Source organism: Kitasatospora sp. NPDC093550 (assembly GCF_044764985.1).
GTDB lineage: Bacteria > Actinomycetota > Actinomycetes > Streptomycetales > Streptomycetaceae > Kitasatospora.
In genome coordinates this window covers 1-54,480 of record NZ_JBIWJF010000036.1, presented here as the reverse complement: position 1 = coordinate 54,480, position 54,480 = coordinate 1, and the positions used below count along the sequence as shown (strand labels likewise).

Annotated in this window: 59 protein-coding genes and 1 pseudogene (1 of these 60 only partly in view); 26 read left to right on the top strand and 34 right to left on the bottom strand. The window is 70.4% G+C overall.

The window, feature by feature from the left end; translation table 11 throughout:
- The 13 genes from ACIRD3_RS35765 to ACIRD3_RS35705 all read right to left on the bottom strand — a co-directional run.
- Nucleotides 1-464 carry the 5' portion of an NUDIX domain-containing protein gene (locus tag ACIRD3_RS35765; RefSeq protein WP_402225028.1) on the bottom strand. Its footprint begins 22 nt before the window's first position, so the window shows 464 of its 486 coding nt (coding positions 1-464); its start codon is at nucleotides 462-464; its stop codon lies off the left edge, out of view.
- Nucleotides 465-497: 33 nt separating this feature from the next.
- Complete coding sequence (locus tag ACIRD3_RS35760; RefSeq protein ID WP_402225025.1) at nucleotides 498-1,388, bottom strand: phosphotransferase family protein; 891 nt, start codon at nucleotides 1,386-1,388, stop codon at nucleotides 498-500.
- Nucleotides 1,385-1,885: an NUDIX domain-containing protein gene (locus ACIRD3_RS35755; RefSeq protein WP_402225023.1), complete on the bottom strand. Its 501-nt coding sequence runs from the start codon at nucleotides 1,883-1,885 to the stop codon at nucleotides 1,385-1,387. The genes ACIRD3_RS35760 and ACIRD3_RS35755 overlap by 4 nt, the downstream gene beginning before the upstream one ends.
- Before the next feature lie 46 nt (nucleotides 1,886-1,931).
- Nucleotides 1,932-2,255: a MazG-like family protein gene (locus ACIRD3_RS35750; protein ID WP_402225020.1), complete on the bottom strand. Its 324-nt coding sequence runs from the start codon at nucleotides 2,253-2,255 to the stop codon at nucleotides 1,932-1,934.
- A 136-nt stretch (nucleotides 2,256-2,391) separates the two neighbouring features.
- The gene (locus ACIRD3_RS35745) at nucleotides 2,392-4,371 is read right to left on the bottom strand and encodes a tetratricopeptide repeat protein (RefSeq protein WP_402225017.1); all 1,980 of its coding nucleotides are present in this window, start codon (nucleotides 4,369-4,371) and stop codon (nucleotides 2,392-2,394) included.
- 149 nt (nucleotides 4,372-4,520) lie between these two features.
- Nucleotides 4,521-6,410, bottom strand: coding sequence for a glycoside hydrolase family 15 protein (locus ACIRD3_RS35740; protein ID WP_402225014.1), 1,890 nt, complete (start codon nucleotides 6,408-6,410; stop codon nucleotides 4,521-4,523).
- A 32-nt stretch (nucleotides 6,411-6,442) separates the two neighbouring features.
- Nucleotides 6,443-6,979 carry a hypothetical protein gene (locus tag ACIRD3_RS35735; RefSeq protein WP_402225011.1) on the bottom strand — a complete coding sequence of 179 codons (537 nt, stop codon included), beginning with the start codon at nucleotides 6,977-6,979 and terminating at the stop codon, nucleotides 6,443-6,445.
- A 68-nt stretch (nucleotides 6,980-7,047) separates the two neighbouring features.
- Nucleotides 7,048-7,287 carry a hypothetical protein gene (locus ACIRD3_RS35730; RefSeq protein WP_402225008.1) on the bottom strand — a complete coding sequence of 80 codons (240 nt, stop codon included), beginning with the start codon at nucleotides 7,285-7,287 and terminating at the stop codon, nucleotides 7,048-7,050.
- A complete protein-coding gene (locus tag ACIRD3_RS35725) occupies nucleotides 7,284-7,802 on the bottom strand; it encodes a LuxR C-terminal-related transcriptional regulator (RefSeq protein WP_402225005.1) in 519 nt (172 codons plus the stop codon). The genes ACIRD3_RS35730 and ACIRD3_RS35725 overlap by 4 nt, the downstream gene beginning before the upstream one ends.
- 32 nt (nucleotides 7,803-7,834) lie before the next feature.
- A complete protein-coding gene (locus ACIRD3_RS35720; protein WP_402225003.1) occupies nucleotides 7,835-9,364 on the bottom strand; it encodes a Mur ligase domain-containing protein in 1,530 nt (509 codons plus the stop codon).
- An 87-nt stretch (nucleotides 9,365-9,451) separates the two neighbouring features.
- A complete protein-coding gene (locus ACIRD3_RS35715) occupies nucleotides 9,452-10,864 on the bottom strand; it encodes a glutamine synthetase family protein (protein WP_402225001.1) in 1,413 nt (470 codons plus the stop codon).
- Nucleotides 10,861-12,354: an amino acid permease gene (locus ACIRD3_RS35710; RefSeq protein WP_402224999.1), complete on the bottom strand. Its 1,494-nt coding sequence runs from the start codon at nucleotides 12,352-12,354 to the stop codon at nucleotides 10,861-10,863. The genes ACIRD3_RS35715 and ACIRD3_RS35710 overlap by 4 nt, the downstream gene beginning before the upstream one ends.
- Before the next feature lie 70 nt (nucleotides 12,355-12,424).
- Nucleotides 12,425-13,366, bottom strand: coding sequence for a hypothetical protein (locus ACIRD3_RS35705; RefSeq protein ID WP_402224996.1), 942 nt, complete (start codon nucleotides 13,364-13,366; stop codon nucleotides 12,425-12,427).
- 395 nt (nucleotides 13,367-13,761) lie between these two features.
- Between ACIRD3_RS35705 and ACIRD3_RS35700 the strand changes: the two genes are divergently transcribed.
- The gene (locus ACIRD3_RS35700) at nucleotides 13,762-15,090 is read left to right on the top strand and encodes a DNA-binding protein (protein WP_402224993.1); all 1,329 of its coding nucleotides are present in this window, start codon (nucleotides 13,762-13,764) and stop codon (nucleotides 15,088-15,090) included.
- A gap of 57 nt (nucleotides 15,091-15,147) precedes the next feature.
- On the opposite strand, the gene ACIRD3_RS35695 is transcribed toward ACIRD3_RS35700, so the two are convergent.
- On the bottom strand, nucleotides 15,148-16,185 hold the full coding sequence (locus ACIRD3_RS35695) for an NAD-dependent epimerase/dehydratase family protein (protein ID WP_402224991.1): 1,038 nt from the start codon (nucleotides 16,183-16,185) through the stop codon (nucleotides 15,148-15,150).
- Between the two features lie 253 nt (nucleotides 16,186-16,438).
- On the opposite strand from ACIRD3_RS35695, the gene ACIRD3_RS35690 reads away from it, so the two are divergent.
- The 6 genes from ACIRD3_RS35690 to ACIRD3_RS35665 all read left to right on the top strand — a co-directional run bounded on the left by ACIRD3_RS35690 (nucleotide 16,439) and on the right by ACIRD3_RS35665 (nucleotide 20,796).
- A complete protein-coding gene (locus tag ACIRD3_RS35690) occupies nucleotides 16,439-16,579 on the top strand; it encodes a hypothetical protein (RefSeq protein ID WP_402224988.1) in 141 nt (46 codons plus the stop codon).
- Nucleotides 16,580-16,592: 13 nt separating this feature from the next.
- The gene (locus tag ACIRD3_RS35685; protein WP_402224986.1) at nucleotides 16,593-17,783 is read left to right on the top strand and encodes a JmjC domain-containing protein; all 1,191 of its coding nucleotides are present in this window, start codon (nucleotides 16,593-16,595) and stop codon (nucleotides 17,781-17,783) included.
- Nucleotides 17,780-18,625, top strand: coding sequence for an aldo/keto reductase (locus ACIRD3_RS35680; protein WP_402224983.1), 846 nt, complete (start codon nucleotides 17,780-17,782; stop codon nucleotides 18,623-18,625). Before ACIRD3_RS35685 ends, ACIRD3_RS35680 begins: the two co-directional genes overlap by 4 nt.
- Nucleotides 18,606-19,454 (top strand): hypothetical protein, encoded by an 849-nt coding sequence (locus tag ACIRD3_RS35675; RefSeq protein ID WP_402224980.1) that lies wholly within the window; start codon nucleotides 18,606-18,608, stop codon nucleotides 19,452-19,454. The genes ACIRD3_RS35680 and ACIRD3_RS35675 overlap by 20 nt, the downstream gene beginning before the upstream one ends.
- Nucleotides 19,455-19,457: 3 nt before the next feature.
- Complete coding sequence (locus tag ACIRD3_RS35670) at nucleotides 19,458-20,288, top strand: hypothetical protein (protein ID WP_402224978.1); 831 nt, start codon at nucleotides 19,458-19,460, stop codon at nucleotides 20,286-20,288.
- A gap of 85 nt (nucleotides 20,289-20,373) precedes the next feature.
- Complete coding sequence (locus tag ACIRD3_RS35665; RefSeq protein ID WP_402224976.1) at nucleotides 20,374-20,796, top strand: hypothetical protein; 423 nt, start codon at nucleotides 20,374-20,376, stop codon at nucleotides 20,794-20,796.
- On the opposite strand, the gene ACIRD3_RS35660 is transcribed toward ACIRD3_RS35665, so the two are convergent.
- On the bottom strand, nucleotides 20,769-21,482 hold the full coding sequence (locus ACIRD3_RS35660; protein ID WP_402224974.1) for an SDR family NAD(P)-dependent oxidoreductase: 714 nt from the start codon (nucleotides 21,480-21,482) through the stop codon (nucleotides 20,769-20,771). The two genes, ACIRD3_RS35665 and ACIRD3_RS35660, sit on opposite strands and share 28 nt — an antisense overlap.
- Nucleotides 21,479-22,777: a hypothetical protein gene (locus ACIRD3_RS35655; RefSeq protein ID WP_402224971.1), complete on the bottom strand. Its 1,299-nt coding sequence runs from the start codon at nucleotides 22,775-22,777 to the stop codon at nucleotides 21,479-21,481. The genes ACIRD3_RS35660 and ACIRD3_RS35655 overlap by 4 nt, the downstream gene beginning before the upstream one ends.
- 475 nt (nucleotides 22,778-23,252) lie before the next feature.
- Here ACIRD3_RS35655 and ACIRD3_RS35650 point away from each other — a divergent pair, with 475 nt between their 5' ends.
- Genes ACIRD3_RS35650 through ACIRD3_RS35610 form a run of 9 tightly spaced genes read left to right on the top strand, consistent with a single transcriptional unit; the run spans nucleotide 23,253 to nucleotide 31,780 of the window.
- Nucleotides 23,253-24,188, top strand: coding sequence for an NAD-dependent epimerase/dehydratase family protein (locus tag ACIRD3_RS35650; protein ID WP_402224969.1), 936 nt, complete (start codon nucleotides 23,253-23,255; stop codon nucleotides 24,186-24,188).
- Complete coding sequence (locus ACIRD3_RS35645) at nucleotides 24,185-24,844, top strand: phytanoyl-CoA dioxygenase family protein (RefSeq protein WP_402224966.1); 660 nt, start codon at nucleotides 24,185-24,187, stop codon at nucleotides 24,842-24,844. Before ACIRD3_RS35650 ends, ACIRD3_RS35645 begins: the two co-directional genes overlap by 4 nt.
- Complete coding sequence (locus ACIRD3_RS35640) at nucleotides 24,841-25,857, top strand: glycosyltransferase family 2 protein (RefSeq protein WP_402224965.1); 1,017 nt, start codon at nucleotides 24,841-24,843, stop codon at nucleotides 25,855-25,857. Before ACIRD3_RS35645 ends, ACIRD3_RS35640 begins: the two co-directional genes overlap by 4 nt.
- Nucleotides 25,854-26,891: a hypothetical protein gene (locus ACIRD3_RS35635; RefSeq protein ID WP_402224963.1), complete on the top strand. Its 1,038-nt coding sequence runs from the start codon at nucleotides 25,854-25,856 to the stop codon at nucleotides 26,889-26,891. The genes ACIRD3_RS35640 and ACIRD3_RS35635 overlap by 4 nt, the downstream gene beginning before the upstream one ends.
- A 14-nt stretch (nucleotides 26,892-26,905) precedes the next feature.
- On the top strand, nucleotides 26,906-28,111 hold the full coding sequence (locus ACIRD3_RS35630) for a polysaccharide pyruvyl transferase family protein (RefSeq protein WP_402224961.1): 1,206 nt from the start codon (nucleotides 26,906-26,908) through the stop codon (nucleotides 28,109-28,111).
- Nucleotides 28,112-28,138: 27 nt separating this feature from the next.
- Nucleotides 28,139-29,161, top strand: a complete 1,023-nt coding sequence (locus ACIRD3_RS35625) for an NAD-dependent epimerase/dehydratase family protein (RefSeq protein WP_402224959.1) — start codon at nucleotides 28,139-28,141, stop codon at nucleotides 29,159-29,161.
- Nucleotides 29,158-29,934 carry an HAD family hydrolase gene (locus ACIRD3_RS35620; RefSeq protein WP_402224957.1) on the top strand — a complete coding sequence of 259 codons (777 nt, stop codon included), beginning with the start codon at nucleotides 29,158-29,160 and terminating at the stop codon, nucleotides 29,932-29,934. The genes ACIRD3_RS35625 and ACIRD3_RS35620 overlap by 4 nt, the downstream gene beginning before the upstream one ends.
- Nucleotides 29,931-30,782, top strand: a complete 852-nt coding sequence (locus ACIRD3_RS35615; protein WP_402224956.1) for a glycosyltransferase family 2 protein — start codon at nucleotides 29,931-29,933, stop codon at nucleotides 30,780-30,782. Before ACIRD3_RS35620 ends, ACIRD3_RS35615 begins: the two co-directional genes overlap by 4 nt.
- Nucleotides 30,779-31,780, top strand: coding sequence for a glycosyltransferase family 4 protein (locus ACIRD3_RS35610; protein WP_402224954.1), 1,002 nt, complete (start codon nucleotides 30,779-30,781; stop codon nucleotides 31,778-31,780). Before ACIRD3_RS35615 ends, ACIRD3_RS35610 begins: the two co-directional genes overlap by 4 nt.
- Before the next feature lie 7 nt (nucleotides 31,781-31,787).
- On the opposite strand, the gene ACIRD3_RS35605 is transcribed toward ACIRD3_RS35610, so the two are convergent.
- From ACIRD3_RS35605 to ACIRD3_RS35555, 11 genes are all read right to left on the bottom strand, one after another.
- Entirely contained in the window at nucleotides 31,788-32,624 is an 837-nt protein-coding gene (locus tag ACIRD3_RS35605; protein WP_402224951.1) for a TrmH family RNA methyltransferase, read from the bottom strand.
- A 218-nt stretch (nucleotides 32,625-32,842) separates the two neighbouring features.
- On the bottom strand, nucleotides 32,843-33,100 hold the full coding sequence (locus ACIRD3_RS35600) for a hypothetical protein (RefSeq protein WP_148089443.1): 258 nt from the start codon (nucleotides 33,098-33,100) through the stop codon (nucleotides 32,843-32,845).
- A 2-nt stretch (nucleotides 33,101-33,102) separates the two neighbouring features.
- Nucleotides 33,103-34,128, bottom strand: a complete 1,026-nt coding sequence (locus ACIRD3_RS35595) for a DnaB-like helicase N-terminal domain-containing protein (protein WP_402224948.1) — start codon at nucleotides 34,126-34,128, stop codon at nucleotides 33,103-33,105.
- Nucleotides 34,128-34,949, bottom strand: coding sequence for a hypothetical protein (locus tag ACIRD3_RS35590; RefSeq protein WP_402224945.1), 822 nt, complete (start codon nucleotides 34,947-34,949; stop codon nucleotides 34,128-34,130). The genes ACIRD3_RS35595 and ACIRD3_RS35590 overlap by 1 nt, the downstream gene beginning before the upstream one ends.
- Nucleotides 34,946-35,698 carry a hypothetical protein gene (locus ACIRD3_RS35585; protein ID WP_402224943.1) on the bottom strand — a complete coding sequence of 251 codons (753 nt, stop codon included), beginning with the start codon at nucleotides 35,696-35,698 and terminating at the stop codon, nucleotides 34,946-34,948. Before ACIRD3_RS35585 ends, ACIRD3_RS35590 begins: the two co-directional genes overlap by 4 nt.
- On the bottom strand, nucleotides 35,695-37,467 hold the full coding sequence (locus ACIRD3_RS35580) for a type IV secretory system conjugative DNA transfer family protein (RefSeq protein ID WP_402224940.1): 1,773 nt from the start codon (nucleotides 37,465-37,467) through the stop codon (nucleotides 35,695-35,697). The genes ACIRD3_RS35585 and ACIRD3_RS35580 overlap by 4 nt, the downstream gene beginning before the upstream one ends.
- A gap of 41 nt (nucleotides 37,468-37,508) precedes the next feature.
- The gene (locus ACIRD3_RS35575; RefSeq protein WP_123556176.1) at nucleotides 37,509-38,999 is read right to left on the bottom strand and encodes a VirB4 family type IV secretion system protein; all 1,491 of its coding nucleotides are present in this window, start codon (nucleotides 38,997-38,999) and stop codon (nucleotides 37,509-37,511) included.
- Nucleotides 38,999-40,540: an SCO6880 family protein gene (locus tag ACIRD3_RS35570; protein ID WP_402224938.1), complete on the bottom strand. Its 1,542-nt coding sequence runs from the start codon at nucleotides 40,538-40,540 to the stop codon at nucleotides 38,999-39,001. Before ACIRD3_RS35570 ends, ACIRD3_RS35575 begins: the two co-directional genes overlap by 1 nt.
- Nucleotides 40,537-42,381: a hypothetical protein gene (locus tag ACIRD3_RS35565; RefSeq protein ID WP_402224936.1), complete on the bottom strand. Its 1,845-nt coding sequence runs from the start codon at nucleotides 42,379-42,381 to the stop codon at nucleotides 40,537-40,539. Before ACIRD3_RS35565 ends, ACIRD3_RS35570 begins: the two co-directional genes overlap by 4 nt.
- A gap of 37 nt (nucleotides 42,382-42,418) precedes the next feature.
- Nucleotides 42,419-43,171, bottom strand: coding sequence for a hypothetical protein (locus ACIRD3_RS35560; RefSeq protein ID WP_123556169.1), 753 nt, complete (start codon nucleotides 43,169-43,171; stop codon nucleotides 42,419-42,421).
- Nucleotides 43,172-43,184: 13 nt separating this feature from the next.
- Nucleotides 43,185-43,484, bottom strand: coding sequence for a hypothetical protein (locus tag ACIRD3_RS35555; RefSeq protein WP_123556167.1), 300 nt, complete (start codon nucleotides 43,482-43,484; stop codon nucleotides 43,185-43,187).
- A gap of 299 nt (nucleotides 43,485-43,783) precedes the next feature.
- On the opposite strand from ACIRD3_RS35555, the gene ACIRD3_RS35550 reads away from it, so the two are divergent.
- The 6 genes from ACIRD3_RS35550 (at nucleotide 43,784) to ACIRD3_RS35525 (ending at nucleotide 46,841) form a co-directional block, all read left to right on the top strand.
- The gene (locus tag ACIRD3_RS35550; protein ID WP_402224932.1) at nucleotides 43,784-44,227 is read left to right on the top strand and encodes a helix-turn-helix domain-containing protein; all 444 of its coding nucleotides are present in this window, start codon (nucleotides 43,784-43,786) and stop codon (nucleotides 44,225-44,227) included.
- A gap of 148 nt (nucleotides 44,228-44,375) precedes the next feature.
- Nucleotides 44,376-44,621: a hypothetical protein gene (locus ACIRD3_RS35545; RefSeq protein ID WP_402224930.1), complete on the top strand. Its 246-nt coding sequence runs from the start codon at nucleotides 44,376-44,378 to the stop codon at nucleotides 44,619-44,621.
- 197 nt (nucleotides 44,622-44,818) lie between these two features.
- Nucleotides 44,819-45,865 (top strand): C40 family peptidase, encoded by a 1,047-nt coding sequence (locus ACIRD3_RS35540; protein WP_402224927.1) that lies wholly within the window; start codon nucleotides 44,819-44,821, stop codon nucleotides 45,863-45,865.
- 33 nt (nucleotides 45,866-45,898) lie between these two features.
- Nucleotides 45,899-46,096: a hypothetical protein gene (locus ACIRD3_RS35535; RefSeq protein ID WP_402224925.1), complete on the top strand. Its 198-nt coding sequence runs from the start codon at nucleotides 45,899-45,901 to the stop codon at nucleotides 46,094-46,096.
- 179 nt (nucleotides 46,097-46,275) lie between these two features.
- On the top strand, nucleotides 46,276-46,443 hold the full coding sequence (locus tag ACIRD3_RS35530; protein ID WP_402224922.1) for a hypothetical protein: 168 nt from the start codon (nucleotides 46,276-46,278) through the stop codon (nucleotides 46,441-46,443).
- 77 nt (nucleotides 46,444-46,520) lie between these two features.
- Nucleotides 46,521-46,841 carry a hypothetical protein gene (locus ACIRD3_RS35525; RefSeq protein ID WP_402224919.1) on the top strand — a complete coding sequence of 107 codons (321 nt, stop codon included), beginning with the start codon at nucleotides 46,521-46,523 and terminating at the stop codon, nucleotides 46,839-46,841.
- A gap of 118 nt (nucleotides 46,842-46,959) precedes the next feature.
- On the opposite strand, the gene ACIRD3_RS35520 is transcribed toward ACIRD3_RS35525, so the two are convergent.
- From ACIRD3_RS35520 to ACIRD3_RS35510, 3 genes are all read right to left on the bottom strand, one after another.
- Nucleotides 46,960-47,181, bottom strand: coding sequence for a hypothetical protein (locus ACIRD3_RS35520; protein ID WP_402224916.1), 222 nt, complete (start codon nucleotides 47,179-47,181; stop codon nucleotides 46,960-46,962).
- A gap of 159 nt (nucleotides 47,182-47,340) precedes the next feature.
- A complete protein-coding gene (locus tag ACIRD3_RS35515; RefSeq protein WP_402224913.1) occupies nucleotides 47,341-47,574 on the bottom strand; it encodes a hypothetical protein in 234 nt (77 codons plus the stop codon).
- Nucleotides 47,571-47,774 carry a helix-turn-helix domain-containing protein gene (locus tag ACIRD3_RS35510; protein ID WP_402224911.1) on the bottom strand — a complete coding sequence of 68 codons (204 nt, stop codon included), beginning with the start codon at nucleotides 47,772-47,774 and terminating at the stop codon, nucleotides 47,571-47,573. The genes ACIRD3_RS35515 and ACIRD3_RS35510 overlap by 4 nt, the downstream gene beginning before the upstream one ends.
- A gap of 254 nt (nucleotides 47,775-48,028) precedes the next feature.
- On the opposite strand from ACIRD3_RS35510, the gene ACIRD3_RS35505 reads away from it, so the two are divergent.
- The 3 genes from ACIRD3_RS35505 to ACIRD3_RS35495 all read left to right on the top strand — a co-directional run bounded on the left by ACIRD3_RS35505 (nucleotide 48,029) and on the right by ACIRD3_RS35495 (nucleotide 50,760).
- Nucleotides 48,029-48,643: a helix-turn-helix domain-containing protein gene (locus tag ACIRD3_RS35505; RefSeq protein WP_402224908.1), complete on the top strand. Its 615-nt coding sequence runs from the start codon at nucleotides 48,029-48,031 to the stop codon at nucleotides 48,641-48,643.
- Between the two features lie 138 nt (nucleotides 48,644-48,781).
- Entirely contained in the window at nucleotides 48,782-49,324 is a 543-nt protein-coding gene (locus ACIRD3_RS35500) for a hypothetical protein (protein WP_402224905.1), read from the top strand.
- A gap of 158 nt (nucleotides 49,325-49,482) precedes the next feature.
- On the top strand, nucleotides 49,483-50,760 hold the full coding sequence (locus ACIRD3_RS35495) for a tyrosine-type recombinase/integrase (RefSeq protein ID WP_402224903.1): 1,278 nt from the start codon (nucleotides 49,483-49,485) through the stop codon (nucleotides 50,758-50,760).
- Nucleotides 50,761-51,595: 835 nt separating this feature from the next.
- On the opposite strand, the pseudogene ACIRD3_RS35490 reads toward ACIRD3_RS35495, so the two are convergent.
- The 4 genes and pseudogenes from ACIRD3_RS35490 to ACIRD3_RS35475 form a co-directional block, all read right to left on the bottom strand.
- A pseudogene (locus ACIRD3_RS35490) lies at nucleotides 51,596-51,748 on the bottom strand (DUF255 domain-containing protein); the annotation flags it as partial.
- 155 nt (nucleotides 51,749-51,903) lie between these two features.
- A complete protein-coding gene (gene trxB, locus ACIRD3_RS35485; RefSeq protein WP_402224900.1) occupies nucleotides 51,904-52,890 on the bottom strand; it encodes a thioredoxin-disulfide reductase in 987 nt (328 codons plus the stop codon).
- A 6-nt stretch (nucleotides 52,891-52,896) separates the two neighbouring features.
- Nucleotides 52,897-53,328: an arsenate reductase ArsC gene (locus ACIRD3_RS35480; protein WP_402224897.1), complete on the bottom strand. Its 432-nt coding sequence runs from the start codon at nucleotides 53,326-53,328 to the stop codon at nucleotides 52,897-52,899.
- 66 nt (nucleotides 53,329-53,394) lie between these two features.
- Nucleotides 53,395-54,039, bottom strand: a complete 645-nt coding sequence (locus tag ACIRD3_RS35475) for a low molecular weight phosphatase family protein (RefSeq protein WP_402224895.1) — start codon at nucleotides 54,037-54,039, stop codon at nucleotides 53,395-53,397.
- Nucleotides 54,040-54,160: 121 nt separating this feature from the next.
- On the opposite strand from ACIRD3_RS35475, the gene ACIRD3_RS35470 reads away from it, so the two are divergent.
- Nucleotides 54,161-54,472, top strand: a complete 312-nt coding sequence (locus ACIRD3_RS35470) for a helix-turn-helix transcriptional regulator (protein WP_033817804.1) — start codon at nucleotides 54,161-54,163, stop codon at nucleotides 54,470-54,472.
- The last annotated feature ends 8 nt before the right edge of the window (nucleotides 54,473-54,480 follow it).

Below are 54,480 nucleotides of genomic sequence, written 5' to 3'. Positions count from 1 at the left end.
AGGTCCTCCGAGGTGTTCCAGCCGTAGGTGGAGAACCCCCGCCCGTCGCCGGAGAGGTAGGCGGTGAGGGCGGCGTGCGAGGTGGGGAACATGGGGGTGGGCAGCGCGTCGGCGTCCATCCACGAGACGGCGAGGTGCTTGTCCGGCTCGGTGTTCGTCAGCTCGCCGCGCCACGAGGTCGCGGCGAACACGGAGAGCAGGAACGGGCCCTTGCCGTCCCACCCGGCCTTGACCTGGATGGTGTGGACCAGCCGCAGCTCCTCGGGGGCGACGACCAGGCCCGCCTCCTCGTGCAGTTCGCGAGCGGCTGCTTCGTCGAGGCGTTCGCCTTCCTCGGCCTTGCCGCCGGGGACGGTCCAGGCGGGGATCTTGGACCAGGAGTCGTTGGCGTAGTGGACGCAGGCGACCTTGCCCGCCTTCTCGTCGTGGACGATGACGCAGACGGCCTGACGCAGGGACTGCATGGATGCTCCAACCGGTAGAGAAGGAAGGGGTGTTCACGCGACGGGGTGCGGGTCGCGTAGCAGGGCGAGGACGGTGCGGGCGTAGCCGAGAACCTCCTCGTCCCGGTGGTGGTCCAGGGCCCAGCGCAGGGCGGCGGGGCAGTCGATGGCGGCCCACGCCCGGCACGCCACCCGCTCCTCGGCGGTGAGTGCGCGCCCGTACCCGGTGAGGAACGCGGCGCGCAGATCGGGCCGGTGCGGGGTGAGTTGGAGCATGACCCGCATCAGGTCGCGGCGCACCGGTTCCTCGACCTGGCTGCGCTCGAAGTCGATGACGCCGACGGCGAGTTGGCCGTTGGTGTCGCGGTCGACGAGCCAGTTCCGGGGGCCGAAGTCACCGTGGCAGGTGGTGAGCGGGGTGTGCGGAGGTTCGGTACGGGTGGCCTCGGCCAGGACATCGATGTCCTCGACGGACAGCCGGGCCTCCCGGGCGCGCGACAGCGCCCGCTCTCGCTCCTGCCCCCAGGGCAGTTGCTCACCGGCGACGATGCCGGAGACCGGTTGGGCGTGGACGCGGGCCGCGAGCTGCCCGGCCTGCCGGTACACCTCGCGTTCCTCGGCGTCGGTGAGGGCGGTCCTGACGACGGGCGTGCCGGGCAGCGCCGCGGTGACGACGAGCAGCGATAGGCAGTCCTCGGCCAGCAGCATCGGGGCTCGGCCGGGGCCGAGGGCCGGTGCGAGGTGCCGGTAGGCGGTGGTTTCCCGCCGGTGCATGAGCGCGTTCTTGTGGCGCTTGGCGAACAGGCGGCGCCCGTCCGGGTCGGCGACTTCCCACACGACGGGGTCGCCGGCACGGCTGCGGGAGCGCGTACCCAGCAGGTGGCAGGGGCCCACCGTGGCGCGCAGCAGGTGGTCCACGTCGTCCGGGACGGTGGGGGCGCTCATGCCGGCCACCCGACGGTCGACAGCGTGCCGCCCCGTACGATCTCGCCGAGCGCGTGGGCGGTGTAGGGCACGGTATTGCTCGGGAGCCCGTCCAGTGGCCACCACCGCAGCTCCCCGCACTTGTGCGGTTCGGCGTTACGGACCCGGCCGTCGTAGCGGGCGGGCCGGAAGAACAGCTGGAGGCGGCTGCGGCCGTCGTCGGCGTCGAGGTGGTGCAGGGTGTGGACCAGGGTGAGGTCGTGCTCAGCGATGAGGATGCCGAGTTCCTCCTCGGCCTCGCGCGTCATCGACCGGGTGACCGTCTCACCCGGCTCCATGTGTCCGGCCGGAACGTGCCACAGGCCGTTCGCGTAGCTGGTGTTGCGGCGCCAGCCGAGCAGCACCAAGCCCTCGTCGAGCAGGACAAGGTGCACGCCGACGACCAGGGTCGGCGGCTCCGTTCCGGGCGTGCGGGTTGCCGGGCGCGCCGGATGGCCGGTGTCGTCGATCCGAGTCACGAGCTGCTCCCGCGGAGGGCGAGTTCGGTGAGTTGGTCGAAGCCGATCACTGAACGGGCTCCTCGATGTCGCAGGCTGCCACCGAGCGCAGGTGGTCCTCGAAGAAGCGGCGGGCATCGCCGCCCATCCGGGCGAGCATCACCAGGGCGGACAGCGCAACGTCGCAGGTCTCCCGGCGCACGTCGTCCCAGTCGTGCGAGAAACCCTTCCGAGGATTGACGCCGAGCGCCCCGATGACTGCTTCCGCGACCTCGCCGGACTCCTCCTGCAACTTGAGGGCCTGCACCGTCCACCGCTGCTCGTCACTGCGGTCATCGTGCAAATCAAGCCTTGCGGCAAGGGAGTTGACCGTTTCCCAGATCTGTTCCATAGGTGAGGATCCTGTCCGTGTTCGAGTGGGCCGATCAAGTACGCCGCCGATATGGCGGTTCCCGGCGAGCCCGGGGCATTTCGATTCCCCCGCCGGGTCCGGGCTCGCGTACAACAGGCTGATCTGGCGAGGGTGGTCACGCGACGGGCAGCGCCGCGATGCGGTCGTTGAGTCGCTTGACGTCCCTGGTACTGGTGAGGGCCGTGTACTGGTTGAGGCTGGCGGTGTACCAGCCGAGGGCGACGTCCGGCTGTCCGGCGCGCTCGGCGGCCTGGCCGAGGAACTCGGTGGTGCGGGCGGTCCAGTGGCGGTGGCCGACGTCGGCGAATTCGCGCCGGGCCTGGACGAGCGCGGCGACGGCGAGATCGTGCTGGCCGGCGAGGGAGTAGCCCTCGCCGAGGTAGGACAGTGCCCTTGCGGCGTTGAGCGGGTCGGTCGGTTGGAGGCCGGTGAGATCGGCACGGGCCATGCGCAGGACGGGAAGGGCGAAGTCGGCGTGACCCTGGCGGGCGGCGGCGGAGCCCAGGAGCATTTCGGCGAGCCTCGCGCCCCTGCGGTCGTCGAGGTCGGCGTAGAGGCCGAGGGCGTCCCCGAGGAAGATCTGGGCCTCGTCGTTGAGCCCGGCGTCGTGGAGGGCCGCCCCGATTTCGGAGGTGTACTGGGCGACGCCGGCGCGGTCGCCTGCCGCGTGAGCCAGGGCTGCGGCTCGGGAGTAGTGGGTGGCGGCCTCCGAATGGCGTTCGGCGGCGACCAGGCCCAGGGCGAGGACGGAGGACATCTCGCGGATTGCCATCGGGTCGCCCGAGCGGAGCGCGGCGCGCAGGCCGGCCTCGTACACGATGATCCACATCGTTACGTCGCGGTGGTAGTAGAAGAGAGGCCACAGGTCGGAGGCGAGCGCGCAGGCAACCGCCGGGTCGTCGCAGAAGACGGCGGTGATCATGGCTGCTCCGACGGCAGGGGCGATGGCCTCCAGCCAGGCGAGGGCCTCGTGTCGGTGGGTGAAGCGGAGCGGCTCCACCGGGTGCCCGAGTAGCGATGGTCGGGGCAGGGCGCGGTGGTGCGGGGTGAGGAGCTGGGCGCAGGCGCGGGTGGCTTGGAGCAGGTGGGTGAGGTAGCCAGCAGTCGCTTCGGTAGCGGCGAGCCTGGCTGGTGATCCGACGCCGATGGCGGCGGAGCGCACGACAGGGCGCAGCGTGTAGAGGTCGCCGCGGGCGGCGGCGCGCTGGGCGGTGTCGAGTAGGCCCCGGGCGGCCAACTCGGTGAGGATCACCCTGGCCTGGTCGCGGGTGGTGCCGGTCGCGGCGGCGCTGGAGGCGAGGTCGAGGTCGGGAGCCGGGACGAGAGCGAGCCGCTGCAGGAAGCCGGCCTCCCGCGGGGACAGGTGGGCGAGGGCGGTGTCGACGGCGTCGCGCACGGGGGTGTCCGATCGGGTCGTGCCTGACGGGGAGGGTGAGGGCAGGCCGGCGCTCAGCGGCAGGTCCGGCTGGAGGACGAGTTCGGCGGCGGCGAGCACGATCGCCAGCGGCATCCCGCCGTGGAAGGCGACAAGGGCCGCTGCCCCGTCCGGGTCGCGCCCGGTGCGTTCCTCGCCGACGATCCGCGACAGCAGCTGCAGACCGTGCTCGGCCGCGAGCGGTTCGAGGTGGTGGTGGACGGCACCGTGGGTAAGCAGTGCCGGCAGCGGCTTGCGGCTGGTGACCACGAGCAGGCAGCCCGGTGTGGCCGGGACGAGCGGCAGCATCTGCCCGGCATCGGTAGCGTCCTCCAGCACCACCAACAGGCGCCGCCGGGCGGTCTCGCTGTGCCACAGGCCGAGCAGGTCCTGCTCAGCCCAGGGCAGCGGGGCGTGCTCACCGAGGCCGAGCGAGCGCAGCAGCGACCGCGCGACCTCGGCGGCCGTGGCGGGGCCGCCCGGGGCGTCGGCGCGTAGCCGGGCCACCAGCTGGCCGTCGGGGTATCGGTCGGCGACCTGGTGGCTCAGCTTCGTGGCCAGAGTTCGCTTGCCGACACCGTCCGGGCCGGTGATCACCACGACTGGCGCGCTCCCGTCCGCCGCCGTCCGGCCGAGGACGGCGCCCAGGAACAGCAGGGACTGCTCCCGGCCGGTGAACACCGCTGGGAAGGGGGCGAGTTGGCACGGAACTGGCACCGGCGCCGGGGGCGGGCCCGGGTGGAGATGCATGCCTGCGGTGATGTGTCCGGCCCGGACGGCGACCCCCGCCCCGGAGCCGCCAGCGGTCCTGTGCACCTCGCCCCCGCCCACTACGCGACCACGGCGGCCGGCACCGCCTGCTCGACGGCGGCACGAGGTCGGGACAGGTTGGACCGGCCCGCCCGGGACCAGAGTCGGACGGCGGCATCGGCCAAGGCCCAGTGCGAGAACGCCTGCGGGTAGTTCCCGAGCTGGCGCCTCGCGCGGGGGTCGTACTCCTCGGCGAGCAGGCCGAGGTCGCTGCGCAGGGCCAGGAGCCGGTCGAACAGCCCGGTGGCCTGGCCGTAGCGGCCGATAACGGCGAGGCCCTCGGCGAGCCAGAACGAGCAGGCGAGGAAGGCACCCTCATGGCCGGCAAGGCCATCCACGTTGGCGACGGGCTCCTCACGGGTGGCGTAGCGCAGCACCAGGCCGTACTCGGTGAGGTCGCTCTGGATGGCCTCGACGGTGGCGATGACGCGCTGGTCGTCGGCGGGCAGGAAACCGACCTGGGAGATCAGCAGCAGGGAGGCGTCGAGGTCCTCGCCGCCGTAGTACTGGGTGAACACCCCACGCTCGGCATCGACGCCGCGGGTGCAGACATCGTGGTGGATCTCCCCGCGCAGCGCGGCGAGGCGCACCAGGACGGCCGGGTCGGCATTGGGGCGGCGTTCCAGCAGCCGCAGGGTGCGGTCCACGGCGACCCAGCACATGACCTTGGAGTGGGTGAAGTGCCGCGCCTCGCCGCGGATTTCCCAGATGCCCTCGTCCGGCTCCCTCCAGCGCAGCTCTACCTGAGTGATCAGGGCGAGGAGCAGGGCGTCGATCTTCGGGTCCGCCGGCAAGCCCGTGTCCTCGGCGAGCAGCAGGGTGTCTGCGAGTTCGCCGAAGACGTCGAGCTGGAGCTGGCCGGCGGCGCCGTTGCCGATCCGCACCGGCCGGGATTCCTCGTACCCGGGCAGGTGGTCCAGGACTTCCTCGTCGAGGTCGGTGTCGCCGTTGAGGCGGTAGATCGGCTGGAGGCGCGCGGGGGTGACCGCGTCGATGAGCCAGCTCCGCCAGCGCCGGGCCTCCTCCAGTTGTCCGAGCCGGACCAGGGCGGCGATGGTCAGCGCGCTGTCGCGAAGCCACACGAACCGGTAGTCCCACTGCCGCTCGCCGCCGAGCTGCTCGGGCAGGGAGGTGGTGGGCGCGGCCACGACGCCGCCGCCCGGGTGGCACATGACCTTCAGGGTGAGGGCGGAGCGCACCACGGCATCGCGGTAGGGGCCGCGGTAGGTGCACCCGCGCGCCCACTGGTCCCAGTACTCCAAGGTCGCGTCCAGCTCGGCGAATGCGTCCGGTGGGACGGGCGCTGGCCTGTTGGAGGGCTTCCAGGTGAGCGAGAGCGTGATGCTCTGGCGGGCGTGGAGGGAGAGGTCAGCCCGGCACACCCCGTCGCGGTTGACGGTGTGGGAGGGGCCGTCGAGCCAGTACGAGTGCGGATACGTGGTAGCCGACAGGCGCGGGGTGCCCTGGTTGAAGCGCTGGATGGTCGGCAGCGTGGCACCGTAGTCGGTACGGGGGCGGAAGACGGAGGCGACGCGCACCACGCCGCTGACGCACTCGACGATCCGGATGATCTGCGGTTCGGCGTTGTCGGTGACGTCGGGGGCGGGCATGAAGTCGGTGATCGCGAGAGTGCCGGTGTCGGTGTCCCACTCCTGGCGCAGGACCATGGTGTCGCCCAGGTACTGGCGACGGTCGGCGGCCGGTGGCGGGGAACCGTCATAGACGGCCGGGCCGACGCGCCAGAAACCGTGCTCCTCGCCGCCGAGCATCGAGGCGAAGACGGCCGGGGAGTCGAAGTCGGGCATACAGGCCCAGTTGATGGCGCCGTCCGAGCGCACCAGCGCGGCGGAGCGCGTGTTGCCGAGGAGCGTGAGGTCCTCGATCCGGAACGGAGCAGGGGCGCGGAGCATGGAGGTCCTGACGTGGGTGGGAGGGGTGGTGGTCAGCCCCGGACGGTGGTCGGGGTGGCGAGCGCGGTGAGGGCGGCGGCGACGGTGTCGGCGAGCGTGTCCGTGACGGGCAGCCACGGCATGAGGTGCGCGAGCAGGACGCGGTTGGCCTGCTGGACGGGGTCGGCCGGGTCGCATCCGACAACCACCGTCCCGCCGTACGGGGAGAACAGGCCGGCCTCGTAGCAGTCGTGCACGCGCACGTGGCCGATCGGGTTCCAGAACAGGACGGCGCTCGTGCGGCGGATGTTGCGGTCCTGCCAGCCGAACGGCGCCCACGCGGCGTAGGGGTCGGTGGCCCGGTTGCGGGAGGGCCGCGGGTTGAGGACGGTGCCCTCGAAGCCGGCGCTCGCCAGCAACTCGACCGCCTCCCACTGCCAGTCCGGGCAGCCGACGGTCGCCCCGGCGAGGAACACCGACGGCAGGGCGTCCGGCTCGTACGGCTCCGGGGCCTCGATGTAACGCAGGGACGCGGTGGTGAAGGCACTGCCGAGGGCGGTGCCCCGCTGGTGGACGGGTGGTGAGGACATCGGCTCTCTGTGGTCGACGGGGTGCGGCCCTGGCCCGAACGGCCGCCATGGGTGGAGCGGGGTGAAGCTCAGCCGCTGCGGCTGGCGCCGGATCGGCGGGAGTCCTGCGGGGGTGCGCGGTGGTTGACCAAGCGGTCGGCGACGCCGAGGGTGGTCAGGGCAGCTGCGGCGAAGATGCCGAGGTAGATGGGCTGGCCGATCTCGGCGAGGTGCTCCAGCAGGTAGAGCGCGCAGCCGCCGACGAGGACGCCGAGCAGGAAGCACAGCACGGCGAGGACGATCCGCCCGGGTTTCGGCCGGGCGCTCACGGTGCCGCGCTCTTCGTCTCGGCGGTGCGGGCGAGCGGTTCGGCCGGCCACGTGGGGTCTATGTCGCTCAGCAGCACCAGGCCGGCGAGGACCCCGACGACGACGGCCTGGGGTTGGGAGTCGACGTTCAGCGCGGTGAGGAGGGTCTTGGTGTAGGTGCGCATCGTCGTCGGGGAGATGCCGAAGTCGGCGGTCAGCTCCGGGGTGCTGCGACCGCCCGCCCAGCCGCGGAGGATCTGCGACAGCCGCGGGGCGAGGGAGGGCTTGATGGTCAGCGCCCCGCTGGGGTGCACGGGCTGGGTGACGATCCGGTGGGCGGTGGCCCAGCCCGCGAGGTGGAGCAGGGTGCGGGTGCCGGTCGTGACGAGGACCGCCTCGGTCGCGCTGCGGACGTCGTCCAGGCGCAGCCGCGTCTCGGGGTCGGCTGCGATCTGCTCAAAGCTGGCTCCGGCGGCGGCCAGGACGATCAGCCGACGCTCGGCGGCGGCGAGGGCGGGCAAGGGGGCGGTGGGCACAGCGGCTTCTCCAACAGCGCGGTTCGGACGGCTCACAGGTGCTGCGGGATCGGCGCTGCCGGTGCCGCCAGGTGGAACAGCAGACGGGCTCCGAACCGCTCGGCCTGCCCGGTGCCGACGACCAGCACCAGGTCGCCCTCGGCGGCCAGCTCGCCGATGCGCTGCTCGGGGCCGGGCTCGCGCGGTCCCGAGCGGGCGCGCTGGACCTTGCCGTCGCCGAGCATGCGGCGGGCGGCCTGCTCGACGACGTCCAGCGGGTCGGGCACGGTGTGGTGGGACAGCGTGGTGCTGACCGGCAGCAGCAGCGCGTGGTCCACCCCCTTGAGCGCGGCGCCGAGGTCGGCCGCGTGCTCGTTGGTGCGGGCGATGCCGTCCGGCTCCAGGACGACGAGCAGGGAGCCCTCGGTGAGCATCCGGGCGGCCTCCACGTCCTGGGCGACCTCGCGCGGGTGCCGGGCCCGGGAGTTGACCACCGCGATGCCGCGCTGGGTACCGACCGTGGACAGCGAGCGCTCCACCCCGCGGAAGGAGGCGGCGCGATCGGCGACGGCCTGCGGCTCCTCGCCGAGGACCAGGGCGGTGGCGATGGCCGCGCACACCGCCAGCGCGTGGTGGCGGCCGGCCACCGGGAGGACGAAGGCGTGGTCCCTCTCCTGGTAGCGCAGGACGACGCGGAAGTCCTCGCCGGTCCAGCGCGGGGTCATGATCCACACGGTGGAGGCGGGGTCGGTGCCGACGGTGACCACCCGCTGGCCGGGAACGGGACGGTCGCCGAGGCGTTCGCGCAGGTTCGCCACGCTGATGTCCCAGGTCGGCAGGACAACCACGCGCGCGTTGCGGGCGAGCCGTTCGGCGGCGTCGAGCCCGGCGATGTTGTCCTCGAAGTGCGGCGCGTTGGCACTGGTTGCGAGGATCAGCGCGGCGGTGAACTTGGGCTCGGTGTGAAGGAAGTGCGGGGCGGGTCGGTGCTGCCAGGCAGCGGGCGGAGCGGCCTCGTGGGTGCCGGCGTCCGGGCACAGATCCACGACGATCCGGCTGCCGCCGCCCGCGTTCCCGGCCACGCCGTCGCGGGCCGGCGCGGTCAGCACCCAGCCCGTCTGCCCGTCGTCGAGGACGTGCGCGAGGGCGGCTGCCGCGGTCGCGGTGCTGTGACTGCCCCCCACGGCCACCGCCCCGGAGGCGGCCTGGACGGAGATGGCCTTGAGCGCGAGGGCACGTGGGAGGATCGGCAGCCGCAGCACCTGGGCGCGATCCAGCTCGGGGTGCGGCCCGGCGACGACGCCCGACCACACCACCGCCGTACGGTCGGTGCGCACGTGCCCGGCCTCGAACCCGACGAGGACCCGCACCCCCGTCGCTTCGAGCGCGGCGACGACGGGGCTGTGCTGGTCGGCCTCGCGGATGCTGCCGGTGACGTCGGCTCCCGCCTCGGCCAGCCACCGGGCCAGGCCCTCCATGCCGGGGGTAGCGACGTCGACCAGGTGCACGGCCGCCAACAGACCGGGCACGACCGGAAGCGCCTGGGTGCCGACAACGGTCTCGGGGCGGGTGGTGGTGTCCATGATGTTCTCCAACAGGGAAGCAGGGTGTGGGGGTTGGGCCCGGGTCGGGCACGGGGAGGGGGATTCGACCCGCGACCGGCCCGGGGCTCATGCCTGGACGAGACCGCGCTCGACCTCGGCGTCGGTGACCACACGGGCGTGGTGGTCCAGGTCCATGCGGGCGATCCGGGCCAGGTGCGCAACCACCCGTTCCTCCAACAGCGCACCGGCCAGCGTGCTGGCCTCGAACGCGGCGAGGGCCTCCTCCAGCGACTGCGGCACCAGCGGCACGTCCCGCTGCTCGTAGGCGTCGCCGCCGGTGGGCGGCGGAGGCTTGAGGCCGGCCTCGATGCCGTGCCGGATGCCGGCGAACACCGCGGCCAGGGCGAGCATCGGGTTGGCGTCCGCGCCCGGCAGCCGCACCTCCAGCCGCAGGCTGCGGCCGTGGCCGACCACCCGTACCGCGCACGTCCGGTTGTCCCGGCCCCAGGCGAGCCGGGCCGGCGCGAAGGAGTGCGGCTGCAGGCGCTTGTAGCTGTTCACGTACGGCGCCCACATCGGCGCGACCTCCGGCAGCACCGTCAGCAGCCCGGCTACCGCCTGCTCGCCCAGCTCCGACAGCTCGGTCCCGTCCTGCGGGTCGGCGGTCAGCACCGGCCGGTTGTCGAAGTCGGCCAGCGACACGTGCAGATGCAGGCCGCTGCCAACCCCGGTGGACGGGGCCGCCATGAACGACGCCATCAACCCGGTGTCCTCGGCGACCGTCTTCGCGGCGTGCTTGAACAGCATGTGCTGCTCGCACGCCGCCGCCGCCTCCCCGTACGGGAAGGTCACCTCGATCTGACCGGGGGCGCCTTCGCTCTTGACGGCCTCGACCGGCATGCCGGCGGCGGCCAGGACCTGGCGGAGCCGGCGGCCGAACTCCCGCACCGTGGGCGGCTGGTCGAGGGCGTAGTCACGGTTGTCCCGGGCTGCGGGGCGAAGTCCCCGCCAGCCGGCCGCAGCCGCGTCCCGGGCGGTGCCCTCGTAGAGCACGAACTCCGTCTCGATCCCCACCTCCGGAACCACACCGAGCCCGGCGAGCCGGTGCAGCTGCTCGGCCAGCACCGTGCCCGGAGCCAGCGGGTGCGGGTAGCCGTCGCTGATCGGCTCGGCGAGTACCAGCGCGGTGCCCGGCAGCCATGGCAGCACCCGGGCCCGCCGGGTGTCGGGGAGCAGAGCGACGTCGCCGAAACCGCTCGTCCAGGAGAACGGCCCGCTGACCGCCGGGGTCATGCCCAGGTCGGTGCCGAGCACGTACCCGCACATCTCCGGGGACAGCGCCCCCGACCGCAGCCGCTCCACCAGCTGGGCCGCGTCGTACTCCTTGCCTTTGAGGCGGCCCTGCGCATCGACCGTCGCCAGCAGCACCGTGTCGATGCCGAGGGCCGAGATCAGATGCTCCAGCGGCCCGGTCGGCGAGAGCGCCGCCGTCGGGGGCTTGGCCGCGCGGGAGCGGGCGGCCAGCATCGTCGCCCTCATACGATCTGCGCCTCGACCCGGGCCAGGTGCGGGTCCTCCACCACCGGCACGGAGAACTTGTTGCCGGCCAGCTTCCACCACGCCCACGCCAGTAGGAGGACCACCGCGAGGGTGATAGGCGCGTAGTTGAACGTCTCGATGGTCACGGGGGCGCGCTGCGGCAGGCACACCAGCACCGTCAGGATCACCACCCACACCACGGCGGCGATCCCGATCGGCCTGCTCCACCGGCCCAGGTTCCACGGCCCGGGGACGAACCGGCTGCCCTGCCGCAGCCGCAGGTAGACGGGGATGATGTAGGAGGGGTTCATCCCGATGACGTTCACGGCCGTCACCGCGCCGTAGGCGACCGGAGACCAGAGCGAGGGGACGGCCAGGACGAAGGCGACCGACACCGCCAGCCACACGGCGGGAACCGGCACGCCGTTGGCCGAGACCCGGCGCCACGTCGCCGAGCCGGGCAGCGCACCGTCCCGCGAGAAGGCGTAGATCATCCGGCTCGCGGCGGTGGTCTCCGCGCTGCCGCAGAACAGCTGGGCGCCGATCACGACGAGCAGCAGCAGCTTCGCGCCGGTCGTCCCGACCGCGTCCAGGAAGATCTGGGCGGGCGGCACGGCGGCGGCAGACACGCCGGCATAGTCCTGGACGGCGAACAGCAGGCCGGCCAGCAGCACGAACCCCGCGAGCAGGGAGACGTAGATCGAGCGGACGATGCCGCGCGGCGCGGCGACCCGGGCGTCCTTCGTCTCCTCCGACAGGTGCGCGGAGGCGTCGTAGCCGCAGAAGGTGTAGCCGCCCAGCAGCAGACCGATCGCCGAGACGTAGAGGGGGTTCGTCCAGCCGGTTCCGTTTTCGAAGTGCGTGAACACCCAGGAAAGGGACTGGTGGTGGGAGGGGACGACGGTGAGCACGGTGACGATCAGGGCGACGCCCAGCAGGTGCCACCACACCGAGACGCTGTTGAGCAGGCTCACGACGCGGACCCCGACGACGTTCAGCAGGGCGTGCAGCACCAGGACGCCCGCGAAGATCGTCAGGATCAGGCCCGGCGTCGGGGCGACTCCCCACTGCAGCCCGGCGAACGCGGCGATGAAGCTGGCGGCGCCGTAGTCGATGCCGGCGATCCCGCCCAACAACCCGAGGAGGTTCAACCAGCCGGTCGTCCAGCCCCACCGCGGACCGCCGAGCCGCTGGGCCATGTAGTAGAGGCCGCCGGAGGTGGGGTAGGCGCTGGTGACCTCGGCGAGCGCCGCGCCGACCAGCAGCACGGCCAGGCCGACGGCGACCCAGCCCCACATCATCACCGCCGGGCCGCCGGTCACCAGCCCGAACCCGAACAGGGTCATGCACCCGGACAGGACGCTGATCACAGAGAAGGAGACGGCGAAGTTGCCGAACCCGCCCATCCGGCGGACGAGTTCGGGCTCGTAGCCCAGTGACCGAAGATGCTGGTCCTCGGGTCCGGACGCGGTGCGCTGAGGCCAGGACATGGCGAAACCCCCAGGGGAAGTCGGGTAGTGGGCCCGGTACGGCGCCGGGCGGAAGACTGGTCGACGGTGGTCAGCCGGCGGCGTAGGACTGGGCCATTGCTTGCCGCAGCAGCTCGCTGGGCCGGTCCGTCAGGTTCTGCCAGGGCTGAGCGGAGATGAACGGGGCCATCGTGGCGAAGACCTCGGCGGCCTCACGGCGTTGGCGACTGGCCCAGAGCGCGTGGGCGAGGTGGCTCTCATCCGTAACCGGCCACCGAGTGCCCCGTTCGCGGGCAGCCTGCCAGTGGCCGAAGGCGCGTAGCACCGTGTCGCGGACCGTCTCGTCGTCCGTCCATTGCAGTTGGACGGCCTCCTTGCGCTCGGCGCGGCGGTAGCGGTCGACGTACAGGTACAGCGGTAGCGCGTGGAGAGCGGAACCGCCTGGTGCGCCGGGCAGGTAGGTGGCCAGGAACTCCGTCGCAGGGCCAACCTCACCGCGGGCCAGCCAGAAGCGGAGCATCCGATGAAACACCTCCCGCCCCCAGGGGTCGGTCCGGCGAGCCTGGTCGAACAGCCCCCAAGGACCGACCGGGAGCATCAGGTCCGGAGCCGGAACCTTGTGTTCGAGACGAGCCTGTTTGAGATCCAGCTGCGCGAGGGTGAGCAGCCCAAGCCACGGCACTGGATCGCCCCCGAGCACTGAAGCCGCCAGCCAGCACCACTGCCGGGCACCGCCTTCGAGCGCGACGGCGTCGCGCGAGTCGGGCTGCCGCTGGCCGACCAGCAGAGCCTGATCGACAGCCACGCGGGCCCGCAGCGTCGTCAGGCCGAACGCGGCAGGCTCCTCGGCGCCCCAGTGGTGCAGGACGTCGTTGTGGCCGGCCACCGCGCCGAGGACCTGGGTGCGCGACGCCCACAAGCCAGGGTTACCCCAAGAACGAGCCAGAAGCGTGCGCGTCGACCACCACTGCCCCTGCCGCAACTCTTCTACTGCGGACCGCAGTTCACCGTCGTGACCAGCGGGGTGTTGCACGAGCTGATCGTCAGCCGTAGGCGCTGATGGCATGACCTGTTCCCCCTTCGTGGTCTGTCGGATGCCGTCCCGCCTGACCGGAGAACCGAAGCCGTGGGCAGGGCGGCCAGTAGGTAGCCGGAGACACCTTCGGTTGAGCAGGCAGACGGGGCTGACCGGATCACCTCGCAACTGCGGTTCAGTGATCGGCGACTCACTGTCTCGCCTTGGCCAGAGCAGCGCCACGACAGCCAGGTGTCATCTGTCGCATGGCGAAGTCAGCAACACGTCATCGAGGAGTCATCTCGTCAGATCACGCTATGGAGAGGCTCCTTGTCGGGTATTGCTTGAGCCAGGCTCTCCCCGCGCAGTTCGCGGTCGGGCCAGGTTGAGACCACGGGGGCGGAGGCCGCGATATGGCGAACAGGACGCTACTGGGTGCCCTGATCGAGAAGGAAGGATGGGAATTCCCGGACTTCCTAAGGGAGTTCAGGAGCGCCGGGAACGAGCTGGCGCGCAACCTCAAGGACCCGCGGTTCCGCAACCTGGACATGTCTGAGTCGACGTTCCGGCGCTGGGTCGCGGGGACGGTCAGCCGGCCGACAGGGGTGTTCGTGCAGACGATCCAGCACCTGTTCGACAACAGGCCGATCGCCGAACTCCTTGCCCCGCCCCGAGAGGGAGACCCGACCGCACTATCCCGGCAAGACCTTGAAAGAGAACTCGCGATGACCGCACGCGAAGCATCCGACCACGCCGCTTCCGTTGCGTCCGCCTTCCTCTCCGACCTGTCCATAGAACAGGTCCAGGAAGACGTGCGCCGACTCGCCCGCACCTACAACAATCGGCCGCCGTTCGACGTGCTCCGCGAAGCCCGGCAGCTTCGGGCAGATGCCGAGGAGCTCCTGGACCGCACCCATATCCCCGAGCAGAGGCAGCAACTGCTGATCGTGATCGGCCAGACGACGGCCCTGCTCGCCATGACGGCATTCGACCTCGGCTCCCTGGGCGAAGCGACCCGGCTCGCCCGGTCTGCCGGCATGTACGCCGAAGCCACCCGCTTCAACCCGCTGGCCGCGTTCGCGGCCGGCACGCTCGGCATGCTTGCCTACTGGGAGGGCCGCCCCAGCGAGGCGATCCGCTTCATTCGCCAAGCCAACTCATTCGCCGGTGTCGGCGCGGCCGGCCGGACCCGCATCGCCGCCATCGAGGCCAGGGCCTATGGGCACCTCGGCGACCGGCAGCGGGCAACGGCCGCGGTCGAGCGCGCACTCGACCTCGACCCCGCAGAGGTGGACGACCTCCACGATGAGGTCGCCGGGGAGTTCCTTCACGGCCCCGAGCGGATCTCGCGCTCGCACGGCACGACGTTCCTGCTCCTACGCGACGGAGCCGGTGCCCAGGAGCACGCCAGGCGTGTGCTGGAGCTGCAGGCCGCCCTGCCCGAGGCCCAGCGGCTTCCCCGGATCGAGGCGGAGGCCCGCGCGGATCTCGCGGCAGCGCTGATTCTCGGCAGCGAGCTGGACGAAGCCGCCGAGGTCCTGGAGCCCATCAGGGCGCTCGCCCCTGAGCGCCGCGCTGCGGGTCTGGTCGAGCGAGTCGTTCATGTCGGCCGTCTGCTCGCTACGGAGCCGGTCAGGACCTCGCCCGGTGCCATCGCGCTCAAGGAGGCGCTTGAGGAATACACCCGGGTCGCTGCCCCGAGGCAGATCGGCGGCAGCATCTCGCGACTGGCGATCGAGTAGGTCACCTAAGCCGGTGTGGGTGGGTGGCCCCTGGTCCACCCACCCACATCAACCCGGTCAGTGTCGAGCGCTGGCGGCGGCGAGGATCTCCCGTTCCCGCGCGGGGTCGATTCCGTGGGCAGACGCGCGGGGGTGTGGGACCGGTGCGTTGCCGGCCTGGAGCCACTCCCAGGTGTCCCGTACCGTCTCCTCCAGAGAGCGGCAGGTGAAGCCGGCCGCGTAGGCGGGTTCGGAGTCGACCAGCCAGACGCCCTCGTTGGTCCGCCACAACGGCAGCTCCGTCCACTGCCGCACCTTGTGCTCCAGCAGCACCCCGTCCGGTACCCAGCGCAGTTCACCCCGGTTTCCCGTCACGTCCAGGCACGCCTGGAGGAAGCTGCCCATCGTGTCCCGGCCGATCGGTGCGGTCACGTTGTGGACCCCTCCACCGGGCCGCTCGGCGGCATCGACGGCGAAGCGTGCGACATCGCGCACGTCGACCGGCTGGATGGTCTTGCCCGCACTGCCGGGGGCGAGAATCTCGCCGCCCTGCTCGGCCCGCCGAAGCCACCACGGGAGCCGGCCGACGTACTCGCCCGGGCCAAGGATCACCCCAGGGCGAAGCAGCCAGGATCGGTCGGAGCCGAAGGTCTCGACCACGGCCCGCTCGCCGCCGGCCTTCTGACGGCCGTAGTGGAGATCGGGGCCCAGCCAACCCTCCGGGTTCCGGCCGTAGTCGCTCCCGGCGTCGGCGGGCCCGTCCATGAGGGGGTCGCCGACCTTCAGCGGGTGGTCCGGCCACCCCGCGTACACCGACACCGTCGAGACGTAGACGTATCGGTCGGTGGCGCTCTCCAGCGCCCTCGCTCCCGCGAGCACTACCTTCGGCGGCTGCTCGCCGGCCGAGGTGTCGATCACCGCGTCCCACGGGCCCTGCGCAGCCAGCCGGGCCAAGTCCTCGACCGATGTCCGGTCTCCCAGCACCTGTTGAACGCCGGGGAGGGCGACTCCCGACCGCCCCCGGTTGAACGTCGTCACGCTCCAGCCGCGCCTGAGCGCCTCCTCGACCACGGCCTTGCCCAGAAACCAGCCTCCGCCGACCACCAAGATTTCCATGCTCGGCATCCTGCCCAGAACCGATGCCCGCTGGCCACCCCGCCGGAGTGCTCAGGCCAAGGAACCACAGCTCACGGCCGTGATCGTGGCGAAGATGACACCTCGATGACACTCGTGTGCGAATCCGCTCGCCAGATGACAGCCGGACGCCATGGCCCTGTCAGCCGCTCCTCGGAAGACTTGGCCGCTCACCCGCTGCGACTTCCTCCGGGGCCCCGGAGGACCGAACAGCGCCAAGGGGAGAGGAGATCCGATGGAGAGCACCGCACCTTCGGTACAGCCGGAGGAGGAGGGCGGCCTGCTGGTCGGCGTCCGCAACATCCGGGCCGCGCGTTCGCGGGCCGACGTGCCGTCCGACAACACGGGCGGCCGTTCCGACCAGAACGACACCTGAGAGACCGCCCACGATGCATGAGACCGCCTCGTGGGCGGTGCGCCTGGGTGGGGACCAGTTCCTCACCCAGGCGCTCCACCGCTCCTACACCGTGATCCCCGCCGAGGGTGCCGACACCGCTCCCCTCTTGTCCTGGGACGACCTGAACACCATCCTCACCACCCACCGCATCGACCCGCCGCGGCTGCGGCTGTCGAACGACGGGCAGACCGTCCCTGTCGGCCGGTACTCGACGCCGACGACCAACCGGCGTGGGGTGACCTGGAACCGGCTGCACCCGGCGCAGCTCCACACTCAGCTCGCCGACGGCGCCTCGCTCGTGGTGGACGGGATCGACGAGATCCACCCGCCGATCCGCACCGCCGCCGAGGCGTTGGAGCGCTTCATCGGCACGTCCGTGCAGACCAACCTCTACGCCTCCTGGACGGAGAAGGAGGGCTTCGGCCGTCACTGGGACGATCACGACGTGGTCGTGGTCCAGCAGTACGGGGCGAAGCGCTGGCGGCTGTGGGAGCCGACCCGGCAGGCCCCGACCTTCCGCGACGTCGACTCGCCGGAGGAACCCGAGGGTGAGCCCGTCGCGGATGTCGTCCTCTACCCAGGTGACGTCCTGTATCTGCCGCGCGGTTGGTGGCACAGCGTCACTGCTGACCAGGGCAGCGAGTCGCTGCACCTCACCTTCGGCCTCGTCGCCCAGACCGGCGCCACGCTCCTGGGCTGGCTGGTGGACGAGCTGCACGAGAGCCTCGCCGTGCGGAAGGACGTGCCGCTACACGCAAGCGCGGCCGAGAAGGCCGGTTACCTGGCCGATCTGAGGACTGCGGTCCTCACCGCATTGTCGGACCGTGATCTGATCGAACGCTGGGCCACGGCCTCCGGCACCACCCACTTCGGCCGCCCGGCCCCGTCCCTGCCCTTCGTGGACACCCTCCCCGCGGAGCCGGATATCAAGGTACGGATCACCGCCCCACGCGCCGAACTCACCAGCGACCCCACCGCCCGGACCGTCACCCTGTCCGCAGCCGGAAAGGAGTTTGACTTCTCCGAGCGGGTCGAGCCCGTCCTGCAAACCCTGCTGACCGGCGACACGGTCAGCCTTGGGGAACTCGCCGAAGCTGCCGGCCTGGAGGTCAAGAACGTGGCCAGCGTCCTCACCGTCCTCGTCCAGGGCCAGGCCCTCGCCGTGGCCGGGGTCGGTCGGTGAGTCCGGAACTTGGCCTGGGGACCTACCGGGTGCGCGCCGCTGGCCAAGCGGCGCGCACTGCCCTCATGGCCGGGGCGAAGTGGATCGACACCGCCCCCAATTACGGCCACGGCCGGGCACACCACGACCTGGCCCCCGTACTCGCGGAGCACCCGACCGTCAAGGTGACGACGAAGACCGGCTTCTATCCGGACGGCCGCCACAGCCTCGCCCCCGCTGACGTCCGCGCCCAGACAGAGGAATCGCTTGCCGCCCTCGGTCGTGCCGACATTGTCTTCGTCCACAACCCCGAACGGTCCGCCCACGACCGGCAGCAGCTGCACCACAACCTCCGCGCCGCGTTCGCCGTGCTGGAGGAGTTCGCGCAGGCCGGCCGTATCGAGGGATACGGCGTCGCCACCTGGGCCGGCTTCACCAACCAGGCGTTCACCGTCGCCGAACTGATCGCTCTGGCCACCGCGGCGGCCGGGTCGGCGAACCACCGCCTTGCCGGCGTCCAGCTGCCGGTCAGCCTCGTCATGGCCGAGCCCATCACTCAGGCTCTCGACGGAGGTGGGCCGCTCGTCCACGCGCGCGATGCCGGGATCACGACGTTCGCCTCCGCACCCCTGCATGGAGGCGAACTGCCGGGTCTGATGACACCCGAACTGGTGAACCTCATCCAACCGGGATCGACCCCGTATACCGCCGCGTTCCAGCTCATCGGTGCCTGCCCCGCGCTGGATGTCGTCCTCGCCTCGACCAGCACCCTCCAGCACTGGGAGGATGCTCGGGACGCTCTCGCCCGGCCGATCCGCGACGCACGACTCAGGACGGTGCTCGATGTCCTTTCAGCCGAATGACGACACCAGGCACGACCTGACGGCAGCCCACCAGAAGGCCGCCGGATTCCTCGGCCTGGTGTGCACCGGACCGCCGATCTTCGGCACCTCCGGAACCACCGTCGGCCGCCGGACCGAGAACGTCTGGCTCCGGGTCTCCAGAAGCAGCCGCCGCAGGGCGCCCCGGCCGACCGGCCAAGGCGCCCTCGGCGCTGAACAACTCGTCCCCGCCTCCGTCCCGCGCCCCCGGCTCCACGACACCGTCGACTGGACGGAGGCTGGCTGGTTCTACCAGGCCGACGTCTTCGACCTGGTCGGTCCCGCGATCTCCTCGACCCCGGACCTCCGCGCCGACCCCGGCCTGGGCGACAGCTGGTGGATCGGGCTGCGGAACGCGCTTGCCGGCATCGCGGAAGCACCAGGCACGAAGATCACGCTGCGCCAGACGTGGGTCGACGAGGTCTTCCCGAAGTACCTCGGCATCCCGGCCCCGGCCGACGTCGAGCGGACCACCGGGCATGGTGATCTCCAGTGGGCCAACCTGACCGCCGAACCGCTCCAGATCCTCGACTGGGAACGCTGGGGTCAGGTGCCGGTCGGCTACGACCCGGCCGTCCTGTGGGTCAGCAGTCTCCTCGTACCCGCCGTCGCGAACCGCATCCGCGCCGAGTTCGCCGACATCCTCGACACCCCGGCCGGCCGCGTGGGGCAGCTCATCGCCATTGCGGAGATGCTCCAGGCCGTTGACCGCGGGTACTACCCAGAACTCGCCCCGCTCCTCGCCGAGCGGGCACGTGGCCTGACCGGTGTTACCCCGCCGCAGGGCACCGACGCCGGCCTCGTCCGGTAGACCGTGGACCTCCGGCAGGAGCCCGTCGATCACATCCTGGACCAGGTGGAGCAGCACCTCGGCACGAGGCTGGACCGGCGAAGCGTGGTGCGCAAGCGCCGCACGGTCGGAGCCGGAACCGACCGCGGCACCTGGGCGCGGGTCGAACGCCGCCCCTGGGCGCGGGCGCGGGAACAGGGCTGGGACGGATACGAATCCGCAGCGGCGTTGCCCGTGGCGATGCCACGCTGGCACGGGTCGACGACATGGCAGGATCCGGACGATCAGGCGATCTGGCATGCGGACGAGACCTCGCTGCTGCCCGAACTCCCGGTCGGAGCTGCGGTGGTGTCCGTCGACCCGGAACTGCCGGACGATTGGTGGCGCTCGCTGAGCGCCTCGCTGGCAGCGCTGGCCGTTCAGCGAACGGCCCGCGTGGCGGCGCCGGACACCGAACAGATCACGCAGCAGCTGGTCGACGACACCATCAAGGCCGTCTTCCCCGGAGCGCACGAAACTCGGGTGGACCAGTGGTGCCCTGCTCACGCCGATCTGAACTGGGCGAACCTCACCGGTCCTCGTGCGTTCTGCATGTTCGACTGGGAGGACTGGGGGATGGCGCCTCGCGGACTCGACTCGGCGTCGCTGTACGCCGCCTCCCTCGCCATACCGGCGCTCGCGGACCGGGTACGCAGGGAGCGCCGGGCAGACCTTGAGAGCCGCGCCGGGATGGTGATGCAGCTGTTCGTGCTGGCGAAGATCGTCGGACGGCACGCTGGTCCGAACGACGACCCGCGAATGGGGCCGGCGCACCGGGAGGCCGCCCGGCTGATCCGCGCTCTTCGGGGGAACTGAATCGCTTCGTCGCCAACGTCACCCTGCCGAGCGATGGTGAGCTGCGGCCTGGCTCGCTAGGGTCGTGTGCGGAAAAGGAGTTGATGTGCTGCACTCTTTCGAACTCGGCCTCGACGACCACCACCAGCCAGCGAGGAGTCTCGTCCTGACTGGGGTTCTCCCGGCCGGATGTGTCGCAGATGAGAAGGGCAGCCGCCTCGTGTGTGAGCGCGAGGGCGAGCACCTGCTCGACGCGATCGGTCAGGTTACTCGCGAGGTCCGTCAAAGCCACGGCGTCGTGCTGAACGACGTTGGGGTGGAGAAGCTCGACGAGTGGTTCTGCGACGGCCTCAACGGCTACGGGGCTGAGTCGGTGGCGCAGCTGCTGTTGCTCGCAGTCCACCGGGCTGAGCTGCTCGGCTACACCGCGGCGGATGTGGTGAGGTTCATCCACACGGTGACCGACCCGTCGACTCACGTGACGGTCGATCCGGGTAGTGCTCACCAGCCGAGGGGCTTGCGCTCGTAGAAGAGACCGCCGGTGGGGCCGTCGTCGGGGAGGGTGGCGAGCCAGACCGGGGTGTCGGCCGCCTCTTCGGGTGTGCGATCGGTCTCGCCATAGGCCATGCGAGTCGCCATGCGCCCCGGGGAGGCGGCGTTGACGAGGATGCCGGTGCCGTCGAGTTCGGCGGCGAGGATCTGGGTGAGGGCGTTGAGGCCGGCCTTGGAGACCCGGTAACTCACGTTGCCGGTACCCATGTTGTTCTGTGAGCCGAGGTGGCTGGTGATGTTGACGATGCGGCCATAGCCGTTCTTGCGCATCTCCTGAGCGGCTGCGGCGGCGAGCCGCCAGGCGCCGAGGAGGTTGGTGTCCAGGGTGGCTCGGATGCGCTCGAAGTCCGGTGCGGCGGCGGCCTGGCCGCGGTCGACGGCGACGGCGGCGTTGTTGACCAGTACGTCCAGGCGTCCGAGCGGAGCGGCGACGTCGGCGATGCAGCGGGCGACGCTGGCCGGGTCGGTGACGTCGAGTTCGTGGGAGTGGACGAACAGCCGCTTGCGGCCGAGGGCTTCCGTCGCCTCACGGCCGGCGAGGCGGTCGCGCACGCCGAGGACGACCTGCATGCCCTGTTCGGCGAGGCGGGTGGCGACGGCGAGCCCCAAGCCGCGGTTTCCGCCGGAGACGAGCGCGACGCGGGAGACGGGTTGTGTGGTCATGCGACCAGTGTGGCGAGCAGTTGATCGAGGCGCTGGACTTTCGGGTCCTTGGCGGTGAGCGGAAGTTCGGCGCGGGCGGCGGCAGCGCGGGCGGCGTTTCGATGAGATGGTGCAGCGGTGATCATCGGGATGGCCGTCTCCAGGAGGTGGACAGCGTGGTCGGCATCGCCGAGCGCGGTGTGCGTCCGGGCGTTCTGGATGGTGTAGGTGGCCAGGTCGCGGCGCTTGGCACCTGGCATAAGAGCCAGCGCGGTGCCGTAGTGGCGCTGGGCGAGTCGCGGGCGGCGGAGGTCGGCGTGGCAGGTGGCGGTCTGGGCGTGGAACTCCGCAGCGTCGAAGTAGTTGGTCCAGTCAGGATCGTCGTCGCTGCTGTCGGCGCGGGCCATCTGTGTCTCGGCTGCGGACAGCAGGCGGTCGCACTCGGCTTGGTCTCCGCAGGCCGCTGCCGCGCGGGCTTGCCGCAGCAGCAGCATGGCCAAGGTCCGGGGGGTGACCTCGCCGGCTCCCTCGACGGCAGCCTCCGCGAGCGAGAGCGAGTCAGCGTAGAGGCCGTGGTCGTAGCACTGGAGGCTGAGCGACTTGATGATGTTGGCGCCCAGCGCGCGGTCGGCGGCAGTGTGGGCGGCGCGCAAGCCGGTGGCCCAGTACCGCTGTGCTGCGGCGTGGAGTCCGGCGTCGAAGGAGGACCACCCGGCGAGGCGGGCAAGCTCGGCGCCGAGGCGGAGCAGCCGCTGGCCGACCTTGTCGGAGTAGGACGCCTCCTTGAGGATGCCGGTGACCGTGTCGAGTTCGGCATCCAGGAGCTGGCGGGCGCGCGGTCCCCCGAGGCGGGCCTCCAAACGTCGGAGCCGGGGAAGGCCGTCCTCCAGGTCCGCGACGAGCTGGATGTCGATGCGGCCTCCGGCTAGCGCTGCGGCCACCGGCTCGGGGGCTCGGGTGAGCCATTGGCCGGCGAGCGCGGTCAGGGCCTCGCCGCCGAGCTTCATGAATCCGCGTCGGTCGAACATGGCGTGCTCCAAGGTGTCGTCCAACGACTGGAGCGTCCCCGCACTGGTCCAGGGGAAACCGGTGCGGACCGGGCCGCCGTCCGGCAGCCAGCCTGGCCAGCCGAGCCGGTGCACCTCCCTCATCGGAACGCCGAGTTCGGCGGCGAGGGCTGCTTGGCTCTCCGCGTCCGGTTCGACGCTCCAGTGCTCCCACTTCCACGCCTTGCGTCGGTCGGCCGACCGCCGGGTGGCCTTGGCGACGATGTCGACAACGTCCTGGTAGGTCCAGCCCTTTTCCTCCCGCACCACGCTCAGCGGATGAACCAGCCGAACCGGTGCGCGTAAGCCGGTCGACCGGCCCATTCTCAACCCCCCGATGTGTTCACCGGACCGTAGTCGGTCCACCACTGTGCGCTGATGGTACCTCCGAGGCGGCTGGGACCAGAAGACGACAGGAAGACGACAAACCCGCTCTGTTCAGCAGTAGTTGATCGGGAGTTAGCTAGTGCTCCCCCCGACGGGTGCCCGGCTGGCTGAACTGCGGCCGGGTGCCCTGGGGGTCGACCGGGGACCACATCAGGGGCCTGACGCTGACCCGGCCGCACGACGAGACGACGTCCACCGACGGACGGACCGCTCGCACTGATCACCACGGCGCGACAAGCCGGCCGCGCCCGCACCCGTTCACCGCGTACGCCGTTCCAGCCCGCCGTGCCCTCGTGCCGCCGGGCGGGTCGGGCGTGCCCGAGCCTGGAGGAGTCTCATGCCCCGAAGGACCGCTGTTGTGACCGGTGGAGCCGGATTCATCGGCTCCCACCTGTGCGACGCGCTGATCCGCGACGGCCTCGCCGTGGTCTGCGTGGACAACTTCCTGACCGGCAGCCGCGACAACATCGCGCACCTACTCGGCACCGAGCACTTCGAGCTGGTCGAGCAGGACGTCAACGACAAGCTCGCCGTCGTGGGCGAGGTGGACGTGGTGTTCCACCTGGCCTCGCCGGCCTCCCCGGCGGACTACCTGCGCCACCCCCTTCCGACGTTGTCGGTCGGCTCCATCGGCACGCTGAACGTGCTGGAGTTGGCGAAGGAGCGCGGGGCCCGGTTCGTCCTGGCCTCGACCTCGGAGGTGTACGGCGACCCGCACCAGCACCCGCAGACCGAGGCGTACTGGGGCAACGTCAACCCGATCGGCCCGCGCAGCGTCTACGACGAGGCCAAGCGCTTCTCGGAGGCGAGCACTGCCGCGTACCGCCGCGAGTTCGGCACCAACACCGCGATCGTGCGGATCTTCAACACCTTCGGCCCTCGGATGCGCAGCGACGACGGCCGCGCGGTGCCGGCCTTCGTCACCCGGGCGCTCGCCGGGCAACCCCTCCGAGTCGCCGGGGACGGCGGCCAGAGCCGCTCGCTGTGCTACGTGGAGGACACGGTGGCCGGGCTGCTGGCGGTCGCCGCAAGCGATCATCCGGGCCCGGTCAACCTGGGCACCGAGGACGAGCGGACGGTGCTGGCCCTCGCCCACCTGGTCCTCGACCTCACCGGCTCCGCCGCGGAGGTGGAGTTCACCGTCCTGCCCGAGGACGACCCAGTCCGCCGCAGGCCCGACACCACCCTGGCCCGGGAGGAGTTCGGGTGGGCACCGCGGACGGCGATCGAGGACGGCCTGGCCGCCACCGTCGCCTGGTTCACCGAGCAGCTCGCCGCCGGGGCCACCCGGTGAGCGCGCCGACCGCCGGAGCCCTCGGCCGGCTCTGGGCGGACGGGTACACCGTCGTCCCGGCCGTGGTCACCGGCCCGCTGCTGGAGCGGCTGCGCGCCGAGGCCGACGCCCTGGTGGCCGCGTTCGAGGACGGGCACCGCAGCGAGGACTTCTGGCACTTCACCCGCGAGGGTGAGAGCACGCCGGTGCTCTTCCGCATCCACAACCTTGAGCAGCAGCCGGGCGCCCCGCTCGCGGCCGGGCTGTTCGCCACCGGCCCGCTGCACCACCTCGCCGAGACCATCCTGGGCTGCCCGGCGCGGGCCCGGGTCATCGCCATGATCGTCAAGATGCCGCAGGTGGCCGCAGCCGTCCCCTGGCACCGCGACCGCACCGACGCCGAACCTGGCCGCGCCATCAACCTGAGCCTGTTCCTGGACGACTCCGATGCCTCCAACGGGGCCCTGGAGTTCGTACCCGGTAGCCACCTGCTGGCCGACGACGCGGAAGTGGAGAAGGTCCGCACCGCTGGGCCCGTGCTGACGGTCGGCGCGGTGGCCGGCGACGTGGCCGTGCACGACGTGCGGACCGTTCACGCCTCGCGCCCCAACACCACCCCGCGCCCCCGCCGCAGCCTCGTCATCGAGTTCGTCCCCGACACCACGGAGGCACCGTGACCAGCACCGCACCCGTGCCCCGCCGCCCGAAGGTCGCCACCGTCACGGTCGGCACCAACGAAGCGCGCTGGCTGACCGCCTGCCTGTCCACCCTCCTCGCCAGCAACACCCCCGACCTCGACCTCACCGTCTACTACGTCGACAACGCCTCCACCGACGGCAGCACCGAGATGATCCGCGGCACCTTCCCCACGGTGCAGATCATCCAGAACGACACCAACCTCGGCTTCGCCCGCGCCAACAACGTCGGCATGCGCGCCGCCCTGACCGCCGGCGCCGACTACGTGTTCCTCGTCAACCCCGACACCCGCACCCCGGCCGACCTCGTCCACCAGCTGACCGCCTTCATGGAGCAGTGGCCCACCTACGGCATCTGCGGCCCCATGCAGTACGTCTACACCGACGCCGACGGCGGCACCGTCGCGCTGGACGAGCACAACGACTGGTCGTGCCTCGCGCTGAAGCTCGGCGAGGCCGACGGCTTCGTGGGCGACCGCCCGAACCGGCCCTCCCCGGCCGGCCCGGAGCACGGCCGCGCCCCCGCCACCCTGGAGCACGCCTACGTCCAGGGCGCCGCCCTGTTCGTCCGGGCCGAGGTCCTGCGCACGCTCGGCCTGTTCGACCGGGTCTTCCACACCTACTACGAGGAGACCGACCTGTGCCGCCGAGCCCGCTGGGCGGGCTGGCGGGTCGCCCTCAACCTGGACCTGGGCATCCAGCACTACGGCGGCGGGGGAACCGGCGCGAGCACCTACCGGCGGGTGCAGATGCGCCGCAACCGCTACTACTTCCTGCTCACCGACGTCACCTGGACGTGGCCCGCGATCCTCTCCCTGGCCGGGCGGTGGCTGCGCCAGGACCTGGCCGGCCGCTCGGTCGGCGGAAACACCACCGTGGTCCGCGGGTGGACGGAGACGGCCACCGCCGCGTGGTGGCTGCTGCGGCTCACCCCGACCATCGCCCGGCGCCGCCGAGCCCACCACCGCCTGCGCCCCGCTGGGGGCGCGCGGTGACCAGGGTGCTGTTCGCCGGGGACTTCCACTGGCAGGCCGGATCGGCGCACATGATCAGCGAGTACGTGCGCGCCGCCCCGGCACTGGACTGCGAAGTCGCCCTCGCCGGGCCGCTGTGCCGCCTGGACGACCAGGTCCCCGGCCTGCTGCCGGTCGTCGACGACCTCGCCTGGGGCACCCACCTGGTCCTGGTCTTCGAGGGCCGCCAGTTCCTGGACGAGCGGCGGCTGGAGCTGTGCGAGCGCTTCCCGCGGGAGCGCCGGATCGTCCTGGACCCGGACGCCCACTGGGGCGAGCACACCGTCCTCGGAGACGACGACTCCGCCGGACCGTACGGCCACCAGCAGTGGCAGCAGCTCTACCGGCAGCTGAGCGACGTCATCCTCCAGCCGCGCCTCGGCAAGCTCCCCGACGGCGCGCAGTTCTTCCCGTACTTCGGGATGCCCAAGCCGGTGCACCGGCCGGAGCGGACACCGGCCGTCACCTACGACCTCCAGTACGTCGGTGCGAACTGGTGGCGCTGGGACGCACTCGCAGACCTGGTCGAAGCCGCTCGGTCCGCCAAGCCGCCGCTGACCCGCCTGCGGGTGGCCGGCCGCTGGTGGTCCGGCGACCCCCACCCCGAGCACCTCACCGCCACCGCCAACCGGCCCGGCTGGCTGGCCGAGCACGGCGTCAAGGTCACCGGCCCCGTCCCGTTCGGCCAGGTCCTCACCCAGATGGCGAAGGCCGAGATCACCCCGATCCTGGCCCGTCCCCTGCTCGCCCACCAACAACTGCTCACCCCCCGCATGTTCGAGACCGTCGCGGCCGGCACCATGCCCGCCCTGCCGCCCGAACTCGCCTACACCACCAACCTCTACGGCGAGGAGATCGCCCCGTTCCTGCTCGGCGGCGACCCGGCCGAAGACCTCGCGCGGCTCCTGCGCGACAGCCCTGCCAACCGCCAGCAGCTCGGCCACGTCCAGGACAAACTCCGCCGCAGCTTCAACTACCGGCGCGTCCTGGGCGATCTCCTCGCCTTCACCCACTAGCCCAGGAGTTCCTCGTGCCCGCGAACATCCTGATCACCGGCATCACCAGCTGCGAGAGCCGAGGAGTCGAGGCCCTCGCCCGCTCCTTGGCCACCGCGCTGACCGCTGTCCCGGACACCACGGTCACCGTCCTCACCCAGACCCCCGACTTGGACGCCACAGCGCTCGCCGGAAGCGGAGCCCACTGCATCGCGGACCCGTTCGTCGTCTCCCGCTCCTGGGCCAGCATGCGGCCGGTCGAAACCGAGCAGCACCGCCGCGAACGCGCCGCCCGCCTCGTCAAGCACGCGGACCTGGTCCTCGCCACGGGCGGCGACCTGCACACCTCCGACTACGGCGTCTCCACCTCCTATCTCGCAGTCCTCGACCGGGCCCAGAAGATCGGCATCCCCACCGCGATGGTCGGCCAGTCCGTCGGACCGTTCACCGACCCCGCCGAACAGGCCGCGTTCACCGCCACCGCTGGCCGCCTCGACCTGCTGACCGTCCGCGAGACCACCACCCTGGCCTACCTCACCGAACAACTGGCCTTACCCGAGGACGCGGTGCTGCTCTCCGCTGACTCCGCGTTTCTCCTCCAGCCGTCCAGCCCCCAGCGCGCCGCGCAGTTGCTCGCCGACGCCGACCTCGATGCCACCCAGGGGTACGTGTGCCTGGCCCCGAGCCGGGGCGTCACCCGCTACAGCCCGATCACCGACGCCCAGCACCTGGACGCGGTCACCCGCCTCGTTGACACGCTGTGGCGCGTCCGCCGCCGGCCGCTGGTCCTCGTCCCGCACTGCCACGACTCCCGCGAGCACAACGACGACCGCCTCCTGGCCCGCCAGATCGCGGCCCGCCTGCCCGACGTGCCGGTGCACGTCCTGGACGCCGACGGCACCGGGGCCGCCGACTACAAGGCCGTCCTCGGCGGTGCGGAACTGGTCGTCTCCGAACGTCTGCACGCCTCGATCGGCGCCCTGTCCAGCGGCACCCCCGCCGTAGCCCTCGGCCACTCCCCGAAGTTCCACGGCGTCCTCGCCGACACCTACGGCCCCGGCGTCCCGTCCGGCGACGTCCACCACGACATCGCCGCGTTCACCGCCGACCCCACCGCCGCCGAGAACCTCGCCCGCCTCAACACCGAGAAGCTCCGCGACCACCTCGACCTCCGGCTCCCCCTCGCCGTCGCGCTCGCCACTGCGGACATCGGTCGGGTGCGCGCCCTCCTCAACTCCTGAACCTCCCAACCAGATCGGAGAATCAACATGGCCCTTCACCTGGTGACCGGCGGAGCCGGATTCATCGGCTCCCACCTCGCCGACCGGCTCCTGGCCGCCGGACACGAGGTCGTCGTCCTCGACAACCTCGACGGCGGCAAGAAGGAGAACGTCCCCGACGGCGCGCAGCTGGTGGTCGGCTCGATCGCCGACCGCGGCACCGTGGACGACCTCTTCGCCAACCACGCCTTCGACAGCGTCTTCCACCTGGCCGCGTTCGCGGCCGAGGGCATCAGCCACGCCGTCAAGGCCCACAACTACGAGGTCAACGTCCTCGGCAGCATCCACCTGGTCAACGCCGCCCTGCGCACGAAGGTCCGGTACTTCTCCTACGCCTCCTCCGTCGCCGTCTACGGCACCGGCCGCGTCCCGATGTGCGAGGACGACCACCCCCAGCCCGTCGACAGCTACGGCAACGCCAAGCTCACCGTCGAACGCGAACTCGCCATCACCGCGCACATGCAGGGCCTGCCGTTCACCGCGCTCCGGATGCACAACGTCTACGGCGAGCGCCAGAACATGTCCGACCCCCTGCGCAACGCCGTGGCGATCTTCCTCAACCAGATCCTGCGCGGCGAGCCGATCACCGTCTACGGCGACGGCAGCCAGCGCCGCTCCTTCACCTACGTCCACGACATCGTCGGCTGCTTCCTCGACGCCGCCGACAACTCCCAGCACTGGAACCGGGTAATCAACGTCGGCAGCCAGCAGCCCTGCACCGTCCTGGAGATGGCCCACGCGGTCCGCGAGGCGATGGGCGTGCCGGACCACCCGATCCGACACCTGGAGACCCGCGAAGAGGTCCACGCCGCCTACACCAGCAGCGAACTCGCCCGGATGCTGCTCGGCGACTGGAAGGACACCCCGCTGGCCACTGGCCTCGCCGCCACCGCCGCCTGGGCCAAGGGCCACGGCCCCGTCACCCCGCGCAGCACGCTCACCCTCGAAACCGGCTCCGACACCCAGCCCGAGTGGTACACCACCGCCACCTCCCGGACGGACACCCCGTGACCAAGCCCGCCAAGCCCGCCGCCCCGGCCGTCGAAACCATCGCCACCGACGTCGGCGGCGTCCTCTACTACGACGAGCCCTTCGAACTCGCCTGGCTCCAAGGCGTCCTGGAGCTGGCCGGCGAATCCGACCCCACCCTGAGCATCGAGCGGTTCACCGCCGAGATGCGCCGCTTCTACCTCCAGCGGGCCAGCGCCACCGCTAACCCCGGCCTCTACAGCCCGGCCGGCGCGCACGCCTGGACCAGCGTCCGCCGCCGCTGGTCCGACCTCGCGCAGCTGGTCCCCGGCGCCGTCACCGCCCTCGCCGCCCTCGCCGAGCACCGGCCGGTGTGCGTGGTCGCCAACCAGCCCCCCGAGTGCGAGGAAGTCCTGCGCGCCAGCGGCGCCACAGAGCACCTGGCCCTCGTCGCCCTCGACACCACCGTGGGCATCGCCAAGCCCGACCCCGGCCTGCTCGGCTGGGCGATCGAGCAGCTCGGCTGGACCCCGGCCACCACCCTGATGGTCGGCGACCGGCCCGACCACGACGCCGCCCCCGCCCAGCGCCTCGGCGCCCACGCCGCGCTCGTCACCCCGCCCACCGGCTGGAGCGCCCCGCCCGGCACCGACCCGGCGCTGGTCGCCGCCTACCGGGAGGTGCGAGCCGAACGCCTGGAGGTCCGCCGGCACCCCGCCTCCGACCACAGCCTGCACGCCCGCGACCTCACCGATCTGGCCACCCGGCTCACCGACCGCGCCCCGGCCCGGCGCCGAACGGTCGTGGTCCGGTGACCGTCCCGCTCACGGTGGCGGTGTGCAGCAACCGGCCCGACCTGCTGCTGGCCGCCCTCGACCGGCTCCCCGGTGTGCTCGGCACGGACGACCACCTCGTGGTCGTCGTGGACATCGCCGCGGACGCCGCCAGCCAGCGGCGGCTCACCGAGCCCGCCGACCGGCGCACCGTCCTCTTCAACGGGGCCACCATCGGCCTGTCGTACAGCCGCAACCTCGCGCTGAAGGAGGCCCCCACCCGCTACGTCGTGTTCGTGGACGACGACATCGTCCCCACCGTCGAGGCGATCGAGGATCTAGGCACCGTGCTCGCCGACGGGGCGCACGTGGCCGGCACCCGGATCACCGCCGACCTCCAGGGGCGCCGAACCCCGTGGTGGCTGACCACCGGGCAACTGCACTACCTCGGCTCCCACCACCCGCAGCTGCCTGCCAGCATCTGGGGCGGGTGCTTCGCCCTCGACCGCGACCACGCCCGGCTGCTCGGCCTCGACTTCGACAGCCGACTGGGCCGCGTCGGCACCAACCTGGCCTCCGCCGAAGACACCACGCTGGTGCGTCGGCTCGCCGCTCTCGGCGCGACCACCGTCGTTCTCCACGACACGCAGGTCCGCCACCTGATCCCCGCCCACCGGCTCCGCCCCGGCTACCTCCTGCGCCGCGCCTACTGGCAGGGCCGCAGCGAAGTCCGCCGCGGCACCGCCCGCGCCGGCCTGCACAAAGAGTGGAAACGCAACCGCTCCGGCGGGCACGGCCTCCGCTCCACCGCGCTCGCCGTCCTCTACACCAGCGCCGTGCTGGCCGGCATCGGCCACGAGTTCCTCGACCAGCCCCGGAGGCGCTCGTGAAGATCGCCATGCTCAACCCGCCCCACCGCTTCGGGCAGGACACCCGCCGATGGATCACCGTCCCCCCGCAGGGCTACGGCGGCATCCAGTGGGTGGTCGCCACCCTCATCGACGGACTCCTCGTCGCCGGACACGAGATCCTCCTGGTCGGTGCCCCCGGCAGCACCTCCCGGCCGGGCCTCACCGTCTCGGACGCCACCACCTACGACGCCACCTGGGCCGCGCTGAGCGCGTTCGGCCCGGACGTGGTGCACGACCACACCAACGGCCAGCTGCTGCCCGCCGAACCCGACTGGCCCGCCGTCCGCACCCACCACCTCAACGGCGTGCCCGAGCACACGGCGAACGGCGTCTACCTCTCCCACGCCCAGCGCCGCGCCGCCGGGTCCGCGGAGGCACCGGTCATCCGGCTGCCGGTCAACCCCGACCGCTACACCTACCGGGAGGAGAAGGAGGACTTCCTGCTGTTCCTCGGCCGAGTCTCCGTCCACAAGGGCGCGCGGGACGCCGCCGCCTTCGCCCAAGCCGCCGGGCTACCGCTGAAACTCGCCGGACCGGCATGGGAGCCGGACTACCTGCACGGCATCCTCTCCGACTTCCCCGGCACCGCCGAGTACGTCGGCGAGGTCGGAGGCAGCCACCGCACCGAGCTGCTCGCCGCCGCCCGCGCGCTGCTCGTCCTCTCCCAGCCGTTCGGCGGACCCTTCGGAGGCGAGTGGATCGAGCCCGGGGCCACCGTCGTCGCGGAGGCGGCCGTCAGCGGTACCCCGGTCATCGCCAGCAACAACGGGTGCCTCGCCGAGATTGCCCCGCACGTCGGCACTGTCCTGCCGGTCGAGCGGACGCCCACCCCGGAGGAGGCCGCCAAGATCCTGGCCGGCCTCCCCGCCCCGGAGTACCTGCGCGTCACCGCGATCGAGCACTGGGGCCACGACGTGATCGCCTCGAAGTACCTGGAGGTCTACCGCCGCGCCGCCGCGGGCGGCATCTGGGCCTGAGCTACGGTCAGCGCGAGCGCTGCCCGGCCGCGATCCGCTGCCGGGCAGCCTCGTACAGAACTGCGGTCGTAGCGTTCGCCGCGTTCAACGAACTGGCCGCCCCGGTCATCGGGATGCTCACCGTGAAGTCGCACAGCTCCCGCCACGTGCTGGACAGCCCGGTCGTCTCGTTGCCCACCAGCAGTAGCACCGGCTGAGTGAGGTCGAAGTCGTAGACGTCGGCGTCGCCCTTCTCGTCCGTGCCCACCAGGACCAGCGGACGACCGGCGGCCCGCTGTTGCTCCACCCAGGCCATCACCTCGTTCGGCCCCGGCACGCGGACGGACGGCAGCGAGAAGAGGCTGCCCGTGGTCGCCCGCACAGCCTTCGAGTCGTAGACATCGGCGGCGTGGCCCGAAACGATCATCCCGTGTGCGCCGAAGGCATCCGCGGACCGGATGATGCTCCCGATGTTGCCCGGCGTGGTCGGCCGGTCGAAGAGGACACCGAGGAAGTCCGGCCCTACCTTGATCCGGTTGAGGTCGTCCGCCGGCATGCCGACCACCGCGATGACCTCGGGCACGCCCTCGGTCTTCTCACCCAGCTCGGCCAGCAGCTCCGGCGCCATCACGATCCGCTCAGCCCGGGTCGTCCGCAGCAACTCCTGCGCCCATCCGGACAGCTTCCGCCGGTCGTCGTAGAGCAGCGCGTGGATCGGCCAGCCGTACTCCACTGCCAGCGAGATCGGCCGAACCCCCTGAACCAGGAACTCTCCGAGCTGGTTGCGCTTCTTCCGGTTGGTAAGCAGCGCCTCCCACTGCTGGAACCGGGCGTTGCGGGAGGTGATCCGCTGGATCGCTGGCACCTGTCCTCCAAGATGAGCCGACTACTTCGATGCGTTCCGACCACGGCGGAGTCCGCACCAGCGCAGCTAGAAACCCTACACCGGCGACCCTTCGCTGTAGGTCTCGAAGCACCCGAGCCGCCTCTTAGGGTCAGCAGCGAAGCGCCACCGACCCGGGCGACCGCATCGTCAGCATCGAGTTGCGCGGCACCCTGGCGCTACCCGATTTGCGAGGCCGACTAGCTGCTACTCCTCCGTACTGCCTGATCCGCCAGACGCATGTTCTGGGCCATGAGGTCCAGCCCTGCGGCCACATCCGCCCTGGTCACCTGCCACCAGCCAGCCCGGTCGTAGATCCACCAGCTGGACCGGAACCACGCGAAGTCAGCGATCGTCTCGCTCAGGTACTGGGCCGTTCCGTCCGCGAGGGCAGCGTCCATCGCGGCGTGGCTGAGGTCGGCCTTGACACCCGCTTCGGAACTGATCATCTTGTCCACCCTCACGGCCGGACGTTCGGCTGGACGACGTGGGCCTGCTGTGCCGGAGGCGGTTGGAGAAGTGGGGCGGGCTCCACCTGGGGAACAGGCCCGGTCACCCTGACGTCCGGGCTCGGCTTCGGCTCTGCGCCCGGGCCGCGAGCGGTCACGTCGATGCTGCCGAAATCGTTCGCCAGCGTTGCCCGAATGTCCTCCGCCATGATCTCCCCACCCAGTTCAACAGCAGCGCCGACAACAACGGCTGTGGTGGCGAGCCTCGCGAGGTAGTCGGGACGCTCCTCCACGGTGACCTCGACCTTGACTTCGTAGCGCTCAGGGTCCTGCCGGTTCACCTCCCACTCGACGGTGAGCGTGTCGACGGGGTCGCCACGCTCAGCGAGCACGACGATGGCCTCATAGACCTCCCGTCGTGGTCCCGCTTCGAAAGCCTCGGGGTAGAGCCAGGCACTCACCTCCCGGATGTGCTCCGGGTTCTGGAGGAGATCCGCGAGGACAGTGTCCTGGCGCTCAAGCCGGAGGTCGAGCCGAACCTCCTGGCTGTTGGCCGGCAGGGGTCTCGGCTGGTACGGCTCGGGAGCCGGCTCGCTGAACTTGGCCGTCAACGGGGCCTGTTCGAGCCGCTGGGTAAGCCGGTCGAGAGCTGGTTCCGGCCCGCGCTGACCAGCGCTGGGCGCGCGAAGTCGGTCGAGATGGAGTGCAAGGTCGCGTCGGACCGCGGCTTCCTGTACGAGCCGGGCGTAGCTCGCGATAGCCCGGGGCTGTGGTGCCGCGTCGGCAAGCCGTCGGAGGTAGTCCGCGCCGACTCCCCGGACGGCGGCCTTCTGGGCGACCAGTTCCGGCATTCGGGTAGCGGGAGCCGCAGGGTTGCTGGTCCGCGACTCGATCAGGGCGCCCAACAGGGCCCGGTTGGTCGGGTGGGCCAAGCGGTCGGGCGTCAAGTAGGCGATCTGGTCGAGCTGTTGGGGATCGCGCAGGGCGGCACCGATGACGGCCTGCTCGGCGCGCAGCGCGAGGTCGGGGTTGGTCATCAGTTCGTCCTTGACTTAGATCCGGTGGTGGCTTCCCGGTAGCGGCGAGCCGCGTCGTCAGCGGCTGCCATCCGGGCAGCCGCCTGATCGAGCCGTTCCAGTAGCTCCTCGTTGGCGACCCGCAGCCACTCACCTCCGAGTTCGACCGCCCACCAGGCATCGGCGAATCGCAGGTACTCGGGGATGCCGGGGCTGATCGGCGTGGCGAGGCCGCGGGAGCGGGCGTCATCCATCTGGGCGGCGGTGAGACGGTCGGGGCTGCCGGCTTCGGCGGTGTCCGCGTGGGCGGCGAGCAGCTTTCCCGGAATCCCGGCCCAAGCATCGGCTTCGGTCCACCGTTTCTGGAGGTCCGGGGAATCGGCGGCTCGGAGCTCGGGAGCCCGGTGGCCAGTTCGGCAGGCCGTGGCGTAGACGCCGGTGGCGTTGGCCACCACCGCGCGGAGCTCAGCGTGCCAGTAGCGGGCTGCTTGTCCTACCTGCTGGTCTGCGCCCGCCCCGTAGATCTCCTCCCGCCAGACCTTGAGTGCCCAGAGCTCCTCAATCAGCCCAGGGTGCTCGGCCCAGCACTGCGGCAGCCGCGACTCCACGGCCAGCTCGTAGCGGTCGTGCAGCCAGGTCACCCAGTCGCAGAGACCGGCCCACGCCACGACCCGCTCGGGACCGGTCATGGTGTGCCACTCGACCAGGCGGGTACGCGGGCTCGCCCCTGCCGAGTCGGTCTTGCTGGCGCTGGTGGCCGTGTTGTCGGTTCGGCGTCGGCGTATCCGGGCGTGCGGGCGGTGCTTGACCCGGCCGATCGGCGTGATCGCGGATTCGGTCATGTCTGGTCCTGGAGCTGAGCGGACAGGGTGCGGGCGTACCCGGAGGAGTTCGGCTGCGCGGTGGTGGCGACGGCCTTCCAGTCGGTCATGACCAGGTGCACGGCAGCGTCGAGCGCCTCGACCGACGTGCTGGGGGTGAGCAGCAGTCGGCGGAGGTAGGAGGCGGTGTCCATCGTGCTGGTGACCAGAGCGGCCAGGCGCGGGGACAGTGCCGTGATGCTCAGGCGGACGCGGGCCTCGATGGCTTCGGTGGTCACCGCAGCGGCCTCGGTGTGGAGTGCCAGCATCGCCTCGTAGATCCCGTACCGGACGTGTGTGGTGAAGACGTCCACCGGCACCCAGGTTCCGAGGTCGGCGAGTTCACGCGGGCGCTGGGCGAGGTATGCGAGGACAAGGTCCTCGTGGTCGGCTCGGGTGGGGCGCCAGGTGCTGAGCGGGTGGAAGGGGCCGTCGGAGTCGGCTCGGTGGGTGGTCCAGTCGTCGGTCGGCCACAAAGCGGGGACGGTCTCCTGGTAGCCGGGGCTGAACACCGTCACGACGGGAGCGCCGGTGTGATCGGTGCCGGCGTGGTACAGCGCGCCGTCGATACCTCGCACCGGTCCGCTCCACCGGAGGGTGCAGTCGGTCGGGGCATCGGGGCGGCGGAGCAGTCCCTGGTGGTGCCGCCGGTCGAAGCGGGACTCCCAGCGGTGGTCGGCATCGGTGCTCGCCTCGCGATCACCTGTGCTCCAGGCGGGTCGGGGTGTCACGCGGCCACCACCTCGGTCGGGTCGAGTTCCCCGGCTCGGTACCGGCGTGCCCACTGAACGCTCTCCTCGTACGCCTTCCGGTCCGGGCCTTCGTAGTGGCGCAGCATCCGGACCTTGGCGACGGGTGTGGTGGCGTGGATGACCAGCGCCTCGCGCTTCTCCTCGTCCAAGGTGCGGATCTCGTCCGGGGTGACGGTCTTACGGTCCTGGAGGGTGGTCTGCATCGTGGTGCCGTGGCTGCCGCTCTGGTAGGTGGTCAGGGACTCGCGGTAGATGCCGGCCAGCTTCGAGAATTCTTCGAGTTCGGCACCGCCCAGTCCGCCGAGGGCGATCTTGATGGTGGAGCTGCCCCAGAGCATCTCGGCGCCGTCGTGTCCCCAGATGGTGCGGGCCTGGGCCATGTTCTGGAGGACGGCCAGGACGTAGATGCCCGAGCCGCCCGCGAAGGACATCAGGTCGGGGAGGTTAGGCAGCGGGGTGACGTTGGCGACCTCGTCCAGCAGAGCACCCAGCGGGGGGTCGAGCCGGCCGCCCGGCGAGCGGTCCGCGATTCGCTTGGCGGTGCCGAAGACCTCGGAGACAAACGCCGAGATCAGCGGCGCGAGCGCCTTGGAGTCCTCCTTGTCGACCAGCAAGTAGATGGTCCCGTTGCTCCGCAGCCACGCCTCGATGTCGATGCTGTTGCCGGTCTTTGGGACGAAGGTGCGGCGGGCCAGCGGCGAGAACAGCGGGGTCAGCGCGGTCTGGACCGTGCTGAAGAGGTTCGCACGGGTCTCTCCGGGCTGCCGGTACAGCGCGTCGAGCATCTCGGCGACGCCGGGTTCCGCCCGGCGGGACTCCGCGAGCAGCTTGATCGGCTCCTCCACATGGGGGTTGAACGCCCAGCGGAGAACGTCCTCCATGGAGTTGTCGGTGATCTCGGCGGCGTGCAGCCAGGCCGCCAGCAGGCTGGTCGCTGTGGCGCCGAAGAAACCCGCGCCGCTGGAGTCGGACGTCTCGCTCTTGCCGATCCTGACCATCAGGTCGGCCCGCTGCATCGCCTTGCCGAAGTCGGCGCATCCGCTGGCCGGCGACCACTGGACCTGGTCCGGCCACTCGACCATGCCGGTCGGCGTCATCGCCAGGGTGGGGCCGAGCTTCCGCCGGATCAGCGCGGTCGCGTCGAGCAGGTCGCCGCGGACACTGGTGACCAGCATCGGCCCCCGCCATGCCTTGATCCACGGGATGATCACCTGGGAGGTCTTGCCCTGGCGGGGGGCTGCGAGCATCAGCACCGACGACTCGATGCAGGCCCACAGCAGCATCCCCGCCATGGTTCGGCCGAGCTGCACGGCGACGTCGGCGGCCTTGATCCGGCTCCCCTTGAGGGAGGGCCGCACGATCGGTCCGCGTCGGACCACCGCCGCAGCGGACATCGTCTTCGCCAGCTGGGCCGGGGAGGCGTAGCCGCGCACGGACCGGTTGCGCCGCAGTCGGCGAAGGGCGAAGCCTCCTGCCGTGATCATCACGCAGACGACGATGGCGGTGGCGACGGCGAAGCCGACCGGACCGGGCAGGTCGGCCCTGGCCGGCTCAGGCCAGGCCAGCTTCGGGTCGTCCAGGTGCTGGGGGATCTGCTTGGCGACGGCGAATGCTTCACCGAACGGGACGGCGGGCCACGCGGCGTGGGTGATCAGGCCCGCAATCTGGCCGGTGGCCCAGGTACCGACGGTGACGGTGACGACGACGATGATCAGCGCCACGATCAGGTAGTCCGCTGGACCGTCCAACACTGGCCGCCGGGCGACGGTCGAGTTCGAGGCGGCGGCCATCACACGGCCATTCGCTCGTTGGTGTAGTAGAGCTGCCGCTCGATCGGGCTGAGGATGGTCTGGACCACATGGGAGCTGGTCCGGCCGATTTTCCAGATCGCGCGGCCGATCTGCTCACCCGACCAACTGGCGATGTGCGCGCACTCGGTGTCGGTGAGGCCGATGGCGTCCCTCGTCATGGCGAGGGGTGCGGTGTCCTGGCGCAGGCAGATCCGCACGTCACAGGACGCGATGAGGTTGCGGGCGATGCTGACCTCTTCGCTGCCTTGGGCGCCGACGGCCTCGAAGTCGGCAAGCCGGTGCGTGCTGAGGACCTGGATGGTGCCCTGCGCGCGGGAGAGCCGGAGGTCGGAGTCGAGCTTGCGGATCATCGCGGGAACGCGCATCGCGCGCCACAGCTCGTCGCGGACGACCAGGCGGACGGGGCCGCCGGGCTCGTCGATCGCGGCCTGGCCCCAACTGCTGACGCAGGCAAGGGTCATGGCCACGGTCTCGTCACCGCGGCCGTCGATCCGGGAGAGGTCGACGGTCTGGATCGGTGCGGCGAAGTCGGGACGGACGGTGGTCGGTCCGTCGAACAGACCGCTGAGGCTTCCGCGGACCATGTTGCCTAGGGCGTCGGCGGCCGGCCGGATCATCTCCCTCAGCTCGCTCACGTCGGCGTCACGGACGCGGAGGTCCTCCGCCATCTCGGGTAGCGGGTCGCGCAGCAGGGCCCACACCTGCGGGATCGTCGGGTCCTGGAGGTGGCTGGCGCCGGTGGCCTGGCCGGAGGCGTGCTTGATCGCCAGGGAGAGTGCGGCTTCTTCTGTGGGCGTGAGGTTGCGGCCGAGCCGCATGACCAGCAGAGAGGACAGCAGGGTGATTCGGCGGCGGTGGACTTCGTCCAGGCGCTCGCGCAGCTCCTCCGGGTCGGCCGGCAGGTTCGCGCCCAACGGCCCGGCGTCCAGCGGGTTCAACCTGTTACGCAAGCCGGGGCCAAGCTCGACGGGCTCGACACCGAACGCCCTGGCCAGTGGCGCGTACTCGTTCTTGATGTCGCCGAGCACGAATGTGCGTACACCGTAGGCGGCGAGCCTGGTGGCGAGGACCTTGACCGTCGCCGACTTGCCGGTGCCGGGCACGCCGGTCACCAGCAGGTTCGGGTTGGTGATCAGTCCGCGGTGCAGCCACTCGATCGGATGGCAGGAGAAAGCGCCTCCGGCCAAGCAGTCGACGCCGATGTAGGCCCCGGCGGGGGGCATGGAGGCCCCGTACAGCCAGGGGTAGAGACCCTGGACCTGGCCGGTGCTGCCTCGGAAGACGGGGATTTCCGGCATCCGGGGGGACCGGCCGGCGAAGGGCCGGGCGTAGCCGCGCCGGGGCGCGACCGGCTCGCGGCGCTGCTTGGGCGCCTTCTGTTTGGCGGGCTTCGGGGCGACCGGGGTCGGCCGGCCGAGCACGTCGGTCAGGTCGAGGACGGGGAGGTCGGTCGAACGTTGGCGGAACATCAGGCCACCCGCTTCCGGGGCAGGCCCATGCCGACGGGCAGGGCGCCGAGGGCGAATCCGATGTCCTGGGCCATCCACATCCGCTGGACTTCGATCCGGCCCTGGTTGGCATCGGCCTCCAGCGCGGCGCAGGCGTCTTCGAGGTCAGCCGGATTGGTGACGGTGACGGTGCAGTAGGCGGTGTAGCGGACAAGGCCGTGGCCGGCCGCGCGCTCCTGGTCCTGGGCTTCGGCGTGCCGCAGTGCCTGCTTCTCGTGCTCCGGGATGATCTGGCCGGTCTTGTGCCGCATGCTGACGGCAACCTCGCGGGCAGTGCGTTCCTGCATGACCTCGCGTTCGGCGGCGCGCGGTCCGCGGGGTTCGATGTGGAGGTTGAACGCCCTGCGGTACTTGCCTTCGCCCAGCAGCGGGGAGAGCGCTGTGGAGTAGATCTTGTTCTTGGGCCAGTTCCGGACGGCGTAGGTGACGGAGAGCGCGCCGTCGTGCTCGTACCGGCCGCGCCAACTCTCGGCGGCGGAGGGGCCCGCCGCGACCGGGTCGACGCCCGGTTCAAAGGGCACGTCCTGGCCTCGGAAGGCGGCGGCCGTGGCGGCGGCCCGGCGTTCGGCGAGCATTCGGCTGGAGTGCGGGTCGAACGCGGTCCGCAGGACCTCGGCGAGTTCGCGCGGGTTCAGCCAGCTCTCCACCTGGAGGTCCGCGGAGGCGATACCGGAGGTGAGGGCCCGCAGGTGGCGGATCAGGACGGTGGCAGCTCCGGCGGTGCCGCCACCGGCCGCCTTGATGGGGCCGGCCGCCCGGGCGGCGTCCATGGTGATCGCCAGGTACGCCTCGCGCTGGCTGGTCGCCAGGGTGGCGGTGGAGAGCAGTGACTTGGTGATGTCCACCGCGACGCCGGGGGCCTCGTCGGAGACGTGGTCGGCGTGCCAGCGCTGGAGCGCGGCGCCGGACTCGGGGACCAGGCGCTGGAGCGCCTGGATGCGGATGATCGGATTTCCTTCCGTGCACTGCGAGTTGAGCAGCTCGCCCCAGCTGGCCACACGCTGGTCGCGCCGCTGGGAGTCGACCAGTCCGATGCCGGGGAAGCGCACCCGGGCGACGGCGGTGAAGGTCCGGTCGAGCTGGTGGTGGATCACCGCGATCGGGTCGCCGCTGCCGCCGTCCGCTTCGAGGATCGACAGCGGCGCGAGGATGCCCGGCAGGTCCATCTTCGGCTCGTCCGTGGTGGCCTTGCGCGGCGAGAAGGCACCGGCGAGGAAACGATTCTGCCCACGGAACTTGAGGATTTCGAAGGACACGAAGGACACCGCCCATTCGTCAACGGTGCGGCCGGCGATCCGGACGAACGCAAGTAGGAAGAGGACAAAGGCAACGGGCCACGTCACGAGGCCCGCCCGGACGTACGAGATTGCGAACGGCCAGATCGTCGCCAGGACCGCGCCTCCGAGCATGGCCGCCCGCTGGACGCTCAGGCCGAAGAGGAAGGCGACCTTCTCCTGCTGCCAGCCGAAGTAGGTGCGGTTGGGAGCGGTTTGAGTGCTCACGTCTGGTCGCCTCCTTCGGGCTGGTCAGCGGGGGTGGAAGTCGCAGGCGGCGCGGCCTGGGGCGGGTCGGCGGGACGCTCGGTGGGAGCGACCTCGGGACTCACCGAGCCGGGATTGGCGGCTGGCGGCCGGGCCGGCGTGCGGTCCGCCTGCCCCGGGGTCGCCGTAGTCTGCACGGCGGGAGCTGGCCGACTGGTGTTCAAGGGAGCCGCCGCGGCGGCGGTCGGCGACCCTGCGGCGGCCGGGGCCTGCGCCTCGGCGGGGGGAGCCGCCGACGTGCCGGGAGCGGTGGCCGTCGGTCCCGGGCTGCCGGGATGCGATGCCCCGAGGGGGGAGGCCGAACCGCTGCCACCCTGCGGCACGGGCCCGGGCAGCGGCGCGGCACTGGCTGCCGCTGAGCCAGCAGGCGGCCCAGCGGGAACCGGGGGCATCTCGATCGTCGGGGGGTCGGAGCGCGGTGCGCTGGCGACCGGCAAGTCCGGGGTCGAGTCCTGGAGTGCCTGCTGGTGGTCGGCCTGCTGGGCGGCCGGCTCGGCGGGTTCGGGCTGTTGCTCCTGCTGCCCGGACCAGTCCGGCTTCGGCTGGTCCGGCAGGTATCCGCTGGTGGGAAGCTGACCCCCCGCGTGACGGTTGACGTAGCCCGCTGGCTGAGCTGCGTAGGGGTTCGCTCCTTGCGCTCCCGCGTGGCCAGCCATCTTCTCCATCCCCTGGGCGAGGCTGTTGACGGCCTGCTGAGCGAGTCGCACACCGGCCGCGGCGGCCATGCCGATCGGGCCCGCAGCGGCACCGGCGCCACCCGCAGCAGCCCCCGCTCCCCCGGCACCACCTGTAGCGGCGCCTCCGGCAGCACCTCCGCCCTTGCTGGCGAAGTTCGTCATCGTCCGGGTAGCGCTGTCCTGCCCGAAGGTGTCCGGGGAGGCGCCGGTCGGCGGGCCGCCGGCTGTGCTGAGACGGCCTCCGGCGAAGCCGAGCAGCGCGGCGAGTCCTGCGCCGCCCCCGACCTGGACTGAGGCGAAGGTGAAGAAGCGGGCGACGGCCGGCCAGGCGAGCGCAGCCAGCAGCAGGACGAGCATCCCGGACAGCGTGCTGTTCAAGTCCTGGCTGTCACCTGCAAGGTTGAACCCCAGGGCGAAGACGAGCGCGATGATCGGCTTCAAGATGATCAGCTGGATCGTCATCGAGACGAGCTTCGACCACCACGTCTTGGTGGAGTCCGAGACCTGGCCAGCCGCGCTGATCGGCGAGGTCGCGATGAGCGCCGCGATGGCCGCGCCCCGCAGCAGCATCTCGAACCAGAGCACCAAGGTCAGCAGGATGCCGATGATCGCCAGGATCAGCAGCAGGGAGACCGAGTTGCCGGGGTTCCACGCCACGAGCTTGGCGATCTTGTCGCTGAACGCCTGCTGACCGCCGAGCGTGCTGTCCACGATGTACTTGGTCAGCTCGTCGCTGGCCACCAACGTGGTGGACGCGACGATCAGGGTGAGCATGAAGGCGAGCACCGCCTTGCCGAGGCCCACCGCCGCGGTCGCAAGGGGCCGGCCGTCGTGGGTGACGGCGGTACGGACCACCTGTCCGATGACCAGCAAGCAGGCCACCAGAGCAGCCACGCCCAGGGATATGGCGTAGACGCTACGCACTCCGTTGGACGCGAGGTCGGGGCCGGGCATCTTCACGAAGGCGCCGGAGAAGGTCTTCAACAACTCGACCATCGCGTCGGCGAAGGACTTGCAGATCGACTCCCACGCGGAGGTCGCCATCTTGCCGACGGCGTCGCCCGCCAGGCCGCCGAGGACGGTGTCGGTGACGCAGCCGACAGGGTCGGTCAGGCCGCAGGGCATGCCGGCCTCCTGGTGCTCGTGGTGCTGGCCATGATGGTTATCGCTTCAATTCGTTCCAGCCCTTGGCCGACGCCTGGGCGCTGCCCGGCTCGGCGACAAGGCTGGTGTAGTCGGTGGTGGACGTCCCGGAGGGTGCGGGAATGCGCCAGTCGCCGCCGGACCAGACGAGGTCGAGCGGGTAGACACCCATGCGGGTCTGCATTCCGGTGCCCGGCACGCTGGTCGTGTAGGTCGACAGGAGCAGCACCTGGATGCTGTCGGCGCCGACGGAGCGGACCTGGTACTCGACCGGGTTCAACGTGACGGACGTGCCGGGGTCGAGCTGACCGCTCGCCGGTAGCCGGAGCGCCTTCCGCGTGGCGGCCGGGCCCTTGGCAAGGGTGTCCGGCGCGTCGGACCAGTCGGCGTCGGCGACAACCCGGGCGACTGCTGCGGCCCGGTCCGGTTCCAGGGTGGAGCCGAGTTGACGCCAGTACTCGACCGCCGCCGACACCGCGCCTACGCTGGAGTGTGGGTAGCCCACCGCGACGCCGTTGACCAGGCGTGCTCCGCGAATGAGCTGGAGCGGCCCGGCAAGGGCGGGTGAAGTGGACTCGGCGTTGGGGTCGATGCCGGTGACCGAACCCGGAGCCGGGATCGCGGCTGGCGGCGAGTAGGTCTTGGGCCCACGCGGCCCGTTGTCCGACTCGATCGCGACTCCTACGCCGATGGCGGCCAGGAAGACGAAGATGCCGAGGAGCAGGAGCGGAAGAATCCGCCGACGCGGACGGCGGTCGAGGAACTGGTTCATGGCGTTCCTGGTCCTAGGCCGCGGCGCCGAAGACCGTGTTGACCACCGGGATGGCGCACGCGGTCACGATCACGCCGCCCAAGCTCCACACGAGGGAGCGCTTGCCCTTCTCCGCCGAGTCGGGCCGGTTGCTCAGGTGGCCGATTCCCATGAGGCCACCGGACACGACGGCCGCGACGGCACAGGCTATGAGCGCCCCCCACTTGGCGTACGACAGAAGCAAGTTCGCGCCTTTGGAGCCGTTGGTCGGATCGGCCGGCGCGGGGTTCTGGATGTCGGCGAGGAACTGGACGACATGCGCAGTAGTGGACATGGAGGCTCCCAGAATTACGGACGCGCCAGCCGCCTCAACGGCCTGCTGGCTACGAGGAGCCACCCCGACTCGATTGGCGGGGAGGCAGGAAGCCCTGGCTTCGGATTCAGCACGTCAAGTCGGTGCGATTCACTCTGGCTAATGGGCTGTGGCCAAACGATAGGCAGGAGTGAAGTAGTTCCGTCAACCAAAGTGAATGTGAGGAGGCTCACCCCAACACTCTCTGTTTTCTCTGGCTAATGGGCGTCACTGTGCGCAACGATGAGGCCCGGTCAGCCGAGAGGAGTGCTACGCGCGTCATGTCTGTCGAGATCCCCGCCGAGGGCGGTGTGGTCGCCGAGCGACTCACCCACCTGTTCAGCACCGTCCACCCCGCCGGCCGGAAGCCCTACAGCACCACCGAGGTCGCAAAGGCGATCAACGAGAAGGCCGGGGAGCAGATCCTCAGCCCCACCTACCTGTGGCAGCTGAAGACCGGCAAGCGGACGGACCCAACCCACAGCCGCCTCAAGGCACTTGCCGACTTCTTCGGCGTCCCGGTGGCCTACTTCTACGAGGACGACACGGCCCGGCGGACCGACGAGCAACTGGAACTCGCCGCCGCCCTGACGAACCCCCTCGTTCGGCAGTTGGCGCTCACCGCAAACGGGCTCTCCGACAACAGCCTGCACGCCATCTTGACCATGATCCAATCCGCCCGTCGGATCGAGGGACTGAACCCCGCCGACGACGATGGCGAGTGACGCACGCCACCATCACCGGATCATCACAACTTCATACACCCGCCACACTCTCGGCAATCGTTCGCATACGCTTCTGCGAGTCGGGGGCGGGTGACCGGATGACTACGTCACCTCACAGCAAGTGCCTCCCGACCAGGGAGGCATTTCCATGAGCGCGATCCGCTGCGAGGCCCGACAGGGAGGGCCACACCCGACGTCGGCGCAGGTCGTCCTTCACGTCGTCGCCAGTCGTCGCGAAGCCGCCTCGGTGCGGCCGGCTTCGATCACCGACAGGTCGACCAGCCGCAATCCCCACCCCTCGGCCACCATGCCGACCGCGCTCATCCCGGCCGCACTGGCCGCCGCCTTCCCCGACCTCGCCCCCGCAGCCCTCCAGCACATCCTCGGCGGCTGATCGACCTCGGCAGACCGCGCCGCGCTATCGGCGCGTCGCCACCGCGACGCCCAGGCTTTTCACATCAGCTAAGAAGTGTCGATCGTCACGTTTACTTTGGTTGACCATTGGCGGACGCATCAGCCTATGGTTTGACACCAATCCATTAGCTGATGTGAAAAGTCCGCGCGCGAAGCGCGCCGGCTCCGAGGTGGCTCGTGAAGAAGGCAGCCCAGATAGCCATCGTGTCGGTCCTCGCGCCATGCGGTGTGGTGCTCGGCGTGACACTGACCGGCGGGACCGCGTCGGCGACGACCCCTGCCATAGTTGCGGGGAGCGGCATCGGAGGAATCGGCTGCTTCAAGCCGGTGGCGCCCGGCGAAGCGGTCGCCGACGGCCAGCAGCTGACCACCGAGCAGATAAACAACGCCCAGATCATCTACCAGGTGTCGGTCCAGCTCCAGCTCCCCGCCCATGCCGCGGTCGTGGCCATCGCAACGGCGATGCAGGAGAGCACCTTGACCAATCTGGCCTGGGGCGACCGCGACAGTTTGGGCTTGTTCCAGCAGCGGCCGAGCCAAGGCTGGGGCACCCCCGCGCAGATCATGGACCCCGTCTACTCCTCCAAGGCGTTCTACGCCCAGTTGGTGAAGGTCCCCTTGTGGGAGGCACTGCCGGTCACCGTCGCTGCCCAGAAGGTTCAGCAGAGCGCCTATCCCGATGCCTACGCGAAGTGGGAGGGCCTGGCGCAGCAGCTGGTCGCAACGTTCGGAGGCTCGGCCACCAACTGCTCGCTCGGCAACGGCGCGGGCTCCGGTGAGGCGATCACCGAGGCGGTCAACCTGCCTGCGGGCTTCTCCCTCCCGGCCGGCACTCCGGTCCAGGTGGTCACTGCGATCACCTTCGGCATCTCGAAGCTCGGCATGCCGTACCAGTGGGGAGGGACGGGGAATCCGAGCTACGACTGCTCCGGCCTGCTGATGCGCGCCTACGAGGCCGCCGGGATCAACATCAGCAGGACCACCTTCGAGCAGGTCTACAACGGAACCCCGATCTACAGCGCCAACCAGCTCAAGCCAGGAGACCTGATCTTCCTCGCCGGGTCCGACGGAACCCCTTCGTCGCCCGGCCACGTCGGCATGTACCTGGGCTCGAACCTGGTCCTAGACGCGCCGCGCACCGGGAAGAACATCCAGATCACCACTTTCACCGGCGGATACTGGGACGCGGAAGCCGTGGCGTTCCGCCGCATCGTCCCGTCGTAGTCTCCGGTCAGACCTGCCGATAGAAGGGCACCCATGACCCAGGACGCCGGCAAGCGGACGAACGCGCACGGCATCTCGACCGCCCAGGGACACATCTTGATCGTTGCGGATCTCCGTGTGGGCGAAAGGCCACGCTCGATCAGCCTCAAGCCCACGATCGAGCTCCGACGGACAGACCAGTCGGACGAATCCGCTGACGAGCGGCCCGGACACGTGCCCGCTTCCGGTTGAGTCGTCGGACCGTCCGTGTGGCATCTCGACGGATGACAGCTGTGAAGCGCAGAGGTCTGCTGTCCTTCCTGCTGGTTACCCTTGCCGCCTCAGCCCGCTGAACCAATCCCGCTACCTCGGAAGGGGACCTCATGGAACAACCTCCCGTGCTCGTCATTCGCGATGAGATGTGGGAGCTGATGGCGCAGGCTGACGATCCCCTGCTGGTGGTGGAGGCCGAGGCGGCCCACCACGGCCTGACCTTGAAGCAGTTGCTGGACGCCCTCGCCCGTCAGAGCCGCATCGACGTCAGCTCGCGCCCTACCCGCCCCTCGTTCGTGCCGCACCGGCTGGGCGACTTCGACTAGCCAGTGCCGGTGCGGCCCGGTCTGCCGGGAGTACCAGGCTCACCGCCACCACCTCCGAACCGAGAGAACAACGACGCATGCAGAACACTCATCAGTCCGACAAGGCGCGTCTAGCCCTGGGCCTCGCCGCGGCTGCCGGAATGTTGGCCCTGCTCGCAGCCGTCACCGGCTCGCACTGGCTGGTGGTCGTGGCTGTTGGCACTGTGCTGAGTGCAGTGGTGGCCGCCTTTCAGGCCGATCGCCGCAACGTGTGGGTCGCCTGGGCTGGCGGGGCCGCCGTTGCCGCCCTGCTCGCCTGGATCGTTCCGGACCTCAGGCCGCTCCTGCTGCTTGTGAGTGCCGTTGAAGCTGTTGGAGCAGCAGTGATCGCGTTGGTAAGGCGCCGCCCCACCCACTGAATCAGCGGCACCAGCGGTTAGCTCGACCACTTCGACCACCCTTCGGCCACTAGACCACCCAAACTACAGAAGGCGGGGGCCCACACCGTTCGGTGTGGGCCCCCGCCTTCTGCCTTAGCTACTCTCGGGCGAGGGTTCCTCGGTCTCTGGAGGTCCACTGCTCGGTGGCTGCCTCCCGTCCGGATGCCGGCCACTCAACGAGCACGGCGCCGGGGCGGACGTCGAGGATCAGGCCGCGCAGGTAGCCGCCGGAGCCGTCGCGGGTGGTAGAGAGCCAGTGGCGACCGACCCAACTGGAGGGCGGCTGCTCGGCGTAACGGTCGTGGGTGAAGTTCTGCATGGTGTCTCCAGCAAGAGCGGGGTTGGTGTCGGCATCCGGGTCGAGCGGCCCGCGTCCGGGCCGCACCCGATCAGGGCGGCCTCGACGGTCGCGGGAGACACGAGGCCGCGGTGCTGTACGTCGACCAGGAGGTGGAGCTGCCTGCCAACTGTCCGCGAGTCATCGGGCCTCTCCGTTCCAGCCACGGTGGTCGCGGATCAGGCCGGTCGAAGCCCAGAGCCGGACGTCAGCCGGCCGGTAGCGGCGAGCGCCGCCAGCGTCCTGGCTGTACCTGGGGCCGACGCCGGCCGCACCGACCTCCCGCAGATCGAAGATCGTGATCCCGAGGAAGTTCGCCGCCTCGTCAACGGACCACCACGGTCGGCGCTGGCTTGCCTGCATCTGTCGCTTCATCGCGCGTCCTCCGCATCGGAGGAGCGAGCCTTGAGCCAAGTGCGCACGTCAACTGGGTCGTAGCGCCTGTGCCGGCCCACCTTGTAGCTGCGCGGTCCGGTGCCTCGCCAGTTCATCTGATACACCGTCTGCTTCGGAACTTTCAGGAAGTCCGCGAGCTCCTGCAAGGTCCACATCGTGTCCGTGCTGTCGATGCCCATGAGCACTCACATCCATCTCGTTCGTCGTTTCGACAACTTGAGCTGTCGTTCGAACAACCGAGATGAGCATCTGCCAGGGCACACGAACTTGTCAATGCGACTTCTAAATTTGTCGTATCGACAAGCGATGCAAGCGGAGCATAGCTCGGAAGCCGATCCGCGCGTCGAGAGTGTCGAAACGACACTCAAAGAGGTCGATTGCGCGATCGAGAAGCGATGGGTAGAGTTGCCGATACGACGAGCAAGGAGGCCAGATGTCCAGCGGCTCACCACCGACCCTGTCGGTGAGCGACGCGGCAGCACTCCGACTGAAGCAGGCCCGGAACAGGCGCGGGTGGACCGTCAAGGATCTGGCAGCCCGGTGCGCCGAAGCAGGGGCGGAGAAGCTGACCGCCGCCGCATTGGCGAACATCGAGACCGGACGTCGAGACGACAACGGGGTTCGGCGGCGCGAGCTGTCGGTGGACGAGGTCGTACTTCTGGCCGCCGTGCTGGACGTGGCCCCCATCCATCTCCTGGGGTTGCCCGACAATGCCGAGCCGGGGACTCAACTACAGCTGACTCCCCAACTGGCGCTCAGCGACGGCAGCTTGATCCTGGCCTGGTTCTGCGGACAACAGGCGCTTCCCGGAAGCGACGCCCGCCAGTTCTACTCTGCGGCTCTCCAGCGGCTGCCGGCCGCTGACAGCCAGCAGTCCGTCGCCGACCTCACAAGGTCGGTGCTCGAAGAACGGGCGGCCGTGCTGACCGAGGCGTTCAACTCCAACATGGCAGCGACCATGGAGAAGCTGACCGCCGCCGTCGAGGCCGGCGCCTCACCCGAGGAACTCGCCGCCCTGCTCCGGCCGGGCGACTCCAGCACCGCATAGCTCCACGCCCCACCCCCGCGTCCGGCGGCGCCGCGACGCGAGTTCAGCGAACCCGAATGCGGCCGACCGGCCCGCACCCGCACGGGCAGAGAAGAGGGAGACGCATGTCATATACACATCAAACAAGGAAGCGAACCGATGATCCACGCACGAATCGAGGACCGCGCTAACCACGCGGACTACCAGCTGGCCGTCGCCCGTGCCCGCGCGGCCCGCCGCACCCCACCCTCCCGCTACCGCGTCCGCTGGCGTGACGAAGCGGGAGTCCTCCGCAGCGTCAGCCTGCCGAGCTGGCCGCTCGCGAGGGCTGCGCAGGCCAACATCGTGCATGAACGGCCGCCGCTGACCCTCGACCGCCTGGTGGACCAGTGGGCAGCGACCCCTCTAGACCGCGGCCGGCCCGGTCAACCGCAGTTCCCGAGTCGCCGAACGCTCGACTTGCACGTACTCCCGAGCCTCGGAGCCCGGCGCGCCGCCACGATCACCCGGGCGGACATCGAGCAGCTGAGGCACAGGCTCTACGCCGAGGGGCACTTGGGCGTCAGCACGATCAACCGAGTCCTCGCGACGCTGAAGCGAGTCTTCGAGTTTGGTGTCCACGAAGGTCTCTTGCCCTACCACCCCGCGCTCGGCATCCGCCCGATTCCTGGGCAAGCGTCACGCCCCTCCCAATCGCTTTAACGTCTGCCGCGACACCTCAGCTTGACAAATTTTCCTCGGCGGCAGGCACCACGGAATATTAGGCAACCCGATCCAGGCTCACGGGCCAAGAAACTCAACGGGCAGAAAGAAGGAGTTATGGGAATGAACCAAATCGCAATGAAGCACGGTGGATACAAGTGTCTGAACCTTACGACCGCTGGCACAAGTCGCGCCCGACCCCCGGGGAAAAGAAGTGCACCGCCCACAAGAAGGTGCCGTCGAGCAGCCACGGATTGGGGAAGCGCTGGCTCGCTCGATGGCGGGACCACGACGGGCAGCAGCTAAGCGAAAGCTTCGAAAAGTATGAGGACGCCAAGAGGCACTTGGCGAAGATTGAAACGAGCGTTACCGAGGGCACCTACATCGCCAAAGACAAGGGCGATACCCTCATAAAGAAGCTGGCGGAGCAATGGCTCGCCGACCTCATCTTCAAGAACCCCCGCACTGAGCCGCAGTACCACGCTCGCGTGAAGCGCTACATCATCGAGCCCCTGGGACACATCAAGATCAAGGACTTGATCCCCTCACGGATCGTCTCCTGGATCAAGGGCATGCTCCGCACCATCGGCGAGACGTACGCCGGCCTGATTTTCAGCCACTTCAACTCCATCGTCATGATGGCAGTTGACGATGGACTGATCCTCAAGAATCCGTGTGCCTCCCGCTCGGTTCAGCGAGTTAAGCCGCGCCGCCAACGCAAGACATCCAAGGAACTCCCTGTCAGCTGGGAGGATTCCGAAGGAATCAAGCAGAACATGCCAGACCGATACAAGGCGACTGTCGACTGCGGTCGCGCCATCGGAATGCGTCAGGGCGAGATATTCGCATTCAGCCCTGATGACATCAACTGGCTCCAGAAGGACAAGGTGGTGCACATCCGCCGCCAGATTGCACACGACCGCGGCGTGATGGTGTTCGCTCCTCCAAAGGGCGGAAGCAAGGATGATCCGAAGGATAGGTACGTCCCGATAGGCGAGGACCTGGCTTTCATTCTGGCCGAACACATCCGACAGTTTCCCCCAGTGGAAATCACACTTCCCTGGATCGAAAAGGACGGCCCTCCCGTCACGGTCAAGCTGTTCTTCACGTCGCGCGAACGAAAGCCGATCAACAAGAACTACTTTAACTGGCTCTGGAAGGCAGCCCTTGAGGAGATTGGGCTCATCCAGGCACTGAACGACAAGCCGGTGGGCCGTGGCCGGCTGTGGGAGAAGTGCCGAGACAAGATGATGCACTCCCTCCGGCACCTGTTCGCTTCTGAGGCGCTGAACGAAGGGGTCGACATCTATACGCTCGCCGATCTTCTCGGCCACGAAGACCCGGCCTTCACCCTTCGCCGGTACGTGCACCGCGTGGCCCAGTCGTTCGAGAAGGCCCGGAAGGCGCTCGGCCGGCGCTACCGACTGGCCGCCTGAGCGAGGACGGACACCCGCTCTCGTGCCGTCCCGTCGGTTGCACCTCGTAGCAGCCGGCAGGGGCGGTGCGGACGACCTGCTCGGCACCGCTCAGCGCTTCTCGGTGCATCTCATCGTCAAGGGCCTCGCGTGTGCACTGGTTGTGAAATGATCTTGCCAGAAGGGGGTGTTTCCGCAGGTCAGAGGCATGTTCGATCAGTACTACGACTGCTAGGCGTGCCTCTGACCTGCGGAAACGCGAATCGGCCTCTCGTGGTTTCCGCAGGTCAGCAACGCTCTGACCTGCGGAAACGCGAGACCGCCAACTCGCGTCGATTGTTCTGACGCTCGCGATGTGAAATGAGAGTGCACTGGGTTCGATCTCCGCGGGAGTTCTGTGTAGTGCCCGCCGCGGGCCTCCCGCTGTTGCGGCGTACCCTCGTCAGCGACCAGGCCCCGGAGCCCGGGACATCCAGGAGGTGGCCAGAAGCCCGAAGAGTCACGCAATGGCGGCGATGCCCGCCCGTGCGGGTCACCGCAGACAGTGCCGCACCAGCGAGCTCATCGAATGCCCGGATCAGCGGCACGTGTATGCACTCCGGCCATGCCTCCCAGCCGAGTATGTTGCGCAGCGCGAGTCCAGCTCGTCGGCCAGGGCCAGCAGGCACTCCGGGGCCGCTCGCCCGCGTGCCAAGGTTTCCGCTGGCACTCGCCTCGCCGCACCGGGCCTGCGCGCCACCGCGCGCCTGTCGGCGCATCAACTCCAACCAGCAAACCGACCTCAGCTCACGGGCCCCAAGCGGCGTACTTGTGGGCCATCACGTGGCACCAGTTGACGGATCGTCAGAAACGTTAACCAATGGCAGGATACGTACCCCACCGAGAGGAGGATGGGTACGTCCCGCCTTGCCGCTTCTGACATCGCCTCCTCTCCCCACTCCCACCAGTCCACAGGATTGGTGGCGTGCTGCTGGAGATAGGGCGACTGGGCACGGACCAGTCGATTCACCGTGAGGAAAGCATCCCAGCTCAGCGGCTCGCAGCGGAGACCATCTCGTGAACACGCCGAGCGCACCGGGACGGGATCTTGGCATTGCCCCCGGTGAGGTGCGCGCCGTGGTTGACCCGGCGCCATCCAGTCCCGGGCCAACCACGGCGGTCGATTCAGAGCACAGCAGCGGCGCGCTCCTGCTCGCTGTGCGCCAGGTGGGCGAGGAACTTCTCCGCGTCCAGGGCAGCTGAGCAGCCGGTGCCGGCGGCGGTGATCGCCTGGCGGTAGGTGTGGTCGACCACGTCGCCGGCGCCGAAGACGCCGGGGATGTTGGTGCGAGTGGAGGGGGCATCGACCTTGAGATAGCCCTCGGCGTCCAGGTCGAGCTGGCCCTTGAAGAGCTCGGTGCGCGGGTCGTGGCCGATCGCGATGAACAGGCCGGTGACGGGCAGCTCGCGCAGCTCGCCGGTGGTGGTGTCGCGCACGGTGACGCCGCTGAGCTTCGGGTCGCCGTGGATGGCCTCGACGGCGCTGTCCCAGGCGAAGCTGATCTTCGGGTCGGCGAAGGCGCGCTCCTGCATGGCCTTGGAGGCGCGCAGCTCGCCGCGGCGGTGGATCACGGTGACGGACTTGGCGAAGCGGGAGAGGAAGGTCGCCTCCTCCAGCGCGGTGTCGCCGCCGCCGACCACCGCGATGGCTTGGTCGCGGAAGAAGAAGCCGTCACAGGTCGCGCACCAGGAGACGCCGCGGCCGGACAGCGCGTCCTCGCGGGGCAGGCCGAGCTTGCGGTGCTGCGAGCCGGTGGTGACGATCACCGCGCGGGCCCGGTGCACGGTGCCCTCGGAGTCGGTGACGGTCTTGATCTCGCCGGTGAGGTCGACTGCGACGATGTCGTCCGGGATGAGCTCGGCGCCGAAGCGCTCGGCCTGGGCCCGCATGTTGTCCATCAGCTCGGGGCCCATGATGCCGTCCCGGAAGCCGGGGAAGTTCTCGACCTCGGTGGTGTTCATCAGCGCACCGCCTGCCGTCACTGCTCCCTCGAAGACCAGCGGCTTGAGGGAGGCTCGGGCGGTGTAGAGCGCGGCGGTGTACCCGGACGGGCCGGAACCGATGATGATCACGTTACGGACGTCGGCGCCCGCCTGGTTGCTGTCGGCCATGAGGTGTCAGCTCTCCTGTCCGGCAGCGGCCTTGGCGTCGATCTCGGCGATCAGGCCCTCGATGAGGCCCTTGATCTCGTCGCGGATCGGGCGGACGGCCTCGACGCCCTGGCCGGCCGGGTCGTCCAGCTTCCAGTCGAGGTACTTCTTACCGGGGAAGTACGGGCAGGCGTCGCCGCAGCCCATCGTGATCACGTAGTCAGACGCCTGGACCGCCTCGGTGGTGAGCACCTTCGGCTTCTGGTCGGAGATGTCGATGCCCAGCTCGGCCATCGCGGCGACGGCGGAGGGGTTGATCTGGTCACCGGGGATGGAGCCGGCGGAGCGGACCTCGACCCGGTCACCGGCAAGGTGGCGCAGGAAGCCAGCGGCCATCTGCGAGCGGCCGGCGTTGTGGATGCAGACGAACAGCACGGAGGCGGTCGGCGCGGTGGTCATGGTGGGCGGTTCCTTCGGATTGGTGCGGATGGCCGCGCCCGGGTGTGGGCCGGACGCGGGAGGGATCTACTTCGCCTGGGTGGGGGCGAGGTCGGCGAGGAGGGCCTGGACGCGGGAGCCGATCTGGTCGCGGATCGCGCGCACGCGCTCGATCGGGGCGCCGTCAGGGTCGGGGACGGCCCAGTCCATGTAGCGGCGGCCTGCGGGCAGGGGGCAGGCGTCGCCGCAGCCCATGGTGACCACCACGTCGGCGGCGGCCACGACCTCCTCGGTCAGCGGTTTGGGGAACACGCCCTCCGGCAGCGGCACTCCGGCCTCCGCCAGGACCTCCGCGATGTGAGTGTCCAGGGCGGCGGCCGGGCGGGTGCCGGCCGAGGAGACCTGGACGGTGCCCTTGGCGAGGTGGGTGAGGATCGCGGCGGCGAGCTGGGAGCGGCCCGCGTTGCCGGTGCAGACGAACAGCACCCGGAGTACGGCGTCGGCGGCCGGGCGGGTCGTGTGGGCGAGGGCGTCCAGGCGCTCGGCGGTGAGGCGTTCGGCCAGCACGATCAGGTGGGTGCGGACGGTGGCCTCGGCGGCGAGGAGACGGTAGGAGTCGGCGAGCAGGTGCTGGACGGTCTCGGGGGCGAAGGTGCCGTCGTAGCGCAGGGCCAGGCGGGCGGCGCCCGCCGAGAGTCTCGGGTCCGGTGCTGAGGGCGGGGAGTTGGTCATCGTGTCTTCCAGTCCTTCGGGGCAGCGGGTCGTCGTGCCAAGGACGCGCAGGTGTCCCCGGTGGCGGCCGGGAGGAAGGGGGGCTCGCTTCGCGGGCCCGACACGGGTAACGTATCAGCCCATGGTGACATCAGTCGACAGTGACGTATTGAAGGCTCTGGCCGACCCGCTCCGGATGCAGATCGTCGCGCTCCTCGCCAAGGAGGCGCTGTGCACGACGCACCTGGTCGAGGAGACCGGCGCGAGGCAGACCAACCTGTCGAACCACCTGAAGATCCTGCGCGACGCCGGGCTCGTGGACACCGAGCCCTGCGGGCGCTTCACGTACTACAAGCTCCGCGCCGACGCCCTGGAGGCCGTGGCCGGAGAGTTCGCCGGGCTGGCCGCCACCGCCCGCGAAGCCGCCGCGGAAGGCCGCAAGCGGTCCTGCTGAACCACCCC

Excerpts from the sequence above, each read along its gene's own strand:
- ACIRD3_RS35760 (WP_402225025.1), bottom strand. The coding sequence starts at position 1,388 with ATGAGCGCCCCCACCGTCCCGGACGACGTGGACCACCTGCTGCGCGCC.
- ACIRD3_RS35750 (WP_402225020.1), bottom strand. The coding sequence starts at position 2,255 with ATGGAACAGATCTGGGAAACGGTCAACTCCCTTGCCGCAAGGCTTGAT.
- ACIRD3_RS35740 (WP_402225014.1), bottom strand. The coding sequence starts at position 6,410 with ATGCTCCGCGCCCCTGCTCCGTTCCGGATCGAGGACCTCACGCTCCTC.
- ACIRD3_RS35735 (WP_402225011.1), bottom strand. The coding sequence starts at position 6,979 with ATGTCCTCACCACCCGTCCACCAGCGGGGCACCGCCCTCGGCAGTGCC.
- ACIRD3_RS35720 (WP_402225003.1), bottom strand. The coding sequence starts at position 9,364 with ATGGACACCACCACCCGCCCCGAGACCGTTGTCGGCACCCAGGCGCTT.
- ACIRD3_RS35715 (WP_402225001.1), bottom strand. The coding sequence starts at position 10,864 with ATGAGGGCGACGATGCTGGCCGCCCGCTCCCGCGCGGCCAAGCCCCCG.
- ACIRD3_RS35710 (WP_402224999.1), bottom strand. The coding sequence starts at position 12,354 with ATGTCCTGGCCTCAGCGCACCGCGTCCGGACCCGAGGACCAGCATCTT.
- ACIRD3_RS35700 (WP_402224993.1), top strand. The coding sequence starts at position 13,762 with ATGGCGAACAGGACGCTACTGGGTGCCCTGATCGAGAAGGAAGGATGG.
- ACIRD3_RS35695 (WP_402224991.1), bottom strand. The coding sequence starts at position 16,185 with ATGGAAATCTTGGTGGTCGGCGGAGGCTGGTTTCTGGGCAAGGCCGTG.
- ACIRD3_RS35690 (WP_402224988.1), top strand. The coding sequence starts at position 16,439 with ATGGAGAGCACCGCACCTTCGGTACAGCCGGAGGAGGAGGGCGGCCTG.
- ACIRD3_RS35685 (WP_402224986.1), top strand. The coding sequence starts at position 16,593 with ATGCATGAGACCGCCTCGTGGGCGGTGCGCCTGGGTGGGGACCAGTTC.
- ACIRD3_RS35675 (WP_402224980.1), top strand. The coding sequence starts at position 18,606 with ATGTCCTTTCAGCCGAATGACGACACCAGGCACGACCTGACGGCAGCC.
- ACIRD3_RS35660 (WP_402224974.1), bottom strand. The coding sequence starts at position 21,482 with ATGACCACACAACCCGTCTCCCGCGTCGCGCTCGTCTCCGGCGGAAAC.
- ACIRD3_RS35625 (WP_402224959.1), top strand. The coding sequence starts at position 28,139 with ATGGCCCTTCACCTGGTGACCGGCGGAGCCGGATTCATCGGCTCCCAC.
- ACIRD3_RS35595 (WP_402224948.1), bottom strand. The coding sequence starts at position 34,128 with ATGACCAACCCCGACCTCGCGCTGCGCGCCGAGCAGGCCGTCATCGGT.
- ACIRD3_RS35590 (WP_402224945.1), bottom strand. The coding sequence starts at position 34,949 with ATGACCGAATCCGCGATCACGCCGATCGGCCGGGTCAAGCACCGCCCG.
- ACIRD3_RS35575 (WP_123556176.1), bottom strand. The coding sequence starts at position 38,999 with ATGTTCCGCCAACGTTCGACCGACCTCCCCGTCCTCGACCTGACCGAC.
- ACIRD3_RS35565 (WP_402224936.1), bottom strand. The coding sequence starts at position 42,381 with ATGCCCTGCGGCCTGACCGACCCTGTCGGCTGCGTCACCGACACCGTC.
- ACIRD3_RS35560 (WP_123556169.1), bottom strand. The coding sequence starts at position 43,171 with ATGAACCAGTTCCTCGACCGCCGTCCGCGTCGGCGGATTCTTCCGCTC.
- ACIRD3_RS35555 (WP_123556167.1), bottom strand. The coding sequence starts at position 43,484 with ATGTCCACTACTGCGCATGTCGTCCAGTTCCTCGCCGACATCCAGAAC.
- ACIRD3_RS35550 (WP_402224932.1), top strand. The coding sequence starts at position 43,784 with ATGTCTGTCGAGATCCCCGCCGAGGGCGGTGTGGTCGCCGAGCGACTC.
- ACIRD3_RS35545 (WP_402224930.1), top strand. The coding sequence starts at position 44,376 with ATGAGCGCGATCCGCTGCGAGGCCCGACAGGGAGGGCCACACCCGACG.
- ACIRD3_RS35535 (WP_402224925.1), top strand. The coding sequence starts at position 45,899 with ATGACCCAGGACGCCGGCAAGCGGACGAACGCGCACGGCATCTCGACC.
- ACIRD3_RS35530 (WP_402224922.1), top strand. The coding sequence starts at position 46,276 with ATGGCGCAGGCTGACGATCCCCTGCTGGTGGTGGAGGCCGAGGCGGCC.
- ACIRD3_RS35525 (WP_402224919.1), top strand. The coding sequence starts at position 46,521 with ATGCAGAACACTCATCAGTCCGACAAGGCGCGTCTAGCCCTGGGCCTC.
- ACIRD3_RS35520 (WP_402224916.1), bottom strand. The coding sequence starts at position 47,181 with ATGCAGAACTTCACCCACGACCGTTACGCCGAGCAGCCGCCCTCCAGT.
- ACIRD3_RS35515 (WP_402224913.1), bottom strand. The coding sequence starts at position 47,574 with ATGAAGCGACAGATGCAGGCAAGCCAGCGCCGACCGTGGTGGTCCGTT.
- ACIRD3_RS35510 (WP_402224911.1), bottom strand. The coding sequence starts at position 47,774 with ATGGGCATCGACAGCACGGACACGATGTGGACCTTGCAGGAGCTCGCG.
- ACIRD3_RS35505 (WP_402224908.1), top strand. The coding sequence starts at position 48,029 with ATGTCCAGCGGCTCACCACCGACCCTGTCGGTGAGCGACGCGGCAGCA.
- ACIRD3_RS35500 (WP_402224905.1), top strand. The coding sequence starts at position 48,782 with ATGATCCACGCACGAATCGAGGACCGCGCTAACCACGCGGACTACCAG.
- trxB (WP_402224900.1), bottom strand. The coding sequence starts at position 52,890 with ATGGCCGACAGCAACCAGGCGGGCGCCGACGTCCGTAACGTGATCATC.
- ACIRD3_RS35480 (WP_402224897.1), bottom strand. The coding sequence starts at position 53,328 with ATGACCACCGCGCCGACCGCCTCCGTGCTGTTCGTCTGCATCCACAAC.
- ACIRD3_RS35475 (WP_402224895.1), bottom strand. The coding sequence starts at position 54,039 with ATGACCAACTCCCCGCCCTCAGCACCGGACCCGAGACTCTCGGCGGGC.
- ACIRD3_RS35470 (WP_033817804.1), top strand. The coding sequence starts at position 54,161 with ATGGTGACATCAGTCGACAGTGACGTATTGAAGGCTCTGGCCGACCCG.